Origin of the sequence: Corallococcus silvisoli, from assembly GCF_009909145.1 — a bacterium.
In the GTDB taxonomy this organism is placed as follows: domain Bacteria; phylum Myxococcota; class Myxococcia; order Myxococcales; family Myxococcaceae; genus Corallococcus; species Corallococcus silvisoli.
The window spans coordinates 288,358-346,028 of the sequence record NZ_JAAAPJ010000003.1 but is presented as its reverse complement, the minus strand read 5'-3'; the positions used below and the strand labels follow the sequence as shown (position 1 = coordinate 346,028).

The window sequence follows — 57,671 nt, the reverse complement described above, 5'->3', positions numbered from 1 at the left end:
GGCGGTCAGGTCCGGGTTCTCCGCGAACATGCGCGCGGCGGTGCCGGCCACCGTGGGCGTGGCCATGGAGGTGCCGCTCATCTCCTCCCAGTCGTTGCCGGGGACGGTGCTGAGCACGTCCTCGCCCACCGCGGCCAGGTCCACCACCTTGTCGCCGTGCGACGAGAAGCGGGCCAGCTTGTCGTTGTTCCGGTCCATGGACGCCACGGTGATGACGTTGGGCAGGTCCACGTTGGCGGGCATGTCCGGCACCTTGTTCATGTTGCTGCCGTTGCCGTTGGCCGTGGCCGCGACCAGCAGGATGTCCGCGTCCGCCAGCTTCTGGATGGCGGCCGTCCAGCGCTTCTGCGACGCGGCGTCGCGGTAGGAGTCGCCGAAGCTCGCGTTGGCGGCGCGGATGTTCACGCCGTGCTCGGTCTTCATCTTCACCAGGTAGTCCACCGAGCGCTCGAAGTTGGTCAGCAGGTCCGCGCCGTCGTACAGGCCGCCCACGCTGAGGATCTTCGCCTTGCCGGCCGCGATGCCGGTGTTGCCCTCGCCGTTGTCCTCGGCGGCGATGATGCCCGCCACGTGCGTGCCGTGGTCGGTGCCCTCGCCCTTGAACGGGTCGCCCTTGCCGGTGCCCACGTTGAAGCCGTGGATGTCGTCCGCGATGCCGTTGCCGTCGTTGTCGATGCCGTCCCCGTCAATCTCCCCGGGGTTCGTCCACATCGAGTCATCCAGGTCGGTGTGCTTGTAGTCCACGCCGCCGTCGATGACCGCGATGACCGGCTCACCCGTCAGCTTGGGCTTCGGCTGGGACGGGTCCACCTTCTTCGCGTCGAGGACCTTGTTCGCGTCCGGCTTCACCGCGACGTTGGAGCTCCCGAAGGTGAAGGCCGACGCCGGGACGCTGGCGCCCGGAGGCGTGGGGCGGCCCGTCGGGCGGTCCACGAAGTTGGTGGGACGCGCGCCCTTGTTCTCGAAGCCGTCACGCACCGTCAGGGGCTTCGCCTTGGGCGCCTCCGCGCGGGAGGTCTCCGAGCGGGCGGTAGGGGCGATGGAGGCGGGCGACTTGCGGTTGATTTCCATGGTGTTCCTCCGGGGGGCTGCGGAACAGACCTACGACCTCCTACATTGTCGCAGCGCGCCACCGAAAGTTTCGTCGCGATGGTTTTTCCCGAGCGCCCCGGGCGGCCGGGTGGGTGGGGTGGGCGTTAGAGACGGTCCATTTCCAGCTTCCAAGGAGGACGTATGAGCCAGGAGCAGTGGACCGCCATCGACCGCTACATCACCGACCACATGGTGGCGCCAGACGCGGCGCTGGACGCGGCGCTGGAGGCGAGCGCCAGGGCGGGGTTGCCCGCCATCAACGTGGCGCCGAACCAGGGGAAGCTGTTGATGCTGCTCGCGAGGATGCACGGCGCCCGTCGCATCCTGGAGGTGGGCACGCTGGGGGGCTACAGCACGCTGTGGCTCGCGAGGGCGCTGCCGCCCGGGGGCCGCATCGTCACGTTGGAGGCGATGCCGAAGCACGCGGAGGTCGCCCGGGAGAACATCGCCCGCGCGGGCCTGTCCGACGTGGTGGAGGTCCGCGTGGGCAGCGCCCTGGACACGCTGCCCCAGCTGGAGAAGGAGGGGCAGGGGCCGTTCGACCTGACCTTCATCGACGCGGACAAGGTGAACACGGCGGCGTACTTCGCGTGGGCGCTGAAGCTGTCGCGCAAGGGCAGCGTCATCCTCACCGACAACGTCGTGCGCAAGGGCGGCATCGTGGACGCGGCCAGCACCGACGCGAACGTCCAGGGCATGCGCCGCTTCTACGAAGCCGTGGCCGCGGAGCCCCGGGTGACGGCCACCGCCGTGCAGACGGTGGGCAGCAAGGGCCACGACGGCTTCAGCCTCGCGCTCGTCACGGGCTGAGGAGGCGGCGCGGTTCGTCGCAGAGCGCCTTCACGGTCCGGCGCAGCCAGACGTGCGCGGGATCGCGGTCGAAGCGGGGATGCCACACCTGCGCGACGACGATGGGGGACAGCGGCAGGGGCACGGGCCGCTCCCTGACGGGCATCAGCGTGGAGACGGCGCGCGCGAACCCGCCGTTGACCACGGCCAGGGCCCCGGTCCGCGCGACGAGGGCCGCCGCGGCGAGCAGGTTGGGCACCACCGCCGTCACCCGGCGTTCGTGGCCGTGCTCCTCCAGCACGGCGTCCAGGGGCGTGCGCAGCCGGCCCCGCCGCGACACCACGACATGCTCCGCGCGGGCGAAGCGCTCCAGCGTCATCCGCCCCTTCGCGAGCGGAGACGCGCGCCCCACCAGGCAGACGGAGGGCTCCTCACCCAGCCGCTGCACGCGGATCTCCGGGCCCAGCGCGCCCTGCACGCCGATGTCCAGGTCCACCTCGCCGTCGCGCAGGGACTCCACGTCCTCCGTGCCCTCCGCGACGAAGCGCAGCGTGAGGCCCGGGGCCTCTTCGCGTGCCCGCTGGTAGAGCGCATTGCCCAGCAGCGGGATGACGCCGTCGTTCACCCGCAGCGTCAGCGTGCGCGTCAGGCGCTCCGGCGCGGTGGGCGTCCCGGGAGAGAGCAGCGCCGTGGCGTCCCGCACCACGGCGCGCACCTGTTCCCGCAGGGCCAGGGCGCGGGGCGTGGGCACCAGTCCCTGGCCCGCGCGCACCAGCACGGGGTCCCCCAGGGCGGTCCGGATGCGCGTGAGCGTGCGGCTCATGGCCGGCGCGCTCAGGTTCAGCCGTTCAGCGGCGCGCGCCACGCTGCCCTCGCGCAGGAGGGCATCGAGCGCCACGAGCAGGTTGAGGTCCAGGCCAGCCATCGGCCCCATCCTAATCGTGGGGGCTTCACGGGGCGCGCACGGCGAAGAGGCAGTCGTCGTCCTCCCAGGACAGGGCCACCACCGCGCGGACGGTGGGCAGCAAGGGCCACGACGGCTTCAGCCTCGCGCTCGTCGTGAGCTGAGGAGCGGCGCGGTTCGCGGCGGAGCGCCTTCACGGACCGGAGCGGTCGGATGTGCGCGGGAGCGCGGTCGAAGCGGGGATGACACACCTGCGCGGCGACGATGGGGAGCGGCGGTAGGGGCTCGGGCTTCTCCCTGAGGGGCATCCGCGTGGGGACGGCGCGCGAACCCGCCGTGGGCCGCCACGACGAGCAGGTTGGGCACCACCGCCGTCACCCGGTGTTCGTGGCCATGCTCCTCCAGCACGGCGTTCAGCGGCGTGCGCAGCCGACCCTCCGCGATACCACGACATGTCCGGCGCGGGCGAGGCGCTCCAGGGCTTCGGATGAGCGTGCGCGGAGGTCTCCAGGGATTTTTTGGGACGTCGTCGGGCCCGTTCCCTCTTTCTCCTCGAGTGCATGGGCAGCCTGGCCCGGCGGATCGTTGTGCGCATCCCATGCACGCCCATCACGCAGTGGCCGGGTCCTGGATGGGCACCGCCGTGATTCAGCCTTGCGTGAGGGCGGCTCTGGCCCAGCCCCACGGGAGTCGACGACGGGGGCGGAATTGTCATCCCAAATGAAGCGAGCGTTCTTTTCCCATAGGGAGGTTGCGACATGGACAGGCGGATGAAGTTGTTGGCGATGCTTGGAACGGTGCTCTTCGCGGCAGGGTGCGGTCCCGATGCGGCAGCGGACACGGACGAAGCGGGCGGCCCTGTTGAGGCCGCTTCCGCGTGTACGGACGCATGCAACCGAAAGTACGCGACGTGCACCAGTCGCTGTCCAAGCTCGGGTGCTGCCGGTGTCACGTGTACCGTGGCCTGTGCATCAGCGAAAATCAGCTGCACGGCAGGTTGCAGCTCCGTCACGGCCGACGCAGAGCGGGAATAGTCTCTCTTCGTGCCGTCGCGTCGTGGAGTCGTGGACGGCGCCCGGGACTGTCTCTCCTCGAGCAATGCCTTGAGGATGGCGAGCCTGGTCCACGCGTCTCGCTGCCCACGCGCGGGAGGGCAGCGAGCGCCACGAGCGGGTCGAGGTCCAGGTCCGCCATGGGCCTCATCCCAGCCGTGGGGCCTTCACCCGACGCGCACGGCGAAGAGGCAGTCGTCGTCCTCCCAGGGCAGGGCCACCGGGATGTAGCCGTGCTCCGGCCGCGCGACGTGGGCCGCGAAGTCCGGGCTCATCCGCACGTTGTCCGCGACCAGGATGGCGCCGGGGCCAAGCCTGGGCTCCAGCAGTCGGAGCAGCGGCAGGTAGAGCGGCTTGGCGCCGTCGAAGAGCACCAGGTCGATGCCGTCCGGCATGTCGTGGCGAAGCGTCTCCATCGCGTCGCCCTCGCGGAACTCCACCAGGTCCACGAGCCCCGCGCGGGTGAGGTGCTCCTTCGCGCGGCGCACCTTCGCGGGTTCGTACTCCGTGGTGATGAGGCGCCCGCCGCCGCTGTCGCGCAGCGCCGCCGCGAGGTGGAGGGTGGAGAGGCCGAACGACGTGCCGAACTCCACCACCGTCCTCGCGCGCCGCGCGAGGGTGAGCGCGTAGAGCAGCCGGCCCAGCTCCTCCGACACCGGCAGGTAGGCCTCCGCGACGCTGGCGTAGAAGGCGCGCGGGTCGCGGTGCAGCGCGTCCGCCCGCGCCTCGGGAGAGAGGGCGCTGAAGGGCGCGAGCACGGCGGCGTCCGTCTTGCGCGCGTCGGCGAAGAGGTGGGTGAGCAGGGTGGCGACGGGGGGCGAGTGCAGGGTCGAGGTCATGCCCTCACCGTGCGCCCGCGCCTGCTCCGGCACCAGTGCACCGGACGCACGGCCTTCGTGCGCCCGGTGCAGGTGGAGCGGGACTACCAGACCTTCACGCGCTTCTCCGGCGTGAGGAAGAGGCCCTGGCCGGGCTTCACGTCGAAGGCGGGGTACCACGCGTCCAGGTTGCGCACGGTGGCCGCGCGGTACATGCCGGGCGAGTGCCCATCCGTCACGAGCAGCCGGCGCAGCAGCGGCTCCCGGAACTTGTTGCGCCACACCTGGGCGAAGCCCAGGAAGAAGCGCTGCTCGCCCGTGAAGCCGTCCAGCGTGGGGGCGGGCTGGCCGGCGAGCGACATCACGTACGCGTCGTGCGCGATGGAGACACCCGCCACGTCGGCGATGTTCTCACCCAGCGTCAGCTCGCCGTTCACGTTCATGTCCGGCAGGGGCTTGTAGGCGTCGAACTGGGCGGCCAGCGCCTGCCCCGCGGCCTTGAACTGCGCCAGGTCCTTGGGCGTCCACCAGTTGGACAGCTTGCCCTTCGCGTCGAACTGCGCGCCCACGTCATCGAAGCTGTGGACGATTTCATGGCCGATGACGGAGCCGATGCCGCCGTAGTTCACGGCCGGATCCGCGTTCGGATCGAAGAAGGGCGGCTGGAGGATGGCGGCCGGGAAGATGATGGAGTTCTGCTGCGGCGAGTTGAGCGCGTTGACCTCCTGCGGCGTCATGAACCACTCCAGCCGGTCCACGGGCTTGCCCAGCTTGGCGACGTTGCGGTGGTGCTCGAAGAGGCTGGCGCGCTCTGCGTTGCCGAAGGCGTCCCCCTGGATGACCTCCAGCGCGGAGTAGTCGAGCCACGTCTCCGGATGCCCGATGCCCACCTGCACCGTGCCCAGCTTCTCCTTGGCGCGGGCCTTGGTCTCCGGCGACATCCACTCCAGCGCGTCGATGTGGCGGCCCAGCGCGGCCAGGATGTTGCGCACCATCACGTCCGCCTCGGCCTTGGCCTCCGGCGGGAAGTGCTTCGCCACGTAGCGCTTGCCCACGGCCTCGCCCATGGCGCCGTTGGTGAAGTCCACGCCGCGCTTCCAGCGCTCGCGCAGCTGCTGCGCGCCGGACAGCGTCTTGCCGCTGAAGTCGAAGCTGGTGTCCACGAAGGCCTTCGACAGGAACGGCGCGCCGCGCATGATGGCGTGGAAGGCGAGGTAGTCCTTCCACACCGGCAGCGGCTCGCTGCCCACGAGCTTCGCGATGCCGGTGATGGCGCTGGGCTGCCAGACGATGAAGTCCTTCTGGGGCGCGAGGCCCGCGCTCGCGAAGTACGCCGTCCAGTCCAGCCCGGGCGCCTTGCGCGCGAAGTCCGCCTGCTTCCAGGGGTTGTTCACCTTGGCCACGTCCTGCGTGTCCTGCGCGGCCCAGTGGACCTTGGCGATCTTCACCTCCAGGCCGTAGATGGCGCGCGCCTTCGCGTCGGCGTCGGCGATGCCCGCGTTCTTCAGCTGCGCGGCGATGTGCTGCTGGTACTTCTCCCGCACCTCTTTGAAGCGCGGCGTGTCCTTCAGGTAGAAGTCGCGGTCCGGCAGGCCCAGGCCGCCCTGGAGGATGTAGGCGGCATAGCGGCTGGGGTCGTTCAGGTCCTCCGCCACCCAGAGGCCCAGCAGGCGCTCCGTGGTGCTCTGCCCGGTGTTGAGCGGATCCACGTCGCTGCGCAGGGTGGTGCCCAGCAGCGTGGCCAGGTCCTTGCGGTTGGCGACGGCGGCGATGGCGTCCAGCCGCGGCTTGAGCGGGGTCGCGCCGCGGGCCTCGATGGTGGCCTCGTCCATGAAGCTGGCGTAGTAGTCACCCAGCTTGCGGTCCTCGGTGCCGGGGGCGGCGTCCGACTGCGCGGCGGCCTCCAGCAGCGCGCGCGTCTGCTGAGAAGCGTCCTCGGCCAGCCGCGTGAACATGCCGTAGGCGGAGCGGTCGGGAGGGATCTCCGTGGTGTCCACCCACTTGCCGTTGACGTAGCGGTAGAAGTCGTCGCCCGGCGCCACGGAGGTGTCCATGCCCGGCGTGTCGACGCCGAAGGTCCCGAAGTAGGGCTTGGGCTGGGGCGCGGGCGCCGGGGCTGGGGTGGTGGCGGCCTGCGTCGGCGGCGGGGTCTTCTCCGCGGTCGCGGAGGACGCGCATGCGGTGATGAGCGCGGACGCGCAGACGCCGAACGTCATGCGCGCGGCGCCAAACGGCGGTCTGGAACGAAACGACATGGAGACTCCTGGATGGGCCCGAACGGGGTGACGTACTCTGGCGCACACGGGCGCGTCGCCAACAGCACAAACGCGGGTTTCATCCCGGCCATTGCGTTCCGCCCGCGTTCCCTGCCGCGGCGCTTCCACGGAGGTGCAGCGCTCCGGGCCCCGTGGGACCGGACGGACGGACCGCGGAGCCTGGACCCGGGGCTCCGGCAATCACAGCCGGCGGCTCACCGGACGGGGTCGCCCTTGAACAGACATGGAAGCGCCGACCGCACACCCGCAAGGCGGACGGAGAAGTCATGATTTGAATGAAGTGCTTTTAATTCGTGTCTGTCCGTTGACTGGAAAATCAACCCATCCCTATCGTGTTCGCGCCTTCCTCCCCCAGCCGCCTCCGAGGTGCGTCAATGGTGCGGAAACTCCCTGCGTGGTGCCTGCGATTGCCGGTCCTCCTGCTGTCCCTGCTCGTGCCGCTCGTGGGTTCGGCGCTGCCCCTCCGGGCCACGGTGGCGCGCACGGCGCTCGCGGGGCTGCCGACCACGGGCTTCCGGTTCGTCGACATCACGGTGGGGGATGGCACCGTCCTCAAGGCCAACTACATCGCGCCGACGACGCCGGGCCCCCATCCCGCGGTGATCTTCATCTCGAGCTGGGGGCTCAACGACCTGGAGTATCTGGCCCAGGCGAATGCGCTGGCCCAACGGGGCTATGTGGCCCTCTCCTACACGCCGCGGGGCTTCTGGGCCTCGGGCGGGGGCATCGATACCGCTGGCCCGGCGGACATCGCTGACGCCTCGCGTGTCATCGACTGGATGCTCGCCAACACGCAGGCGGATGCCTCTCGCATCGGGCTCGCCGGGGTCTCGTATGGCGCGGGCATCTCCCTCATCGTCTCCGGGTTCGACTCGCGGGTGAAGGCGGTCGCGGCGCTCTCCTGCTGGACGGATCTGGTGGCGTCGCTGTTTGGCGGGGAGACCCGCCGGCCCCAGGCGGTGGCGCTGCTGGATGTCGCCTCCCGGCTGCTGGGCAGGCCCAGCGCGGAGCTGCGCACGACCATCGACAACTACTACGCCAACCGCGACCTCGAGGAGATCATCGCCTGGGGCAAGGTGCGCTCGGCGTCCACCTACGTCCAACGGATCAACGCGAACGCGCCCGCCATCCTGCTGGCCAACGCGTTTGGCGACAGCCTCTTTCCGTCCAACCAGCTCGTCTCGTTCTACGGCCAGCTCACCGGGCCCAAGCGCCTGGAGCTCGCCCCCGGCGACCATGCCGTCGTGGAGGCCACCGGCCTGGCGGGGCTCCCCAATCACGTCTGGACCAGCGTGACGCGCTGGATGGACCAATACGTGGCGGGCGTGGACACCGGCATCTCCCGCGAGCCGCCCGTGGTGCTGCGCACCAACACCAACGCCGCGGAGGGCTATGCGTCCTGGGCCAGCATCTCCTCGGGGGTGCAGCGCCATGGGCTGGGGGCCATCCGCCTGCTGGATGGCACCGGCCCCCTGGGCGGTGCTCCGACGAGCGGTAGCTCGAAGGTGATCTGGTCGGGCATCGACACCACCGCCGACGCGGGCGTGGTGCTGCTGACCAACGGGCTCCAGGCGCTGACGGGCATCCCGCCCGTGGTCTGGCTGCCGGGCGTCAGCCGCCTCAACGCGGGCGTCTGGACGTCCCCCGTCATGGCGCGCGGCACCTCCATCCGGGGCTCCGCCACGCTGCGCCTGCGCGTCACACCCTCCACCTCCGCGGGGACGGTCGTGGCCTACCTGTACGATCTCGTGGGCGACTTTGGCGGGCTCATCATCCATGTGCCCCTCAGCTGGAAGGGAGCCACGCCGGGGATGCCGCTCGACCTGGACCTGGTGTTCCCGGCCACGGCCTATGACGTCCCGGCGCTGCACCGGTTGGCCCTCGTCGTCGACACGGAGGACCCGCTCTACCTGGACGCCAACACCACCGGCGCGACGCTGTCGCTGGGGGGGCCGTCCTGGCTGGACCTGCCGGTGCGCTGAGCGGTGGCGAGGAGGGGCGCGTCGAGGCGCCCCTCCGTCGTTCCAGCGGGCCTGTCCGGTGTGTTAACGCTCCCGGCGCGCATGGAAACCGCAGCCTCGGAACGCACCCGCTTCACCCTGCTCGTCCTCGCCGGCGGCATCCTGGCCCTGTTGCTGTCGCACCACCCCGCCATCCTGTCCGGCCTGCGGCTGGTGCAGGGGGACGAGGGCGACGTGCGCTTCAACCACTACGTGCTGGAGCACGGGTGGCGCTTCGTCTCGGGGGATCCGGCGCACGCGCGCTTCTGGGATCCGCCCATGTTCCACCCCGAGCCCAACATCGCCGCGTACTCGGACGTGCTGCTGGGCGTGGCGCCCTTCTACTGGGTGTGGCGCGCGCTGGGGCTGAACGCGGACCTGTCCTGGCAGGCGTGGGCGCTCAGCATGGCGGTGTTGAACTACGCCGCGGCGGTGTGGCTGCTCAAGCGCGGGTTCGGCCTGCGCGCGGGCCCCGCGGTGGTGGGCGCGCTGCTCTTCACGGCGGGGGCGCCGCGCATCAACCAGCTCAACCATCCGCAGCTCGAAGGCCAGTTCTTCTCGCTCCTGGCCGTGGGCGCGGTGCTGGCGCTGACCCGGCCGGAGACGGACCGGCGGCGCGGGGTGGCGTGGGCCGGGTTGCTGGTGGGCGCGTTCGTGGCCCAGCTCTACGCGGGCTTCTACTGGGGCTGGTTCCTCTTCTTCTTCCTGCTGCTGGCGTTCCTCGCCGGGCTCGCGTTCCCGGACACGCGCGGGCGGCTGCTGACGGCGCTGCGCCTCCACCTCCCGGCGCTCGTGGGCTTCGGCGTCGTGGGGCTGGCGCTGCTGGTGCCGCTGGTCCTGCACTCACGCCAGGCCATTGGCTCGGTGGGCCTGCGCAGCTTCTCCGAAGTGTCCCACATGGTGCCGCGCATCTGGAGCTGGTTCTACGTGGGCCAGGACAGCTGGCTGTATGGCTGGACGAACGCGTTCTCCAAGTTCCAGCGCATGCCCATGGCGTGGGAACACCGGCTGGGCCTTGGCTTCGTCACTCCCATCCTGGCGGGCATCGGCCTGTGGCAGGCGCGCTCGCGGCCCGCGGTGCGGGTGCTGCTCGTCGTGACGGTGGCCACCCTCATCGTGGCCTCGCGCTACGCCGGTGGGGTCACGCCCTGGTGGCTCGTCTTCCACGGCGTGCCCGGCGCGGCGGCCATCCGGGCCCTGGCTCGCATTGGCGTGTGGCTGCTGGTGCCCGCGAGCGTGGGGCTGGCCCTGTTCCTCCAGCAGCGGCTCCAGGCGGGCCGCACGGCGCTGGCGGTGGGCCTGGGCGCGCTGTGCCTGCTGGAGCAGGGGCTCTCGGGCCCCGTCTATGATCGCTTCGAGTCCCGCGCGGACGTGGACGCGGTGGCGAGCCGGCTCGGGCCGCCCTCGGCCTGCGGCAGCTTCTTCTACGCGCCCACTTCCGGTGAGGCGCAGGAGTGGAAGTACCAGCTGGATGCCGTCTGGGCGTCGCTGGAGCGGGGCACGCCCACGGTGAACGGCTACTCCGGCAACTATCCGCAGGGCTGGAAGCTGGAGGACAACCGCCGCTTCGACGCGAAGGACGCCGCGCGCCAGGACGCGGCCCTGGAGAACTGGATGCGGTCGCGGCGGCTGGAGCCCGCGACGGTCTGCCGCATCGAGGTGCCGGCGCGGCGGTAGGTCCGCCGCGCCCGCGCCCCCGCGCCTACTTCGCGACGGTGGCGTAGTCGCCCTTGAGCGCGACGCCGGTGACGAAGCTGCCGGCGTGGCACTCGATCTCCGTGGCGCTCTTGCCTTCGACCTTCTTGTAATAGCTGACGATGTTGATCACCGCGTTGGCGCCGTTCTTCTTCGCGCCCTCCTGCAGGGAGATGAGCGCGGAGAGGGCGGCCCACTTGCAGGCGTAGTCGTCCGACTTGCCCACGCCATTGGTCTTCTTGTTCGTCACGTCGTTGCCCAGCGTCTTGAGCACGTTGGGCGTCTTCGCTCCGTCCAGGTAGAACTTCACCGAGCCGTCCAGCTTCTCCTTCGCCTCGGGCAGGGCCAGCACGTCCGCCAGCTTGACCTTCACCACGGTGTCGCGCGCCAGGGCGGGGCTCGCGGCGGTCAGGGCCAGCAACAGGAGGGCTTTCTTCATCGCGGGATCTCCAGACATCAAGGCCAGCGGCGGAAGATCAACGACGTGTTGATGCCGCCGAAGGCGAAGTTGTTGCTCATCACCAGGTCCGTCCGCAAGGTGCGTCCCTCGCCCATGACATAATCCAGGGGCGCGCACTTCGGATCCACGGCGTCCGCCGTGAGGTGCAGCGTGGGCGCGAACCACTCCGAGCGCATCATCTGGATGCTCATCCACGCCTCCAGCGCGCCGCAGGCCCCCAGCGTGTGGCCCATGTAGCTCTTGAGCGAGGAGATGGCGACCTGCTCTCCGAAGACGAGCCGCGTCGCCGCGCTCTCCGCCACGTCGCCCGTGTCCGTCGCGGTGCCGTGCGCGTTGACGTAGGGGATGGCGGAGGCCGGCACGCCCGCGTCCTCCAGGGCCAGCCGCATCGCCTCCGCCATGGTGTCCGCGTTGGGCTGGGTGACGTGGCGGCCGTCGCTGTTGGTGCCGTACCCCAGCAGCTCCGCGTGGATGGTCGCGCCGCGCGCCTTCGCGTGCTCCAGCTCCTCCAGCACCAGCGTGCACGCGCCCTCGCCCAGCACCAGCCCGTCGCGCTCGGCGTGGAAGGGGCGGGGGGACTGGTGCGGCGCCTCGTTGTGCTTCGTGCTGGTGGCGAAGAGGGTGTCGAAGACGGCGGCGCCGGTGGCGTCCAGCTCCTCCGCGCCGCCCGCGAGCATCGCCACCTGGCGGCCCAGCTTGATGGCCTCGTACGCGTAGCCGATGCCCTGGCTGCCGGAGGTGCACGCGCTGGACGTGGTGACGATGCGCCCGGTGACGCCAAAGAAGACGCCGATGTTCACCGCCGCCGTGTGGGACATCATCCGCAGGTACGTCGTCGCGGTGATGCCCTCGGTCGTCTTCTCGGTGATCATCTTCCCGAAGTCGCCCATGTTCTCCGGCGTCCCCGCGGAGGAGCCGTAGGCGATGCCCATCTTCCCGCTCTTGACCAGCGCGTGGCCCAGGAGGCCCGCGTCCTGGAGCGCCAGCTCACTGGCCCGCGTCGCCATCAGCGCCACGCGGCCCATGGTGCGCGTCGTCTTGCGCGAATAGCTGGAGGGGGGCAGCTCGAAGGGCGCGGCGGGCGCGCCCAGCCGCGTGTGCAGGCCTTGGTACTGCTTCCAGGGCTCCATCACCTGGACGGCGTTCTGGCGCGCGCGCAGCCGCGCCTCCACCGTGGGCCAGTCATGGCCCAGGGGACTCAGGGCACCCACGCCGGTGACGACCACGCGCTTCATCCGACCATCCCTCCGTTCACGGAGATCACCTGCCGCGTGATGTAGCCCGCGTCCTCCGCCATGAGGAAGCTCACCGCGGCGGCGACCTCCTCCGGCTTGCCCATGCGGCGGGCGGGGATGATCTTCAGCGCCTCCTCCAGCACCTCCGGCGGCACCATCTCCGTGTCGATGAGGCCCGGGGCCACGCAGTTGACGGTGATGTTCCGCTTGGCCAGCTCCACCGCCAGCGCCTTCGTCGCGCCGATGATGCCCGCCTTGGCGGCGCTGTAGTTCACCTGCCCCCGGTTGCCCATCAGCCCGGACACCGACGCCAGCGTGACGATGCGGCCCGGCTTCTTGCGGCGCACCAGCGGCATCGTGAGCGGGTTGAGCACGTTGTAGAAGGCGTCCAGGTTGGTGTGGATGACGCTGTCCCACTCGTCCGCCGTCATGGAGGGGAAGGCGTTGTCGCGCGCGATGCCCGCGTTGCACACCACGCCGTAGTAGCAGCCGTGGGCCTCCACGTCCTCCAGCAGCGCCTTCTGCGTGGCCTCGCGGTCCGCCACGTCGAACTGGAGCACGCGCGCGTCGCGGCCCGCCTCGCGCACGCCCGCCGCCACGGCGTCCGCCTCGTCGCGCCGGCTGCGGCAGTGCACCACGACGTCGTAGCCGTCACGGGCCAGGCGCAGCGCGATGGCGCGGCCGATGCCGCGGCTGGAGCCCGTCACCAGCACCGTCTTGTCACCCATCTGTGTTGCCCCTCCTCACGACGTCCTGCCCCGGTTGCGGCTCGAAGACCGTCAGCGCCGCCGTGGCCACCTGCTCCGTCCCCAGGGTGAGGGTGCAGTCGAACTGGCCCAGCCCGTTGTCCGCGGAGAACTGGCGGATGACCTCGACGCGCAGGCAGTCCCCCGCCTTGAAGACGGGGCGGCTGCATTGATAGCGGCGGGTGCCCAGGAGGAAGCCCACCCGGGGCGTCTCGCCGCGCTGGCGCGCGTGCCACCCGGCCCAGGCCGCCACGGCCTGCGCCATGTATTCGATGCCCACCCAGCCGCCCACGGCGCCGCCTTCGAAGAAGAGGCTGTCCTCGCGCACCGTGACCTCCGCGACGATGGAGTCCGTGTCGCCCTCCAGCACGCGGTCGAGCAGCCGCATCCGTCCCGCGTGGGGCACCAGGTCCGCGATGGGCAGGTCGATGGGGGTTCGCATCAGCCGCGCTCCAGCACGAGGGCGGCGTTGCTGCCCCCGAAGGCGAACGAGTTGCTCAGCACCGCGCGCACCGGCCGCCCCAGCGCCTCGCCGGGCCTCACCAGCGACAGCGCCGGCAGCGACGGGTCCACCGCGCCGTCCCAGAAGTGCGCGGGCAGCTGGCCCCGGGGGTTGTCCGTGAGGGTGAGGTACGCGAAGGCCGCCTCCAGCGCGCCCGCGGCGCCCAGGGTGTGGCCGGTGAGCGGCTTGGTGGAGCTGGCCTTCACGTCCGAGCCCAGCAGGGCGTGCACCGCGCGGCTCTCCATGGCGTCGTTCTGCACCGTCGCGGTGCCGTGCAGGTTCACGTAGTCCACCCCGTCCGGCGAAAGACCCGCGCGCTTCATGGCCTCCTGGATGGCGGCCATGGCGCCCCGGCCTCCCGGCTCCGGCGCGGAGATGTGGTGCGCGTCGGAGGACTCACCCCAGCCGGACAGGCGCACCGGGCCCGGCTCGCGCGTCATCAGGAACAGCGCCGCGGCCTCCCCGATGTTGATGCCATGGCGGTGGGCGCTCATCGGGTTGCAGCGCTCCTCGCTCACGGAGTCCAGCGCGCGGAAGCCCGCCACGGTGAACCGGCACAGCGAATCCACGCCGCCCGTCAGCACCGCGTCCACGGTGCCCGCGCGCAGCATCCGCGCCGCGCTCGCCAGGGCCTTGGCGCTGGAGGAGCACGCCGTGGAGATGACATAGGCGGGGCCCGCGGCGCCGAGCACCCGCGCGAGCGCCATCGCCGGGGAGCCCAGCTCCTGCTGGTCCAGGTGGAAGCGGCCCGGCATCACGCCCGTGGCCACGTGGTCCTGGATGGCGGACTCGCTCTCCCCGATGCCGGACGTGCTGGTGCCCAGCACCACCGCCACGCGCCCGGGGCCGAAGCGGTCCAGGGCGGCGTCCACGGCGGGGCGCACCTGCGCGAGCGCCGTGAGCAGCAGCGCGTTGTTGCGGCTGTGCTGCGACGGCGGCAGGGCGTCCAGCGCCGCGAGCGGGCGGGTGACGACGCCCAGGTGCAGCGGCCGGTCGGCGTACCCTTCATGGAGGGCCACGCCGGACGGGGTGTCCGCGAACAGCGCCTGGGACACCTCCTGCTTCCCGGCGCCCAGCGCACAGACGAGGCCGAGCTGGTTGAGGAAGACGGGAAGCATGGGGGAAGTCACTCGTCCGCGACGCGTGAGTCGATGGTGAGCCGGTAGTGCTCGGAGAGGTTGGTGAGCTGCGTGCGCCCTGCCCAGCGCGGCTCGCCATCGTAGCGCACCGTCACCCATTCCCTGCCGTTCTTCGACAGGGTCCGCTGTCCCGGCCCATCCTCCAACGTCCAGCCAGCGGGCAGGGCGGCGCGCACGGCGTCGGCCGGCCAGTAGACGAGCTCCACGTCCCGGAGCACCCAGGCGGCCTGGAACTGGGCGGGCAGGCGGGGGTCGCGCTCCTCCTGGAGCGTGGCGCCGTCCCAACCCAGCGTGAAGACGCGGTGGTTCATGGCCAGGCCCACGAGCCGCAGCGCCTCCGCGTCCACCTCCATCAGCGCCTCCAGGGAGCGGGGGCCGCCCGGGTCCGCGTCGTGGGCGAACGTCAGGCGCTGGGTCAGGCTGACCGCCGCGCCCAGGGCCGCGGGCGGCAGGCGCAGCTCCGGCAGCGGCTCGCCGGGGGCGGCGGGCCTCGGCCGGGGCGTGGTGGTGCACGCGGCGAGGCCCGCGAGGAGCAGGGCGGGAATCAGGCCGCGCACAGGGCCTCGAGGACGCTCAGGCGCCGCTTGCTCTCCGCGACGTAGGGGTTGGTCGTGTCCCACGCGTACCCGGCCAGGATGGCGGAGATCATCCGCCGCACGTCCGGAGACGGGTTCGGGTGGAAGATGACCTGCTGGAAGCCGCCCGCGTACCAGGACTCCACGAAGGTGCGGAAGGTGTCCACGCCCGCCTTGAGCGGCCGCGCGTACTCCTTCTCCCAGTCCACCGGCTCCCCCGCGAAGGCGCGCTGGATGCAGGCCGCCGCGAGGCTCGCGGACTTGAAGGCGATGGTGACGCCCGAGGAGAACACGGGGTCCAGGAACTCGCCCGCGTTGCCCAGGAGCGCGAAGCCCGGGCCCCACAGCGACTTCACGTTGGCCGCGTAGCCGGTGAGCTTGCGCGCGGGCGTATCCCAGACGGCGTCCTTGAGCAGGTCGGCCAGGGACGGCGTCTCCTTGACGATGGCCTGGAGCCGCTCCGTGTCTGTGCCGGTGAACTGGTCCAGGAACTCCGTCTTCGCGACCACGCCCAGCGAGCAGCGGCCGTTGGAGAAGGGGATGGTCCAGTACCAGACGTGCACGTGCTCCGGGTGCACCGTCACGCGGATCTTGTTCCGGTCGAAGGAGCCGGGCGGCGTGCGGTCCTCGACGTGCGTGAAGATGGCGCCGCGCTTGGGGAAGTTCGACGGCGTCTCCAGGTCCAGGAGGCGCGGCAGCACGCGGCCGAAGCCGCTCGCGTCCAGGAGGAAGCGCGCGCGCACGCGGTACGTCTCCCCTTCGGGGGAGCGCGCCGTCACCTCCGGCTGCTCGCCGGAGACGTCCACGGAGAGCACCTCGTGGCGGTAGCGCACCGCGGCGCCCTGGCGCTCGGCGGCCTTGGCGAGCACGTGGTCGAAGTGGGCGCGCTGCACCTGGAAGGTGGTGCCCCAGCCGGCGCTGAACTTGTCGCGGAAGTCGAAGTCCGTGTAGCGCTCGCCGCGCACGAAGGCCGCGCCGTTCTTGTACTGGAAGCCCGCCTCCACCACGTCCTGGAGCATGCCGGCTTCCTCGATGTAGGCCATGCTCTGCGGCAGCAGGCTCTCGCCGATGGAGAAGCGCGGGAACTGTTCGCGCTCCAGGACGAGGACGTCACGGCCCTGCTTGCGCAGCAGGCCCGCCGCGACGGAGCCCGCCGGGCCCGCGCCGATGATGAGGATGTCCGCCGATTCCGTTTTCAATGTGTGGCTTTCCCGTCAGGAGGTCTGAAGCAGGGGGTGATGATCCAGATGGTGACCTCGCCCAGGAGCATGGCGAGGCCGAAGGAGCGCAGGGCGGGCGTGGCCGACAGGCCCAGCAGGCCGAAGGACAGGAGCGTGCTCACCCCGGCCAGGGCCACCGCGAGCCACGCGGAGCCGTCACCCGGGTGCTCCAGGAGGAAGATGCCGTAGTCCACGCCCATGCCCAGCAGCAGCACGAGCCCCAGCACGGTGAAGAGCTGCAGCGGCGCGCCCGCCCACCCGAAGGTGGCGAGCGTCAGCAGCGTGCCCAGCACGGAGGGGATCCACGCGCGCCACGCCTCGCGCCCGAAGCGGGCCACCAGCGTGAGCAGCACCGCGACATACCCCGCCACGATGAGCCACCCCATGATGAGGCGATAGCGGCTGAGCAGGCCGGAGATCTCCGCCGTCTTGTCCACCCAGCGGATCCCCTCCAGCCCCCGAGCGGCCTCCGCCAGGCGGGGCAGCACCTTTGGATCATTGAGGCCCCGCAGCATGAGGACGCTGTACTGCTGCTTCCCCAGGTTCCCCAGCCACTGCTGCCGGATGGCGGCGGCGGCGGGGCCCGCGAGGAAGCGCGACGGGGTGAGCGGCTCCTCGGCGAACGCGGCGCGCGTCGGCGCCTCGCCGGTGGAGGCGCTGACGGCGGCCACGGCCTGCGCCTCCGCGCGGGCGCTCAGGGCCGCGTCCTCGCGCTGCTGGGCCTCGGAGGGGAGCCAGTCCGACACGGCGCGGTAGCCCGCGAACACCTTGTCCGCGATCAGTGTGTCCAGCTGCCGCTTCAGCGCGGCCTCGCGCGCGAGCACCTGCTCGTCGCTGTCGCCCTCCACGAGGTAGAACTGCGCCGGGCTGGGCAGGCCCAACAGCCGCCCCAGCTCCCGCTGATCCGCGATGAGGGGCGCGGGCGCGCCCTGCAGCTGGCGCAGGTCGTCCCGGGGCTCCAGCTTCCAGATGCCCACGGCGACGAGCACGGTGAGGATCGCGGCCGTCGCCCACCAGCCCCGGGTGGACGCGATGCGCGGCCAGCGGGTGATGGAGGCGGAGAAGCGCTGCGCGAAGGGGGTGATGGGCAGGGCGCCCGTGTCCATGGCGGGGAACCAGAACACCACCGTGAGGAACGCGGCGGTGAGGCCGGCGGCGGAGAACACCGCCATCTGCCGCAGGCCCGGGAAGGGCGCGACGCCCAGGGCCAGGTACGCCACCACGCTGGTGACGAGCGCGAGCACCATGCCCGGCAGCAGCGAGCGCATCACCGGGCCCCGCTCGGAGGGGGCCTTGCCCTGGCGCGCGGCGAAGTAGTGGAAGCCGTAGTCCTCCGCCACGCCCACCAGGCTGGAGCCGAACACCAGCGTGAGCAGGTGCACCCGGTCGAAGACGAGCGCGGTGACCGTGAGCGCCACCGCGCAGCCCAGGGTGAGCGACACGCCCACGAGCAGGATGGGCCGCAGCGAGCGGAAGGTGAGCCAGACGAGCAGCAGCACCGCCGCCAGCGACCCGAAGCCGATGGTGGACATCTCCCAGCTCGCCTGCGCGGCGGCGGCCTCCGCGTACAGCGGCACGCCCGCGGCCACGAGCCGCCCTCCGGGCACCGCGGCCTCCACCTGGGCCCGGGCCTTCTCCACCGCGGCGGTGACGCGCGAGCCGTCTCCCAGCGCGAAGGCGGACACCTTGCTCTTCCAGGTGAGGAGCACCCACTCGCGGCCCTCGCCGGACAGCCACAGCCGCCCGTCGCGAGGCCGGGCGGAGGTCTCCGCCGCGCGGGCCTGCCACCAGTCCGGCCACATGCCCAGCGGATCCGCGTTCCAGTCCGTCAGCTGCGCGCCCGCGGGCTGGTACAGCTTCATCAGCGCGGTGCCGCCCAGCTCCTCCGGGGTCGCGCGAGTGAGCCACTGGCGCTGCGCGGGCGTGAGCAGCCGGTCGCGGTAGGGGCGGTAGAAGTCCACCGCCTGTTCCAGCGCGGCGGTGCCCAGCACCGCGGGCTCCAGGTCGTCCGCGGACGCCTCGAGCACGCGCGTGGCCTCGTCCGCGGCGCGCTGCGCGGAGGGCCAGTCCTTCGCGCCCACCAGCAGCACCAATTGCCGGCCGGCCTCGTCCGCCAGCTTGCGCATGGCGGCGTCCACCTCCGGTGCCTGCTCGTCCTCCGGGAGGAGCGCGAGCACGTCGGTGTCCAGGTGGGCGTTGCGCCAGAAGTGCACCTGGTGCGCGCCCACGGCGAGCACCACCAGGGCCCAGAAGATGGCCAGCTTATTTGCCAAGGCGTTCGGTTTCCGTGGCGTCGGGGGGAGGCGTCCGCGCCAGCTGGTCGAAGACGATGACGCTCACGTCTCCGCGCGTTTCATCCAACCGCACCTGGCGCACGTAGCCGTCGCCCTCCAGGTGGATGTGCTTGAAGACGCGCGCGAGCCCCGCGTCCGTGGGCGTCAGCTCCAGCGTCCAGCCCGCGGCGCCCACCAGCTCCCCCTCCACCGTGAAGCGCTTCTGGAGGGCGGCCACGTCGCCCGCGAGCAGCGAGAAGAGCAGCTCGTTCACCGCCGCCAGCGCGGGCTCCTTCGCGGAGTCCAGGTGGTAGGCCGCGCCGCCCGTGCCCTGCTCGGCGCTCAGCGACTTGCGCGTGACCGTCAGCGTGGAGGCGAACGGCGTGCGCGTGTTCCACAACACGCCCTGGTCGCGGGCCAGGAGGAAGTCCCCCTTGGACACCAGCGGCTTCTTGAAGCCCGCCACGGTCTTCTTCTGTTCGAACTGCCCGCGGATGAGCGGCGCGTCCAGCAGCCGGGCGCGCACGTCCTTCACCAGGTCCGCGGCATGGGCGCTCACGGACAGGAGCGCGAAGGTGAGCACGAGCAGGGGTCTCATTCGGGCCACACTCCCAACTTCTTCCAGAGGATCTCCGGGCAGACGAACTGCATCTCACCCGTCTTGAGGGACACCGCCACTTGCAGCGTGTGGGCCTGGTTCACCTTGCGCCCGGTGTCCGCGTCGCGCAGCAGGTAGTCGAAGCGCAGCCGGTTCTCCCATTCGGTGATTTCGGCGCGCACGATGATGCGCTGCTTGTAGGAGATGGGCGCGACGTACTTGAGCTTCATCTCCACCACGGGCCAGCCGTAGCCGGACTCGCGCATCTGGGGCCAGTCGTAGTCGTGGCGCCGCAGCAGCACGGCGCGCGCCAGCTCCAGGTACTTCACGTAGTGGCCGTGCCAGACGATCTCCATCATGTCGAGGTCGTGGAACGGGGGATCGATTTCGAGCTCGCAGCTCAGGTCAGGCTTCATGCAGCCTCCACTCGCGGTGGCGGATGGCGGTGAGCAGGCCCTGGAGCTCCGTGTCCAGGGCCCGGTCCTCCACCAGCAGGGGGATGCGCGCCTCCAGGTCCGCGTGCATCGCGGCCAGCGCGGGGCCGGGCTTCGCGTCCGCGTCCAGGCGCTGGCGCAGGGTGACGCCCTGGCGCGCGGCGATGAGCATCGCCGCCGCCACCTGTTCGGTCAGCTCCAGGACGCGCAGGCAGTCGCGCGCGGCGATGGTGCCCATGCTCACCTTGTCCTGGTTGTGGCACTCCGTGGAGCGGGAGAAGACGGACGCGGGCATCGTCTGCTTGAGGGCCTCCGCGGTCCACGCGGAGACGCTGATCTGCGCCGCCTTGAGGCCGTGGTTGATGGCCGCGCGCGCGCCGGTGGAGGCGGAGAGGTTGGCGGGCAGGCCGTGGTTGAAGCGCGGATCCACCAGGAGCGCCAGCTGACGGTCCAGGAGGTCCGCCACGTTGGCCACCGCGGTCTTCAGCCCATCCATGGCGAAGGCGATGTGGCCGCCGTAGAAGTGGCCGCCGTGCAGCACCCGCTCGCCGTCCGGGTCGATGAGCGGGTTGTCGTTGGCGCTGTTCAGCTCGTTCTCGATGAGCGTGCGGAAGAACGGCAGCGCGTCCTCCAGCACGCCGATGACGTGCGGCGCGCACCGGAGCGAATAGCGGTCCTGGAGCCGCTGCTCGTTGCGCGGCGGCTTGTCCGACACCAGGTCCGCGCGCAGCCGCGCCGCCACGCGCTGCTGGCCCGCGTGCGGCTTGGCCGCGAAGAGCGTCTCGTCGTAGTGGTGCGCGTTGCCGGCGCTCGCCAGCACGTTGAAGGCGGTGAGCCGCGTGGCCAGCCGCGACAGGTACTCCGCGCGCTCCCACGCCAGGCACGCCAGGGCCGTCATCACGGCGGTGCCGTTCATGATGGCCAGCCCCTCCTTGGGCCGCAGCTGGAGGGGCGTGATGCCCAGCGCCGGGAGCACCGCCGCGGCGGGCTTGCGCTCGCCCTGGTGCCACACGTCGCGCTCGCCGCAGAGCACCGCCGCCACGTACGACAGGGGCGTGAGGTCGCCGGACGCGCCCACGGAGCCCTCCGCGGGGATCAGGGGCAGCACGTCGTGCTGGAGCAGCAGCTCCAGCTGGGTGAGCAGCGCCACGCCCACGCCGGAGAAGCCCTGCGCCAGCGAAGCGAGCCGCGTGGCCAGCACCGCGCGCGTCTCCTCGGGCGTGAGGAAGCGGCCCGCGCCGATGCCGTGGTACGTGTAGAGGTGGTGCGGCAGCTCCGCGACCAGCGCGGGCGGGATGGACACCGTCACGGAGTCGCCGTAGCCGGTGGTGACGCCGTAGATGACGCCGTCCTCCGCGAGCAGCCGGTCCAGGAACGCGGCGCCCCTGGCGATGCGCTGGCGGAAGCCGGGGTCGGTGCCCAACCGGGCCGGGCGCTCCCGCCGCGCGAGCGCGCCCACGTCCTCGAGCGTCAGCCGCCCGCCGTCGAAGCGCACCGGGGTGTCAGAAGGTAGGGGGCTTCGCGGAGACATTCACCTGATCCCAGAAGGGAAAGAAGTTGAACCAGTCATAGGGCGCGCGCTGGAGGAGCGCCGTCACCCGGCCCACGTAGTGGCGCGCGCAGTCGGTGAGGGCGGCCTCGCGCTGGCCCCGGGGCAGGGTGACGCGCTCGAACAGGCGCTCGAAGTGGATGGTGTAGCCGTCGCCTTCATGGATGCAGCCCAGCAGGTAGAGCGGACACTTGAGCAGCGCCGCCAGCACGTAGGGGCCCACCGGAAATGGCGCCGGGTGGCCCAGGAAGTCGACGCGCACGGTCTGGCTGGCATTCACGGGGATGCGATCTCCCGCGATGACCACGAACTCGCCGGCCTCCACGCGCTCGTTGAGCGCGACGGCGGTGGCGGGGCCCATGTCGGTGACCTCCATCAGCCGGAAGTCATTCTCCGGGTTGAGCCGCTTGAGCAGGCGGTTGAACTGCTCCGCGTGCAGCGTGTGCACCAGGATGTTGAGCTTCACCTCGCCCCGGCGCTCGGCCATGGTGCGGCACAGCTCCAGGCAGCCCATGTGCGCGGTGACGATGACGCCGCCCCGGCCCGCCTTCGCGGCCTGGTAGAACTCCTCGCGGCCCTCGGTGCGCACGCGCTCGAAATGGTAGCGCCCGCTCACCGCCAGCAGCTTGTCGAGCATGGTCTCCGCGAAGGCCAGCACGTGGCGCACGCTGTCGCGCCCGCGGGGCGGATGCCCCAGCGCGCCCGTGGCGGCCTGCATCCGCTCCAGGTACTGGCGCGACGCCTGCCGCAGCGAGGGCCGGCTCAGCCAGTGCACCAGCACCACCGGGTAGAGGCAGACGCGGAAGGGCCAGCGGCCCAGCAGCCGGTGGATCCAGTACAGCACCCAGATGCCGGCGACGAAGGTGGTCTCTCCCATCTCCGCCCAGTGGCGGGACTTCATCGCACCACCTTGCGCCACAGGAGCAGGGGCAGCCGGGGCAGCATCCCGAAGAAGAGCCGGGCGTGCATGCCGGAGATGCGCACGTTGTCCCAGAGCACGTCGAAATGGGAGATGCCGTCGGTGGGGTAGCGCACCCGGGTGGGCTGGTTGAGGATGCGCATGCCGCGCCAGAACAGGCGCACCAGCACCTCCACGTCGAAGTCCATCCGCTTGCCGATGCGCACCGAGTCGATGAGCGCCACGGTGGGGGCCAGCGGGTACACGCGGAAGCCGCACATGGAGTCGCGGATGGCGAACGACAGCGTGTTGATCCACACCCAGATGTGCGTGGCGTAGCGGCCGTACAGCCGGCCCTTGGGCACGGACTCGTCGTAGACGGGCGTGCCGCACACCAGCGTGTCGGGGCTCGCCTTCGCCAGCTCCAGGAAGCGCGGGATGTCGTTCGCGTCGTGCTGGCCGTCCGCGTCAATCTGGAGCGCGTGGCTGTAGCCCCGCGACCGGGCCGCGCGCAGGCCCGCCATCATCGCGCCGCCCTTGCCCTCGTTCTGGGGCAGGCGGACCACCTCCACGTGCGAGCTGTCCTCGCGCGCCAGGCCGTCCAGCACGGCCGCGCAGCCGGGCTCGCTGCCGTCGTCCACCAGCACGCACGGCAGCCCGTGGCTTCTCACGGCCTTCACCACCGCGCCCACGGCCTCGCCGTGGTTGTAGACCGGAATCACCGCGCAGACCTTCATCCCACCCCTCCACCCAGCACGATGCGGCCGCTGGCGTGCGCGCCCACGTCCGACGTCAACTTGAAGCCCAGCCGCCCGGACTCCGCCGCCCAGGTGAGCTCCAGCGTCAGGTGCGCGCCGGGCGGGATGACCTGCTGGAACTTCACCGTCTCCAGCCGTAGGAAGTCCGGCGGCAGCGCGAAGTGCTCGCGGCCCAGCAAGAGCGCCCACTCAATCTGGACGACGCCCGGCAGGATGGGCGAGCCCGGGAAGTGCCCGTCGAAGTACGGCGAGCTCGCGGGGACCTCCACCGCCAGGAGCACGCGCTCGGGGGAGCGCTCGCGCACGCGAAACGGGGGGCGCTTCGGATCGAAGAGGGCGGTGAGCGCCGCCTCGGTGGACTTGCCCTGGGAGTTGACCGGCATGGCCTCCAGATACCGGAACCGGCGCGGCAAGGCACTGGAGTCGAAGTGCGGGGCCAGCTTCTCGCGCAGCGCCTGGTTCAGGGAGCGCCTGCCCCCCGACTCCTGGAGCCGCCAGCCCTCCGCGTCCGGCACCCCCACCACCGCGAGCACCACCCGCTGGCCCTCCGAGAGCGGTAGCACCCGCGCCTCGCGTAGCAGCCCCCCGTCCACCAGCGTCCGCTCCATGGCGCTCAGCGAGACGCGCTTCTCCTCCAGCTTGAGCAGCCGGTCGCGGCGCCCCAGGAGCTGGAAGCCGCCGGGGACGGGCCGCGCGCGGTCCTCCGTCGTGAACCACGCGCCTTGGGGCAGGTCCAGGTGGGGCGAGCGGACGCACAGCGCCTCTTCGTCGGCGCGCACCTCCACGCCCGGCATCGTGCGCCACGAGGCGTCGTCATCCGTTTCGCGCCGGCGCCACGCGACGCCGCCCGTCTCCGAGCTGCCGTAGACCTCCACCGGCGCCCGGCCCAGCCGCTCGCGGCAGGCCTGGAGCGCCTCGAGGCTCAGCGGTCCTCCCGAGGAGAACAGCCCGCGCAGGTGGCCGCGCACGGGGGACCAGTCCATCGTGGACGGCAGGCGCTTGAGGTGCGCGGGGCTCGCCACCAGCAGCGCGGGGCCCGGCTGGAGCGCGGCCACGATGTCCTCGGGGTAGGGCAGCGCGTGCGCGTCGAAGACGCGGCCGGACGCCAGCGGCCACAGCACCCGGAACAGCAGGCCGTAGATGTGCTGGTGCGACACGGTGGAGAGCACGGGCACGTCCCCCAGGTCCGCGTCGAACAGCGCGCCCAGCGTGGCCACCTCGCGGGACAGCTGTGACAGGCGCTTGGGGATGGCGGTGGGTTCGCCGCTGGAGCCCGACGTGTAGACGACCAGCGCGGCGAGGTCTGGCGACAGCCGCTGGAAGTCGCGGGGGCCGGACTTCGCGGGCGACAGCGGCGTCAGGCCCGGAGGGGCCCTGACGGCGAAGGCGTCCACGTGGGGGCGCAGCGCCTCCAGCGTGGCGGGGCGCGCGTCCGCGGGGAGGTAGACGCAGGCGCCCGCGTGCCAGGCCCCCAGGAGCGCGCTCGCGAAGTCGAAGGTGTCGTCCGTGAAGAGCGCGAAGCGCTTGCCGCCGTGGGCTTCGAAGGCCGCGCGCCAGCCGGCGACCCGCGACTGGAGCGCGCCCAGGTCCAGCACCGCTCCCTCCCGCCGCGCCACGGGGTGCCCGGACGGGCGGCCGTGGACGAGGAGCTCCTCGAGCGCGAGCGGCTCAACCATGGGCGTGCCGTGCGCGCACCCGCTGCCGCACCACCCACTCACCCGCGAACAGCAGGCCCATGAGTCCGTAGGCGATGAGGCCATTGTAGAGCGCCCAGGTCGCGTCGCTCGCCCACAGCGCGGTGATGAGCGCGAGCGCGCCGTTGAGGACGAAGAAGCCGCACCACACCTGCGTCACCCGGCGCGTGTACACCACGCCCGACGGGGGCAGGTCCTTCTCCCGCAGGCGCGCCAGCCGCTCGATCACGCTGGGGGGGTACGCGAGGCTGGTGGCGAAGACGGTGAGCAGCACCGCGTTCACCAGCACCGGGTAGAGCTTCAGGGGCAGCGCGTGGTTGCCCAGCATGCTGGAGCCCGCGAGCACCAGGGCGCCCACCGCGGCCGCGAGCCACATCTTCTCCCGCGTGGCCACCGCGCGCACCACCGCCATGGCCGCCAGGGGCAGCGCCATCCAGCGGGGCTCGAAGTGGCCCAGGCCCAGATAGACGAGCGGCGGGTAGGCGAGGCTCACGAGCCCCAACAGCACCGGGCGCAGACGCTTCACGCGGCGGCGGAGTCGCTGCCGAGCAGCCCGTGCAGCGCGTCCACCACGTCCTGCAGCGTGCGCACGGAGCGGAAGACCTCCGGCGGAACGCGCTGGCCCGCCACCGGCTTCAGGCGCACCAGCAGGTCGATGGCGTCAATGCTGTCGATGTCCAGGTCGTCGTGCAGCCGCGCCTCCGGGATGATGCGCGACGGCTCGATGTCGAAGGTTTCCTGGAGGATGGCGCTCAGGCGCTCGAACAACTCGTCCTTGGTCATGGGGTGACTCCTCGCTCTGGTTTTGGGGGGCTCAGGATCGCGTGCGGTGGGTGCTGACGAAATCCGCGAGCGCCCGCACACTGGCGAAGTGACGGCGGTTCTCCTTGGAGTCGCTCGCCAGCACGACGCCATAGGACTTCTGCAGCGCCAGGCCGAGCTCCAGGGCGTCGATGGAATCCAGCCCCAGTCCCTCGACGAACAGCGGCGCGGCCGGATCGATGTCCTCCGGCGTGAGGTCTTCGAGGTTCAGCGTCTCGATGACCAGTCGCTTGATTTCGTGCTCAAGCTCCAACATGACCCTGGCTCTCCCGGGAGAAGTGATCGTGCAGACGGGTGGTGAGCTGGCGCGCGGCCTTCGCCGCGTCGCCCGCGTCCGCGTCCTTGGACGAGACGGGGATGTCGTCCTCCACGCGGATGATGTAGTGCATGGCCCTCGCGGGCACCTTCCACCACGGCATGCCCTTGGTGAGGCCGCGGGGCTCGCAGAGGATGGTGACGGGCGTGATGTCGCAGGGGCCGCGCACCGCGATGTTGGCGGCGCCGCGCTGCAGCTGCATGGGCCCCTGGAGGGGCGTGCGCGAGCCCTCCGGGAAGATGATGAGGTTGTTGCCGGCCTTCACGGACGCGATGCAGTCCTGGATGAGCCCGGGCCCTGAGTCGTTGCACAGGTAGCGCGTCGCCCGGATGGGGCCGCGCGTGAACGGGTTGTTCGCCAGGCTCGCCTTCACCACGCAGTCCGCGTTGGGGACCAGCGAGATGAGGAACACCACGTCGATGAGCGACGGGTGGTTGGCCAGGATGAGCAGCCCGGAGCGCGACAGCTTCTCCACCCCCTCCACCTCGTAGCGCAGCACGCCCAGGAAGCGCATGTAGCCGATGAAGAAGCGGAAGGAGTGATGCACCGCCAGCCGCGCCAACCGCTGCTGCCGTGCCGGCTCGCGCACGAACAGCTGGAGCAACGGGAAGTAGATGAGCCGCAGGGCCAGCCCGCCCAACCCGAAGGTGGCGAACGACAACCCGGTGGCGAAGATGCGCCACGGTCGATCCAGCGCCTCAAGCATGGCGTTCCCACCGCCAGTGCCGGGCGCCCACCGCGTGCTCCCACCGCGAGGCGCCAGAGACGAGAAAGCGCAGGATGCGCAGGTCCGCTGGGAGTCCGGCCGGCTCCGGCTCCAGGGCCGCCGTATCCGAGGCCGGCCCGGCGGCGCAGCCCAGCCGGACGGTGTTCCCCTCCGTGCCGGCCGTCAGCAGACAGGCCCAGGCATGCGGGAAGGCCACGTCCTGGGAGAAGTGCTCCCAGGGGCTGGGCACGGGCTCGTCGTAGACGACGACCATCACCCGGGGGACGCCGTCCGCCAGCAGGCCGCACGCCTCCATGAAGGCGGCCTCCACCGTCTCCTCGCCCGCGGCGATGGCCCCGTAGGAGGCCGTGTCGCCCCGCGCGATGGAGTAGAGCGCGCCGATGGCGTTGTGCACCGACAGGCTGAAGGACGTGGGCGACAGGGGCTCCGAGCGGGCCAGCTGCGTGAGCAGCTCCACCGAGCGGCCCAGGTCCCCGTAGCGCGAGGCGAAGATCACCGGCGCGTCGGGCGCGTCCGCGTGGGCGCCATAGGCCGCCTGCAACGCGATGCGGCCCAGCCGGTCCACCCGGCGGCGCATCATCGAGGGCATCTCTGTCAGGGCGGGCGTGCCTTCGGCGGGCAGGGGGTGCGGCTTCGCGAGCCACGCTTCCCAGTCGGCAGGGTGAGCGAGGCCGGGGGCCCATGCGGCCCAGCGCTGAACGGAGAATCCCATCATCGTGACGGGGAGGCCCCAAGCGCTCCCAAAGGCAACCTTTACCAAAGCATCCAGAGGGTGACAATTGGGGGTCTCCCCCAGGCGGGCGGAACGCCAGCCGCCTGCCCGTCCCCCTGCACCCGCGCCACCGCAACGGGCTGTTATTCCTGATGAAACGCGCAAATCTTCCTCGGCTTTCAGGTTTTTGCGGGCTTGTCCAGGGGGACGTCAGGAGGGCGCTCCGTGGATCGGAGGATGCCCCTGCCAGGGATTCGGAGCGCGGGGTGGATTCAGGCCCGCGGGTGCGCGTCCCTGACGTCGCGAACGGCCTCGCTATTCACCCGACGTGCGTCATCGCGGTCCGGATGGATTCAGGAGCTCGCGGGTCTTCGCCGCGAGGGTGCGCGTCAGGGTTCGGCGGGGAAGAGGGCGCGCAGCTCCCGCAGCGTGCGGGGGCTGGCGCCACGGGGGCCGGTGACCCAGATGCGCTCGGGCTCCAGCGCCAGCTCGCGCCAGGACACCGCGCCGCCGTCGGGGAGCACCACCTCGCCGTCCAGGCGCACCACCGAGTGGCGCCGGGACACCGCCTCCAGGCCGAACAGCAGCCGCTCCACGTCGGACCAGCGCGCGGGGGTGAACAGGAGGTCCACGTCCGACAGGGGCCGCAGGAAGGACTCGCCCGAACGGTGCTGCCAGGCCAGTGACCCGAACACGCCCACCGTGAGGTCCAGCGCGGCGCCCAGGGCGACGACGTCGTCCAGCGCCGGGCGCCACGCCGCGGGCGCCGCTTCCAGCGCCTCTTGCAGCGTGGGGGGCGCCAGCCAGCGCTCCACGGCCTGCATCGCGACGTGCAGGGACAGGTGGCGGCGGTCTGGCAGCGTGAGGCTCAGCCGCACCTCGTCGTCCCGGTCCGGCACGTCCTGGCGGGCGACGGCGAAGGGCCGGCCCTGCTCACGCCACGCCGTCACCCGCGGGAGGACGTCAGGGCCTGGGGGCGAGCGCAGGTGCTCCTCCCAACCGGGGCCCAGGAATACCCAGTCGTGCCGCACCGGACGTTCACCGTCCATGGGCAGCGGTCTCCTCGGGCCGAGTGGGATGCGGGCCTCCTTCCGCGGCACGGGACGGGGCAACCCCCGGGATTCGCGGCTGCGGAAGGGGAACGGACAACTTCATCCGCTGATTCATTACCCGGATTCATGCCGCCGGTGGGGCCGAACCTGCACGGCCGGGCGCGGTAGCCCCCGCTCTGACGCCACTCCCCGGAATTCGGGGTGGGAGTCCCGCGCACGCGGGGGCTTCAGCGCCAGGGTTAGCGGGGTTTCTGGAGGATGGGGGTGGCGGTGCTCACGTGCTGCCGGCGCATGTCGATGAGGATGTCGTAGTTGCGCGCGTCCGGGGCCACGGGGCCGGCGGCGAAGCGGTAGAGGCCGCTGACGTCCCGCTCCCGGGGGAAGCGCTCCTTGACGAGCGCCTTGAGCATCTCCTTGGCCACCCACTCGGCGTCCACGGACACGGAGCCGAACTCGTCCAGGTAGTGGAACGGCGCGGAGGAGTCCGCCTGCTTCGCGGTGAGCACGAAGACGCGCGGCTTGCGATCCGGGACGACCAGGCTCGCGCCCTGCTCCATCAGCGCCAGCTCCCGGCCCTGGGGCAGGGCGAACAGCTCCAGGGACTGCTCGTGCGCGAGGAAGGCGCTGAAGGCCACGAACCCGGTGAGCAGCCCCGTGGCGATGCGCGGCCCGAACCGGGGCCAGATGGTGCCCACGTTCACCAGCGACGCGGCGAAGAAGACGGCCCACACCCCGGTGAGCGCGTTGAGCGTGCGGTAGGTGGGCCAGCGCTCCCCGGCGAGGAAGCTCACCGAGTACGCCGCCCCCGACAGCGTCACCAGGGCCAGCATCCAACGCCCCACGCCCGTCAGCCCGGAGCGGCGCCCCTCCACCGCGACGCCCACGCCCAGCAGCGTCAGCGTCAGCACCACCATGGCCCAATAGCCGTCCATGTCGCCGACCGGCGCCTCGTTGAGCGCGGACAGGGCGAGCGCGTTGGGGAACACGTGCGTGAGCGCCCAGATGGTCTTGTCCACCCAGTGCTTCTCGAAGGCGAGCCGGGGCGAGGGCGGGAAGACCCCTGATTTGAACAACACCTGGGTGACGAGGTACGCGAGCGCCAGCCCCGCGCCCATGATGAGCAGGTGCTTCGTCATCCACCGCGCGGTGTGCCGCAGCGACACGTCCCGGCGCACCACCAGCGACGCCGCCAGCAGCACCGCGGAGAACAGCCCGCTCACCTGGTAGATGAGCGTCGCGGTGGCCATGGCCCCCACCGCGGCCAGCGCGTGCGGCCAGCGGAGGCGACCTTCCTCTCCCGGGGCTCCGATGGCGCGCCGGGCGAACGCGAACGCCCCCAGCCCCAGCATCAGCGCCACCGCCTGGGGCCAGCAGATGCCCCAGTTGGCGATGACCTGCGCGGAGGGCGTCAGCGTGAGGAACCCCGCCAGGAGCGCGGCGGAGCCGGGCCGCCAGCCCTCCCTTCGCAGCAGCAGGAACACCGCCGCCGCGAGCACGCCCAGCCCGGCCACGCCCATCAGGCGCAGCCCCATCAGCCCGTCGATGCCGCCGGCCGCCTTCGCGGACGCCTCCAGCATCCAGCCGTAGAGCGGGCGGCCCTGGGAGGCGCAGACGCGGAGGATCTTGCCCGGCTCCTCACGCGCCTCGCGCAGGATGGCGTAGTCGTCGCGCAGGCCGTAGCGGTGGATGACCGCGTTCCAATAGATGAGCCAGGGGAGCAGGAGCAGCAGGGCCACGGTGCCGGGAACCACCAGCGCGCGAGGCGTGGGACGCGTCATCAACGAGAAGGCCATTGCGGTTGACGCAGCGTAGCAGATGCCACCCCGCGACTCCTGGAGGAACCGAGACACGGCAGGGTTCCAGTCACGGTGAGAAGTGCGGTGCTCCAAGCACTGGAGCGTCTTCTCCGAACTCCGGGCCCCGGGGCTCGCGGACGACGGTGAGCACGGGCCTGGCATCCGTCAAGGAGGGGGTGAAGAGCGAGGGCTGCTCGGGGTCCGCGAACACCGTGGCGAAGTCCTCCGCGGTGAGGCCACGCGCGAGCCGGGCCGCGAAGGAGTCCTTGAGCAGGCGGACGTAGTACTCGGCATCGTAGTCGCGCGGGTCGTCGCCCGCGGGCTCGCCCGGCGCGGGGCGCGGGCCGGGCTCTCCGTCCTCGGTGTCGTGTTCCGGAAGCAGGCCCGCCCGGCCGCCCGAGGCGCGGTAGATGCGCACGCGCTCGCCCAGGGACCAGTGTTCGCGGCCGTTGGTGAGCAGCGCCTCGTAGGGCAGCTCCCGGCGCTGCTTGCGCGTGGCCAGGTACTGCGCGGGGGACTTGGTCAGCCGCACCTGGGCGGTCACCTCGTAGGTGGGCACCCGCCGCTTGCGCAGCGCCATCACCGCGTCCACGTAGGTGTCGCGCACGGCGCGCACGTCCCCGGACAGCAGGTGCTGGAGGGCGCGGCGCAGGAAGTCCTCGCCGAAGGGCTCCGCGCGGCTGGAGCGGAACGCCACCCCGCGCAGCAGCAGGGGCCCGGCGTAGGGCCGCAGCGCGTAGTTCTTGGGTTCGTGCGACAGCATCGCGGCGTAGCGCCCGTCGAACTCCAGGCGCACGCGCGGCGGCAGCAGGGCCGCGACCTCCGACACCACGCGGCGCTCGTCGACCTCCGTCCAGGTCTCCGGCACCGCGAAGTAGACGCCGTCCGTGTCGGCCTCCAGCAGCGTCACCCCGCGCTTCGCCAGCTCGCGGCACAAGAGGCCCAGCACCTCGCGCCCGCGCCGCGTCACCTCGTTGGCGGCGTGCACGTCCGAGAAGCGCGTGAGCCCCATGGCGCCCATGTAGCCGTAGGCGGAGTTGACGATGAGCTTCATCGCCGCGGACAGCGCCTCGTTCGTGTGGCGCTCCGGGGAGCCCGGAGGGGCCTTCTTCGCCTTCGCCTTGGCGTCCAGGCGCTGGTCCACGAGCCGGTCTACCAGCGACAGCAGCACGTTGAGCCGGTCGCGCTTCGGACCGATGCGGTACTGGCGCATCAGGGACGGGTACAGGCTGGCCACGTCCGCCTTCACCACGTGGCGCGCGACCCCGCAGGCGAAGAGGTGCAGCGCCGCGCCGCTGTGGGACGTGCCGTCGCCGGACTCATGGGCGGGGAGCGCCGCGCCGGAGCGCAGGTAGGCGCGCACCAGCAGCGGATCCAACACGCCCGTCGCCGGGCCCGCGTCCGCCAGCCGTTCGTATCGCCGGGGGGCCATGCGCGCGAGCGCGAACACCGCGCCGCCGAGCAGGTGCGCGAGCCCCGCGGCCTCCGTCACGTCCTCGCGCGCGTAGCGGCGCACCCGCTCTGGATCCCTGCCGAAGACTTCGTGCACGCGCGCGCCGGGGATGAGCTCGCGGTCGGGGCCCGACAGGCCCAGGTGCCGGGCCACCGCCTTGAGGCCGTGGCCGGGCAGGTCGCGGGCGGAGAAGTCGTGGCGGCGCACGGCGTCCAGCGTGTCGATGAACTCACGGCCGGGGACGGTGTAGCGCGCGCGGCGCATGGCGTCCGCCTCGCGGCCTCCAGGACCCCGGTTCAGCGCGGCGCCTCGGGCGGAGGGCCGGTGCCGCAGCCCTGGCAGGCCCGCGCGACCCAGCGCCAGCGACACGTTCAACCGCTTCGCGCGCTGGTCCAGGAAGGGCAGGTCGAAGCCGTGCAGGTTGTGGTTCTCCACCACGTCGGGGTCCGCCTCGCGGATGCGCGCGACCAGCCGACGCAGCAGGTCCGCCTCGCCCGCGTCACCGTCCGCCGTCACCTCCAGCGTCTCCGCGCGCCCTTCGGGGTCCCGCAGCGCGACCAGGAAGATGCGGTCCTTCGACGGGTCCAGGCCGGTGGTCTCCAGGTCGAACTGGAGCCGGCGCAGGTCGTCGAAGCCCATGCCTCGGAAGTACGTGCGCCCGGTGGCCACCAGGTATTGCTCCTCCGGGGGCAGCACCAGCACCGCGCCCGGGCCCAGGTCGCGCAGGTGGCCCACGCGCTGGTCCAGCCGCCTGGACGCGCCCTTCAGCACCGCGGACGCCAGCGCGCGGCCATCCTCCGCGCTCACCACGAACCGCAGCGCCCCGGGCCCCTCCAGCTCCCGGTACGTCACCGCGCCCGCCACGGGGGGCGTGCCCTCGCGCCGCAGCGCCGGGCCCAGGTGCTCCAGGTCCTGGAGCGACGCGAGCAGCACCCAGGGCCGGTACCTCGCGTCCTCGCGCTGCCGCGCGTGCGTGCCCGGCTGCTGCTTCCAGATGAAGGCGCGGCCATCCGGCTCCGCCCACACGGACACGATGCCCGGCGTGGGGTCCCACCCCCACAACCACTCGTCCTCCAGCGGATGGGGCGGGATGGCCATGGGGGAGAGGAGGTCGGGGAGGGGATGCGGCGGGGCGGGGGCCCCGCTCCGGAGGCTCTTAGGCGCCCCGGCCGCAGGGGCGCAAGTGCGGGAGACCCCAGGCATCCCGGCGCTGTCGGAAGGGCTTCGCATCACGGGTGTTTCCCCGCAGCTTGAGGCCCCCGGCTGACAGCCGTATGTCAGGATACCCAGGCCATGCAGCGAACCGAGCGTCTTTTCGCCCTCGCGGAGTACCTGAGGGGCCGTCGCACCGGCGTCACCGCGGAGGTGCTGGCGGAGCGCTTCAGCGTGACGGTGCGGACCATCTACCGGGACCTGGACGCGCTGCGCGCCGCCGCGCTGCCGGTGGGCGCGGAGCGGGGCCGGGGCGGTGGCTACGCGCTGGACCGGGGCTACAGCCTGCCGCCGGTGAACTTCACCGCGCGCGAGGCGGCGCTGGTGGTGGCGCTGGGTCGCTTCGCCATCGACATGCGGCTGTTGCCCTTCACCGGGACGCTGGAGTCCGCGCTGGACAAGGTGCGCTCGGCGCTGTCCACCTCCGCGCAGCGTGAGTTGCTGGCGCGGCTTCGGGAGCTGACGTTCCTGGGCGTGCCGTCGCTGCCCACGCGCAAGCCCGTGCGCGAGGCGCTGGAGCGCGCGTGGTTCGAACGCCAGCCCCTGCGCATCACCTACGTGGACGGCGACTTCCTGGAGACGGTGCGCGAGGTGCGCATCGAGTCCGTGGTGATGGACCGGCACGAGACGCGGCTGGACGCGGTGGACCTCGCGTCCGGTGAGCGGCGCCACTTCCGGTTGGACCGCATCACCCGCGCGGAAGTGATGGGGTGAGACGGCCGTCCTCGAGTCGTGCGTCCGGCCCCGCGAAGCGGACAGGCGCGCGCCGTCACCCAGGGCCCAATCACACACGGGATTGAGTCACGCGGCGTGACGTCGTCGCCAGACGTCGTGATTTGGCCGGAAAGTGGCTCAAACATGTTTTCTCCTGGCGTGGTGTGACAGGGGGTGTTGCTCAGCCCGCAAGCCGTGTGTGTGACGCCACGGGATGGGCCGGGCTGTGTCATCGGGTGCGTCGGACTGATGTATGGAATGTTTCACGAGACGGGACGGCGACTCTTCCTTCGCCGCACGTTGTCGTGCCGCCTGTCGTTGGGAGGGGTCCCATCACCATGTCGCTTCAAACCTTCGTGCCGCTGCGTGGGGAACGCTCACGCTTCCGTGTGTTGTCGCTCTGCGCGACGTTGATGTTGTCGGCCTGTACGGAGACGACGGGCGATGCGGCCACGGGACCCGAGGGCCCGCAGGGGCCCGCGGGTGCGACGGGGCTCCAGGGCCCGGCAGGCCCGCAGGGCGAACAGGGGCCCGCGGGCGAGCCCGGCCTGATGGGGCCTCAGGGCGAAACAGGCCCCGCGGGTTCGGGGGCTCCGGGTCCGCAGGGGCCGGTGGGACCGCAGGGGCCCGCGGGCGCGACGGGCCCCCAGGGGCCCATCGGCTTGATGGGACCCATGGGGCCGCAGGGCGTCGTGGGGCCCACGGGGCCTGCCGGCGTGAAGGGGGACACGGGCGCGAAGGGCGACGCCGGCGCGGCGGGTGCAAAGGGGGACACCGGCGCGGCGGGGGCGAAGGGCGACACGGGCGCGGTGGGCCCGACCGGCCCCACGGGCGCGGCGGGGGCGAAGGGCGACACGGGCGCGAAGGGAGACACCGGCGCGGCGGGGGCGAAGGGCGACACGGGCGTGAAGGGGGACACGGGCGCGGCGGGTCCACAGGGGCCGGTGGGCCCGACCGGTCCCACGGGCGCGACAGGCCCCGCCGGGCCGACAGGCCCCATGGGGTCGGCGGGCACGCTGGGCCTCTATGGCGACGGTTCCGGAGGGGCGTTCAGCGTGGGCATGGGCCAGACGGTGGACCTCACCACCCCGAGCGGCGTGGCCCAGCTTCCCATGGGCTTCAACATCCAGTTCAGCAACATCAACATCGCGGGCACGCTCGTCGTCCCCAGCGGCACGGTGCTGCGCTCGACGGGTGACATCACGGTGAGCGGGACGATCACCGTGGCGCCGGGCGCGGAGGACCTGGGGGGAGGCGGGGCGCCCACGGGCGTCGCCCGGACGGCAGCGGGTACCTACAAAGGTGGCGTGGGGCTGACCTCGTTCCAGGGAGCCCAGGTGCGCAGGGTCCAGACCGCGGCGGGCGGGGCTGGCGCGCGCCTCTACGAGGGCGCCGGGGCGGACGGCGGCGCGGGGGGGGGCGCGGTGCTGCTGGCCGCGCGCGGCAACATCCGGATCAACCCGGGCGGCGTCATCAACGCCATCGGCCAGAACGGCGTGAATCCGCAGACGGCCGGACAGGGCATCGTGGGCACGGGCGGCGGTGCTGGCGGCATCGTGCTGGTCGCGGCGAAGGGCAGCATCACCCTGGGGGGGACCATCCGTGCGCAGGGCGGCAATGGCGCGGACGGCTTCAACGGCAACGGCGGCTCAGGCGAAGGCGGCGGCGGCGGTGGCGGTGGGGGCATCGTCCACTTCATCGCCTCCTCGTCGGCCAGCGTGACGGGAACCGTGATGGTGTCGGGTGGAGGGGCGGGCATCAACGCGCCGCCTTCGTCGGGCACGGCCATCACTCCGGGAGGCGGTGGTGGGGGCTGCGGTGGCACGGGAGGAAACGCGGGTGGCACCGTGCCGACGACGAACACGGTGGTGACCGCTTCCGCGGGGACGGCTGGCTACTTCCTGCAGACCGTCGCCCCCGAGCCGGAGTCGCTGCTGGGCCTGTGAGTCCAGGGGCCGCTGGGACCGGTGTTCATCCGGTCCCGGAGTCCCTGCCGGTGCGCTCCCGCGGAGCGCCAGCCCAGGCCGCCAGCGCCCGCTCGTGCGTCCAGGGTGAAGAGGAAGGCCTCGTCTTCGCGCGTGACGAGCCACAGGTCGTACGCGTGGGCCGCGTCACGGGCGCCTTCCAGGTGTCACGGGGGCTTCGCGTGGGGACCGCCGGCGCGAACGAGGGGACGAGGCCCCGTGCGCATGGCGAAGAGGCTTCCGGCCCTCGTTCCCTCATGCCGGACGGAGGCGGGGGTTCGGTGCTCTAGTGCGCACCTCCTTCTCTCCCGGAGGTCCACCCGGTGCCATCCCGTCTTCCGCCTCACGTGCGCATCGCCATCGCGGGCGCGGGCTTCGCTGGCCTGGGCATGGCCATCCGGCTGAAGCAGGACGGCATCGACGACTTCGTGGTCCTGGAGCGCGCGGACGACGTGGGCGGCGTCTGGCGCGACAACGTCTATCCCGGTTGTGCGTGTGATGTGCAGTCGCTGCTGTACTCGTTCACCTTCGCGCCCAACCCCGGCTGGTCGCGTGCGTACTCGCCGGGGGCGGAGATCCATGCGTACCTGCGCGACTGCGTGCGGCGCTTCCACCTGGCGCCGTTCCTGCGCTTCGGGCATGCCGTCCGCTCCGCGCGGTGGGACTCCGTCCGGAATCACTGGGTGCTGGACACAACCCAGGGACCGCTCACCGCGGACGTCTTCGTGGCCGCGGTGGGGGCGTTGAGCGAGCCCGTCATCCCGCCCCTGCCCGGCTTGGATCGCTTCCGCGGCAAGGTGATGCACTCGGCGCGCTGGGACACGGGCCACGCGCTGGCCGGGCGCGCGGTGGGCGTGGTGGGCACGGGCGCGTCCGCGGTGCAGTTCGTCCCGGAGATCCAACCGGCGGTCGGCCGGCTCGTCCTCTTCCAGCGGACACCCGCGTGGGTGCTGCCCCGGGGCGACCAGCCCATCAGCGCCCTGCGCAAGGCGCTATACCAGCGCGTCCCGGGCGCCCGCTGGCTGGCGCGCGAGGGCCTGCGCATCCTGCGCGAAGGCATGTCGCTGGGGTTCCAGTACCCGTGGATCCTGCGCCTCGCGCAGCGGTGGGCGCTGCGGCACCTGTCGCGCGTGGTGCACGACCCGGCGCTGCGTGCCCGGCTCACGCCGAGCTACACGATGGGCTGCAAGCGCATCCTCATCTCCGATGCGTACCTCCCAGCCCTCACCCGGACGAACGTGGAGGTCGTCACGCCCCGCATCCGCGAGGTGACCGAGGACGCGGTGGTCACGGAGGACGGCACCACGCACCCGGTGGACACGCTCATCTTCGGCACCGGCTTCCAGGTGACGGACATGCCGCTGGGGCACCATGTCCAGGGCCGGGACGGCCGCACGCTCGCGCAGGTGTGGGCGGGCAGCCCCAAGGCCCACCTGGGCACCACCGTGAGCGGCTTTCCCAACCTGTTCCTCCTCCAGGGGCCCAACACCGGCCTGGGCCACACCTCCGTGCTGCTGATGATGGAGGCCCAGCTGGACCATGTGCTGGGCGCGCTGCGCTACCTGGACGCGCGGGGCGCCGCCGCCGTGGAGCCCCAGCCTGGAGCCCAGGACGCCTTCGTGCGGGAGATGGACGCGCGCCTGTCCCGCACGGTGTGGAACCAGGGCGGCTGCCGGAGCTGGTACCTGGACGCCACGGGCCGGAACGCCGCGCTCTGGCCGGGCACCACCTCCGCGTATCGCCGCCGGGTGGAGCACTTCGATCCCTCCGAGTACATCACGCTCCCCCGTCCTGCCTCCCGGTCGACGGGCCGCTCCTGAGCCGGGCGCCCGCCGTCGGCGAGGTGCGGGTGTGCCGCGAGGTGGGGGCGTTCGGCGTGGGCACGGTGCTCAACGCGAAGACGGCGCGCAGCCAACTGCTGGGCGGCATCGTGATGGGCATCGGCATGGGGTTGATGGAGGAGACGCAGCTGGATTCGCGCTCGGCGCGCTTCATCACCCAGGAACCGGCGGACGACCACGTGCCGGTGAGCCCGGACGTGCCGGACATCGACGCCATCTTCGTCCCGGAGCGTGACCCCCACGTGAACGCCGTGGGCGCCAAGGGCCTCGGTGAAATCGGCATCACGGGGACGGCCGCCGCCCCCGCCAACGCCATCCACCACGCCACCGGCCGGCGCATCCGCGAGCTGCCGCTCACCCTGGACAACGTGCTCGCGACGTCCTTCTCTCCGCCGTGATCGCGGCCTGTGTCCTTACGGCAGGGGGGACGCGGGGGCGCGGTGCGCCAGGGAGTCCGCCAGCGCGCGGATCGCGTTCGCGTGGGCCTTCCACAGGTCCTTGCCGGCGTGGAAGACGTCCAGCGGGTGCTGGGGCGGGAGGCCCTTCGCTTCGAAGTTCCGGCCGCCGGTGTCGGTGTAGTGCTCGTTCGACAGGTGGACCGTCCACCCGTTGGGCAGCGGCTTGACCAGCACGTCGGAGAAGGCGCCGCGCGTCGGGGTCCCCACCTGGACGACCTGCGGGAGCGCATGCATGGCCAGCGTGAGGACCTCTCCGGCGCTGACGGTGACGTCGCTCGTCACCACGTGGACCGGACCGTGGAAGGACGGACGCGACGAGGGCTGGAGGATGAACCGCTGGAGCGGGACGTCCTTCGCCCCCCGCGCCCATTTGGAGTACGCGGTCCGGGGCCGGTCCGTGAAGCGCTCCGCGATGGCTCGCGCGATGACATCGTGGCCACCCCGGTTGTTGCTCACGTCCAGGATGACCGAGTCCGCCTCCGCGAAGGCCGTCAGCGCTTCATCCAGGACCGGCTCCAGCGCGGCCAGCTCCTGCGCGGGCGTGGGGGCGTTCCCCTCCGCCGCGGCGGCGAAGCCCCCCAGCGTCAGGACGTTGAGGTAGCCGACGCGGGGCGCGGCGAAGCCCCAGAAGACGCGCTGGTTCGCGACGAAGTTCCCCTGCCCGCGCAGCACCGACTGGAGGATGCCGTCGCGATAGGCGCGCATCCAATCCCGATGCACCTCCCGCGCGGGACGGCCCGTCACGATGGCCGCCTGCTCCAGGATGGCGAAGGTCCCCGTGGCGCGCGGCTCGTACTTCAGCGTCTCCGAGGACGCCGCGTCCGCCAGCAGCTCCACGTGCGCGTCGTTCAGGGAGCGCAGCGCGTCCGCGAAGAGGGTGAACAGCGCGGGCCCCTCCATGCCCGGCGTGACATGGGGGCGCTGGGCGTCCAGCCGCGCGAGCCAGTCCGGCCCGCGCTCGGGGAAGTAGGCGTAGTGCTCCGCGAAGGTCGCCCGGAACACATCGAAGAGCTCCAGGGCGCTCCACACTCGCGGCGAGTCGCAGTCCGGGGGCAGGGCGGCCACCCGGTCGAAGCGGTAGCGCGTCTCTCCCGGCGCGGCGAGGAAGTCCCGGCTGTCCTCCGAGGGGCCCGGCTCCTGCACCCCGAACCGCTCCTTCAGCCGCGCCGGGGACGCGGGATCCGGATAACACCCGGCGGCCGTCTGGTGGTGCAGGCGCATGCCCTCCGGCGTCACCGTGAGCAGCCACCCATGGCCGCGCGAGCGCCACACGCCATGTCCCTCCAAGATGGCGTCCTCCAGGACGGCGCGGGGTGCGGCACAGGAGGCCAGCAGCCCCGCGAGCAGCAGGAGCACCCGGCCTCCTCGGCGTGGTCCACGCCCTGCGCTATAAACCTCGCGCCGAATGGCGGTGGCGTGCCCGCCGACGGGAGACATCATGGGTGGAGTCGCTCGGAAGTTGGGATGGGTGGGGCTGGCCCTGGTGGGGGCCTTCAGTCTGGGGGTGGTGGCGCTGCACCGGGGCGAATCCATCAACGCCATCTGGCTGGTGGTCGCCTCGGTCGCGGTGTTCATGTTGGGATATCGCTTCTACGGCCGTTTCATCGCTGAAAAAGCGCTGCGCGTGGATCCCACCCGCGCCACCCCCGCCGAGCGCCGCGACGACGGCCTGGACTACGTGCCCACGGACCGGTGGGTGGTGTTCGGCCACCACTTCGCGGCCATCGCGGGCGCCGGGCCGCTGGTGGGGCCGGTGCTGGCGGCGCAGATGGGCTACCTGCCCGGCACGCTGTGGATCCTGGTGGGCGTGGTGGTGGCGGGCGCGGTGCAGGACTTCGTGACGCTGTTCCTGTCCGTTCGCCGCGACGGCAAGTCGCTGGGCGACATGGTGCGCATGGAGCTGGGCCCGGCGGCCGGCGTGACGGCGATGGTGGGCGTGCTGATGATCATGATGATCATCCTCGCGGTGCTGGCGTTGGTGGTGGTCAAGGCGCTGGCGCACAGCCCTTGGGGCACCTTCACCGTGGCGATGACCATCCCCATCGCCGTGCTGATGGGCCTCTCCCTGCGCTACGTGCGCCCGGGCCGCGTGTTGGAGGTGTCCATCGTCGGCTTCGTGCTCCTGATGCTCAGCATCTGGCTGGGCGGTCAGGTCTCCCAATCCGCGGTCTGGGGGCCGTGGTTCACCTTCGACAGCCGCACGCTGGCGTGGTGGCTCATCGGCTACGGGTTCTGCGCGGCGGTGCTGCCGGTGTGGCTGCTGCTCGCGCCTCGCGACTACCTGTCCACCTTCCTCAAGATCGGCACCGTGCTGCTGCTGGCGGTGGGCATCGCGCTGGCGGCGCCGGACCTGCGCATGCCGGCGGTGACGAAGTTCGTGGATGGCACCGGGCCGGTGTTCTCCGGCAGCCTGTTCCCGTTCCTGTTCATCACCATCGCGTGTGGCGCGGTGTCCGGCTGGCACTCGCTCATCGCGTCGGGCACCACGCCCAAGATGCTCGCCACGGAGGCGGACGCGCGCATGGTGGGCTACGGCGGCATGCTGATGGAGGCCTTCGTCGCCATCATGGCCCTCATCGCCGCGTCGGTCCTGGATCCGGGCGTCTACTTCGCGATGAACTCGCCCGCGGCGCTGATCGGCACCAGCGCGACGCAGGCGGCGACGACGCTCAGCCAGTGGGGCTTCGTCATCACCCCGGAGGTGCTGGATCAGACGGCGCGCGACATCGGAGAGACGACCATCCTGTCGCGCGCAGGCGGCGCGCCCACGCTGGCGGTGGGCATGGCGCAGATCCTCCACGGGCTGGTGTCCGGGCAGGGGATGATGGCCTTCTGGTACCACTACGCCATCCTCTTCGAGGCGCTCTTCATCCTCACCACCGTGGACGCGGGCACGCGGGTGGGGCGCTTCATGATCCAAGAGCTGGCGGGCCTGGTGTACGCGCCCCTGAAGCGCACGGAGTCCTGGGGCGCGAACCTGCTGGCCACCGCGCTGTGCGTGTCCGCCTGGGGCTATTTCCTCTATCAGGGCGTGGTGGACCCGCTGGGCGGCATCAACACGCTGTGGCCGCTGTTCGGCATCGCCAACCAGATGCTCGCCGCGGTGGCGCTCACGCTGGGGTGCGTGGTGCTGGTGAAGATGAAGCGCGAGCGCTACGTCTGGGTACCCGCCATTCCCGCCGCGTGGCTGGTGCTGTGCACGCTCACCGCCGGCTTCCAGAAGGTGTTCGGCGCTGACGTGCGCGTGAGCTTCGTCGCCCACGCACGGGCCTTCTCCCAGGCGGTGGCGGAAGGACGCCTCATCGCCCCCGCGAAGTCGGCGGAGGAGATGGAGCGCATCATCACCAACGATTACGTCGATGCGGCCCTCACCGTGTTCTTCATGGCCGTCGTCGTGGCGACGGTGCTCTTCGGAGTGCGCGCCATGCTCGCGGCCCGGCGCTCGGCGGTGCCCACCGCGCAGGAGACGCCCTACGTGGCCACCGCCCGGGAGGCAGCGTGATGCGCGGCCCGGTCCAGAGGCTGCGACACGGCTGGCGCCAGGCCGTGCGCATCGCGCGCCAGATGATTGGCGTGCCCGACTACGACACCTACGTCGCTCACATGCGCCGTCATCACCCAGACCGCTCGGTGATGACCTACGCCGAGTTCTTCAACAACCGGCTCCAGGCGCGGTACCGGGCAGGGGGCGGCCGGTGCTGCTGAAGCGATGCGCCTGGGCGCTTCGCGTGGGAGCGCCGCTCGACCGCCCGGGAACAGTTCGCTGCCCGGCGCCATGGAGCCGGTCGCGCGGCAGCCGGGTCTCCGTCGCGAGACCCGGGCCCGCTGTTTCCTAGCGGCCCTCCCGCTGCGCTCCCGCGAGGGCTTCACGAAGCTTCGCGGCGAGCACGCCGACGTGGGGCGACTTGAGGAAGGAGTAATGGTCTCCGGGCACCTTCTCCAGGTCCAGGCGTCCCGGGGCGAAGGCCTCCCAGCCGTGATCCCAACGGGAGTCCTCCGCCTCGAACAGGGTGAACGGCCCGCTGGCCTGGGGCGGCTCGTAGACCCAGGCCGCGTGCAGGTGGACCTCGAACGCGTGGCGCATCTCACGCAGCGGCTGCTCCGCCGCGAACAGCGGCTGGCTCGCCTGCTCCAGCGCCTCCATCCACTCGGTGGGCGACCGGCCCTCGTGGGGAGGCAGCGGCTGTCCCGACACGCGCAGCAGATCCTCCAGGAACAGCGCGCTCAGCCGCGTCTTCGCGCTCACGTCATCCGGGTTGCCCGCGTGCAGGCTCGCGGACGTGTCGAGCAGCGCGAGCAGTGAGACGGTCTCTCCCGCTCGCCGCAGCTGGTGCGCCATCTCCCACGCCACGCTGCCTCCCATGGACCAGCCGCCCAGCAGGTAGGGGCCGTGCGGCTGCACCTCTCGCACCGCCTGCACGTACAGCGCCGCCATCTCCGGGATGGATTCGCAGGGGCGCTCCGCGCCGTCCAGGCCGCGCGCCTGGAGGCCGTAGAACGTCTGTGCAGGCCCCAGGGCCCGCGCCAGCTCCGCGTACGGAACGACGCCGCCTCCCACCGCGTGGACGCAGAAGAAGGGCCGTCCTCCCTGGCCTTCCTGGAGCCGCACCAATGGCGTCCACGGCTCGCCGCCGTCGCGCAGCAGGTTCGCCAGGTGCTCCACCGTCGCGTTCTGGAACAGCGCCGTCACCGGCAGCGGCCGGCCCAGGCGAGCGCGGATGGCCGACTGCAACCGCAGCGTCAGCAGCGAGTGGCCGCCCAGCTCGAAGAAGTCGTCGTGCACGCCGATGGGGCTCACCCCCAGCAGCTCCTCCCAGATGCGCACGAGCCGCAGCTCCAATGGCGTGCGCGGCCCCACCAGGGCGCGGGCTGGATCGCGGTTCACCTCCGGTGCCGGCAAGGCCTTGCGGTCCACCTTGCCCACGGGGTTCAACGGCAGGCGCGCCAGTCTCACGAAGGCGGACGGCATGAGGTGCGTGGGCAGCCGCTCCGCCAGCGCCGGACGCAGCGTGGTCAGATCCACGCTCGCGCCCACCACGTACGCGACCAGCTGGCGGTTTCCCGGTGTGTCCTCGCGCACCTCGGCCACCGCGTCGTCCACGCCGGGGAGCTGGTTCAGCGCCGCCTCCACCTCGCCCAGCTCGACGCGGAAGCCGCGCAGCTTCACCTGCGTGTCCGCTCGCCCCAGGAAGTCGAGCTGCCCGTCGGACCGCCAGCGCGCCCGGTCCCCGGTGCGGTAGAGCCTTGCGCCCGGGAGGGGGCCGTACGCGTCCGGGATGAACCGCGAGGCGGTCAGGGCTGCGTCGTTCAGGTAGCCCCACGCGAGCCCGTCGCCCCCCAGGTACAGCTCGCCCTCCACGCCCACGGGCACCAGCGCCTGCTCCGCGTCCAACACATACGCCAGCGTGTTCGCGATGGGCCTCCCGATGGGCACCGGCCGGCTGACGTCCTCGAGCCCCTTCAGCGGGTACGCGGTGGAGAACGTGGTGTTCTCCGTGGGCCCGTAGACGTTGCTGAAGCGATAGCCCGCCTCCAGCATCCGCCGCGCGGCCGGCAGCGACATGATCTCGCCTCCAGTCATCAGTTGCCGCACGCGCATCAGCGCCTGGGGATGCGCCACCACCAGTTGCTCGAAGAGGGCCGTGGTGAGGAACAACGTCGTGATGCCCCGCGTCTCCAGCGCCCGCGCCAGCTCCTCCAGCGAGGGAGGCCGAGCCCCCATCACCACGAGCTTCGCCCCATGCAGGAGCGCGCCCCACAGCTCCAGCGTGGCGGCGTCGAACGAGATGGGGGCCAGCTGGAGCCAGACCTCCTCTGGCCCGAAGCGCGTGAACGCCGCTCCCTTCACCAGCCGCACCATCCCGCGATGGGCGATGCAGACACCCTTGGGCTGCCCGGTGCTCCCGGAGGTGTACATGACGTAGGCCAGCGCATCGGCGGGCACGGGGAGCCGCAAGGGCTCCGGCGACTCGTGGGCGAACAGGCTCCAGGAGGGCTCCAGCGGCACCACCCGCGCGCCCAGGTCGGGCAACTTCGCCTCCAGGCCCGGCTGCGCGAGCAGCACCTGGATCCGCGTGTCCCGCGCCATGAAGGCCAGCCGCTCCGCGGGGTAGGTTGGATCCAACGGCACGTAGGCGCCGCCTGCCTTCAGGATGGCGAGCGTGGCCACCACCATCTCCAGCGAGCGATGGGTGCACAGGCCCACCAGCGTTCCTCCGCGCACCCCCAGCGCGCGCAGGTGCCGGGCGAGCTGATTGGCGCGCGCCTCCAACTGGGCGTACGTCAGGTGCCGCTCCTCGAACTCCACCGCGATGGCTCCAGGTGCGCGCAGCGCCTGCGCCTCGAAGAGGTCCGGGAGGGATGACTCGCGCGGGTACTGGACCCGCGTGTCGTTCCAGACGAGGAGCTGTTCGCGCCGCTCGTCGATGGACAGCAGCGGCAGCCCGCGCAGGGGGCGCTCCGGTTCGGCGATGGCAGCCTCCAGCAGGCGGGTGAAGTGCTCCGCCATGCGCGCCACCGTGGCCCGCTCGAAGAGGGCGGTGTCGTACTCCCAGCTGAAGCGAAGGCCGTCTGGCCGCTGGGTGGCGAAGACGGTGAGGTCGAACTTCGCCATCCCTGTCTCGACGTCCAGCGGCTCCACGCGCAGGCCGGGAATGGAGGCAGGGGGACCGCCCGCGTTCTGGAGCGCCATCACCACCTGGAACAGCGGCGAGCGGCCCAGGTCTCGCGCGGGCTGGAGCGCGCCGACCAACTTTTCGAAAGGCACGTCCTGGTGGGCGAAGGCGCCCAGGCTGGTCTCCCGCGCCAGGTCCAGGAGGCCGTGGAAGCTCACGTCCCGGGGAGCGTGAATCCGCAGCGGCAGGGTGTTGACGAAGAAACCCACCAGGCCCTCCAGCTCCTGACGGTGGCGGCCCGCGAGCGGCGCGCCGATGACCAGATCCTCCTGGCCGCTGTAGCGGGCCATGAGCGCATGGAAGCCCGCGAGCAGCACCATGAAGGGCGTCACCCCACGGCGCTGGCCCAGGGCCTCGATGGCGCGGGAGAGTGCCAGCGATGCCTGGGCCGGAAGGTGCGCCCCCTGGAACGTCCGCACCGGGGGACGTGGCAGGTCCGTGGGCAGCGCGATGAAGGGCGGCGCGCCCTGGAGCCGGGCCCTCCACCATTCCAGCCGCGTCTCCACCTCGCCGGCCGCCCGCTCGTCGCGTTGCCAGCGCGCGAAGTCCGCGGGCTGGAGGGGCAGGGGCTCCCACGTCACCGGGGGGCCGCCCGTGGCCGCGGCGTAGTGCGCCATCAGCTCCCGCTCCATCACGCCCAGGGACCAGCCGTCGCTCACGATGTGGTGCAGGGTGACGAGCAGCGCGTGCTCCTCCGGCCCCACGCGCACCAACGTCGCGCGCAGCAGCGGCCCCTGCTCGAGGTCGAAGGGGGCGCGCACCTCCGCCTCCGCGCGCCGCGTGAGCGCTTCCTCCGACGCCACCTGTTCCCGCTGGAGCGGGAGGTCCAGCGCCGGTGCGATGCGCTGCTCCGGCTGGCCCTGGTGCTCCACGAAGGTGGCTCGCAAGGCCTCATGGCGCCGCACGAGCATCTGGAGGGAGTGCTCCAGCGCGTCGGCGTCCAGCGGCCCCTTCCAGCGCGTGAACCAGGGCAGGTTGTACGTGAAGCCGCCCGGCTCCAGCCGGGTGAGGAACCACAGGCGCGTCTGCGCGAAGGACAGCGGCGCGGCTCCGTCCCGGGGGCCGGCCCTGAGCACCGGCGGTTCCTGCCGCTCCGCTCCGCGCACGAGCGTCGCGAGGTGCCCGGCCAGCGACTCCACCGTCGGATGTTCGAACAGCGCCCGCACGGGCAGCTCCACCTGGAGCCGCTGGAGCAACCGCGCCGTCACGCGGATGGCCAGCAGCGAGTGGCCACCCCGCTCGAAGAAGTGGTCGTGCGCGCCCACGCGCGCCACGCCGAGGAGCGCGGCGAAGGCGTCCGCCACCTCCTGCTCCAGCGGCGAGCGCGGGGCGACGAAGCCGCCCGCCCCTGTGTCGTCGTCCCCGGGAGCGGGCAGCGCGCGCCGGTCCAACTTCCCGCTGGGCGTGAGGGGAAACGCGTCCAACAGCACGAACGCCGAGGGCACCATGGCGTCCGGCAGCCGCTCACGCAGCGCCGCCTTGAGCGCCGCCGGCTCCACTTCCGCCCCTGGCTGCGGCACCACATAGGCCACCAGGTGCTTGCCCCGCGTCTCATCCTCGCGGGCCACCACCGCCACGTCCTTCACGCCCGGGAGCCTCGCCACCGCGGCCTCCACCTCGGGCAGCTCGATGCGGTAGCCGCGGATCTTCACCTGCGCGTCGCGCCGACCCAGGAACTCCAGCTCGCCCGTGGGCAGGTACCGCGCGAAGTCTCCCGTGCGGTACATCCGCGCGCCGGGATGCGGACTCAGCGGATCCGGCAGGAAGCGCTCCGCCGTCAGGTCGGGCCGGTGCAGGTAGCCCCGCGCCAGCCCGGCCCCGCCGATATACAGCTCCCCCGCGACGCCCACGGGCACCGGCTCCCATCGCGCGTCCAGCAGGTACGTCCGCGCGTTGGTGATCGTCCGGCCGATGGGCGGCAGGTCCGGCCACGTCTCCGGAGGGCCCTTCAACACATGCGCGGTGGCCGCGTGCGTCTCCGTGGGGCCGTAGTGGTTGTCCAGCACGCACCCGTCCAGCGCGAGCAGCAGCCGGCGCAGCGCGGGGGTGATGCGCAGCTGCTCCCCCGCGGTGTTGATCTCCTTGAGGGACGTGGGCAGCAAGCCCTCCGCGTCCGCCACCTCGGCCAGATGCTGAAGGGCGACGAAGGGCAGGAAGATGCGCTCCACGCCCCGGTCGCGCATCAGCGTCAGCAGGGCCCGGCCGTCGCGCCGCGTGTCCTCCGACACCAGCACCAGCTCTCCGCCCGCGGCGAACGTGGGGAGCATCTCCTGGAAGCACACGTCGAAGCTCAGCGCGGAGAACTGGAGCGTGCGGCCCCGAGGCGCGGTGGAGCGGCGCACCTGCCACTGGATGAGGTTGAGCAGCGGGCGGTGCGGCATCGCCACGCCCTTGGGGATGCCCGTGGAGCCGGAGGTGAAGATGACGTAGGCCAGCGTGTCCGGTCCGCCCACGGGTGGGGGCGCGGTGTCTGGCGTGCCGGGGTCGTCCTCCAGGAACAACCGCTCCGCTCCGCCCTCCGGCAGCCCCGCCGCCAGGCGCCGCTGGGTGACGAGCACCCGCGCGTGGGAGGTCTCGAGCATCAGCGCCAGCCGCTCCGGCGGATAGGCGGGATCCAACGGGCAGTAGGCCGCGCCCGACTTGAGGATGCCCAGCATCCCCACCGCCAGCTCCAGCGAGCGGTCCACGCACAGCCCCACCGCCGTGTCCGGCGTCACGCCGCGCTGGCGCAGCGCATGGGCGACGCGGTTGGCCCGCCGCTCCAGCTCCGCGTACGTCAGGTGCGCATCCCCGAAGCGCACCGCGACGGCCTCGGGGCTGGAGCGCGCGCGGGCCTCGAAGAGGGCGTGCACGCCAGGGTGCACGGGCACGTCCGCGCCCGTGTCGTTCCAGTCCATCACCGCTCGCGCCCGCTCGCGCTCCGTCAGCAGCGGGAGCGCGGACACGGGGGACTCCGGCTTCGCGACGGCGCCCTCCAGCAGGCGCGCGTAGTGCGCGGCCATGCGCGCCACCGTCCCCTCGTCGAAGAGGTCGGCGTTGTATTCCCAGCGCGCCTCCATCCCGCTCGGGTCGTCGTAGAGGAAGAGGGTGATGTCGAAGCGCGCGACGCCGGGCTCGAAGTCCACCTCCGTCACGGTGAGCCCGGGCCACTTCAGCGCGGCCCACGGCGCGTTCACGTGCACGAACATCAGCTGGACCAGCGGCAAGCGGCTGGGGTCGCGCTGGGGCACGAGCAGGTCCACCAGCTGCTCGAAGGGCATGTCCGGGTGCGCGTACGCGCCCAGGCACACCTCGCGCACCCGGCCCAGGAGCGCGAGGAAGGTCGGGTCTCCGGACGCGTCCAGCCGCAGCGCCAGCGTGTTCGCGAAGAAGCCGATGAGCCGCTCCACCTCCCGCCGTCCACGCCCCGCCACGGGCGTGCCCACCACCAGGTCCTCCTGCCCGCTGTAGCGGGAGAGCAGCACCTGGAACGCCGCCAGCAAGGTCATGTACGGCGTGACGGCCGCCTTGCGGCTCAGCTCGCGGATGCCCGTCGCCAGGGCGGAGGGCAGGGGCAGGCGGTACACCGCGCCCCGGAACGTCTGCCGGGGCGGACGCGGACGGTCCGTGGGCAGCTCCAGCGCGGGGGGCGCTCCCGCGAGCCGGTCCTTCCACCACGCGCGCTCGGTCTCCAGGAACTCGCCCGTGAGCGCCTGCCGCTGCCAGTGCGCGAAGTCCGCGTACTGCGCCGGCAGCTCCGGCAGCCGGGGCGGTTCGTTCCGCGTGAAGGCGGTGTAGAGCCCGCTCAGCTCGTTCGCCATCCACCCCAGCGACACCGCGTCGCAGACGATGTGGTGCGTGACGAGGAGCAGCGCGTGCTCCTCCGGTGAGAGCCGCACCAGCGTGGTCCGCACCAGCGGCCCGCGCGCCAGGTCGAACGGCGTCCGGGCCGCGTGCTCCGCGTGCTCCCGCAGCGCGCGCTCCCGCCCGGCATCATCCAGCCCTTGGGCGGACAGGTCCTCGTGGTGGAGCGTCAGCGACAGGGCGTCGCGGATGCGCTGCACCGGCTGGCCCTCCACGGAAGCGAACGTGGTGCGCAGGGATTCGTGCCGCGCCACCACGCCCTGGAGCGCGTGCTCCAGCGCGGCGACGTCCAGCGCGCCCTTCAGCCGCACGAAGAAGTAGACGTTGTACGTGGCGCTCAGGCCCTCCAGCTGCGCCAGGAACCACAGGCGCTGCTGCATGAAGGACAGCGGGAGCGCCTCCGTCCTGGGGACGAGGGGGAGCGGGGCGCGCTTCTTCCCCGGAGCAACCGGCGAGGAGGTCGTCATCGTGAGGCTCCGTTACGTTTCGAAGGCCGCGAACCCGCGCGAGCGCAGCGCCCTGAGCAGGACGGCGAGGAGGAGGAACCCGAACGCCGCGCCCGCCATGACGGGCCGGACGCCCAGCCGGTCCGCGAGCGCGCCCTGCAACCACACGCCCAGCGTGAAGCCGACGAAGAGCAGCATGGAGTTGAGGCTGGCGATGCGCGCCTGCAACTCGCCGGACACGCGCGACTGGCACAGCGTGCTCAGCCCCGTGAGCGTCAGCATGTACAGCGCCCCCAGGCCCAGCACCGCCGCCGCCGCCAGCCCCAGCGAAGGGGACAGCCAGTACGCCGCCGCCACCGGGCCGATGAGCAGCAGGCTGACCTCCAACAGCCGCCCCCGTCCCAGCCGGTCCGCCAGCGTGCCCGCGCACAGCGCCGCCAGGAGCGCGCCCGCGCCCTGCGCCGTCACCAACATCGACGTGGCGCCCGCGTCCTGGCCGAACACCCGGATGGCCATCACCGGCGCCAGCGCCGTGAAGGGCGCGATGCACACCGCGATGGCCAGCGTCCCGGTCATCGCCATCGTCAGCGCCTCGTCCGCCCGCGCCACCTGGATGCCCCGCGCGATGCCCGCCCACAGGCCCTCGGGCGACGCGGGCTTCGCCGCCGCCGGGGCCCCCCGCACGCCCACGAGCGACAGCAGCACCATGCCGAAGGACAGCGCGTTGAGCAGCAGCACCCAGCCGATGTCCGCGTGCGCGATGATCAACGCCGCCAGCGCGGGGCCGCAGATGCGCCCCAGGTTCGCCTGGGCCGCGTTGAGGCTGAGCGCGCTGTGCAGGTCCTCCTTCGGCACCGACACGGCGATGAGCGCGGAGAACGCGGGCATGAACAGCGTGACGGCGCACCCGTTGAGGAACGAGATGACCGCCACCCACCGCACGCTGAGCCCTCCCGTGAAGGCCAGCGCCGCCAGCACGCCCGCGAGCGCCATCTGCAGGAGCGCCCCCAGCGCCACCGCGCGCCGCCGGTCGAACCGGTCCCCCAGCGCCCCCCCCAGCGGCGACAGCACGATGGACGGCAGCCACGTCAGCGCCGCCACGCCCCCCGTCCACTCCGCCCGCCCCGTCACCTTCGTCACGTACACGCCCAGCGCCAGCACCTCCATCCACGTGCCGATGTTCGACAGCGCCGCCCCGCCCCACAGGAAGGCGAAGTCGCGGTGCTTCAGCGCGCGGAGCGAGGACAGGCCAGCGGGGCGGGGCGTGGACACACTCGCTTTCTAATTCACCGAGAGCACGGGGTGTGCTGGGACTTCCATTCTGTTGGTTCTAGATGGAATTGCCTTGGAATCGTGCAGTGCTGCTTCAGTTCCGGCGAGGCAGCCGCAGGGTGAAGGTGGAGCCTTCGCCCAGGGTGGAGCGGGCGGACAGCGAGCCGCCGTGCAGCTTCGCGAGCGCGGCGGCGATGAAGAGGCCCAGGCCGTGGCCTCGCCCCCGGTCCTCGTCCGCCCGCTGGAAGCGGTCGAAGATGTGGGGCAGGGCGCTGGCGGGGATTCCCACGCCCCAGTCGCGCACGTGGATGAGCACCAGGCCGGGGTTGAGCGTCACGTCCACGTCGACGCGGTGCGAGTCCCCGCGGTACTTCACCGCGTTGGACAGCAGGTTGTGGAGCACCTGGCGCAGCCGGTCGGCGTCCAGCAGCTGGGGTTCCACCGGTTCTCCGGCGTGGAGGGTGAAGTCCACGTCCGGCTGCAGCTCTCGCCACTCCTGGATGATCTCCTCCAGGAAGGGCGTGAGGGCCGTGGGGACCCGCTTCAGCTCCAGCTTGCCGTCCGCCAGCCGCGAGGCGTCCAGGATGGACGTCACCAGCCCGTTCATCCGGTCCAGCTGGCGCAGGATGGCCTCCGCGGAGCGGCGCTCGTCGTCGACGCCGCGCTTGTGCACCTTGCGCAGCAGCAGCTGGGCGTTGAGCCGCGCGGAGGACAGCGGCGTCTTCAGCTCGTGCGCCACCCAGTTGAGCATCTCCTCGCTGGCGAGGCCCGGCGTGGACGCCGCCTCGCGCGCGGACGGGGCGGACTCCGGGTGGGCCGCCGCGTGGTTCTGGAGCGCGCTGCTCACGGCCTGTTCGAAGGTGGACAGGTCCACCGGCTTCGCGAGGAACGTCTGGGCCGCTTCCCGCCCCTGGGGCCGCGCCGCGCTCAGCAGCAGGAAGGGCACGTCCGACAGCGCGGCCTCCGCGCGCATGGCGTGCAGCAACTGCATGCCGGTGCGCCGGGGCATCATGTGGTCGCTCACCACCAGGTCTGGCGTCTCCGTGCGCGCCAGCAGGAGCGCCTCCTCGCCGTTGTGCGCGCGCACGACCCGGTGGCCCAGCTCCTCCACCACCTCGGAGAAGACCTCCAGGAGCGCCTCTTCATCCTCCGCGATGAGGACGAGGCTCATTCACCCAGCCCTCCGATGGAGGAGCCCAGCGGGTGGGCCTGGCCCGTCAGCAGCCCGCTCGCGGAGCGCATCGGCGCGAGCACCTTCACGCCGGCGTTGGTGATCTGGAACTCGCGAAGGTCGCTGGAGTACTCGCTGTCCCTCATCTTGAGCACCGACAGCAGGCGGTGCATCTTGCCGCGCAGCTCCACGTAGCGCAGCAGCAGCAGGTTCTCCCCCAGGCTGGCCACCGGGGCATCATTGAAGTCCAGCTCCGTGCCCACGACCTTGGGCACCTCCCGCGTGAACAGGGACGTCACCCCCAGCGCCCTCAGCCTCAGCGCCAGCGAGGCGACGAAGGCCCGCCGCCGCATGGGGTCCAGGATGGACAGCTCCAGGTCGGTGAGCCCGTCGATGACCAGCCGCCGCACCCCCAGCGCGCTCACCCGCCGCAGCAGGTCCGCGATGAGCACGTCCGCCTCCACCTCCAAGGGAGGCACGTGCAGGAACGTCAGCGCGTCGCCGCCGCGCAAGGCGCTCACGTCCAGACCCACGCGCTGCGCGCGGGCGGACAGCATGGCCGGGGAGTCGAAGAAGGAGACGAAGAGGGACTTCTCCCCCTTGCGCGCGCCCTCCGCGGCGAAGTGCGCGGCGAGCAGCGTCTTGCCAATGCCCATGCTCCCCGCCAGCAGCGTGGTGCTCAGCTCCGGCAGCCCCCCGTACAGCAGCCCATCCAGCTCCGGCAGGCCAAACCCCTTGCGCGCCAGCGTGGGCGGGTCGTCGAGGAGCTCCGGCGGCGTGGATTCCAGGCGCGGGATGAACTCCACGCCTTCCGGATGGAGGGTCATGACGTGCTCGCCCGCCAGGTGGGCCCGTCCCCGCAGCTTCACCACCTCCGCCCGGCGCACCCGGCGCGACCCGAAGGACTGGACGGACAGCGACACGATGCCGTCCACCGTGGTCGCCTCCGGCAGCGCCATCAGCCGCTCCAGCGGGTACTCCGTGGTGAACAGGCCGATGCAGTTGCTGGCGGCCAGGCCGATGCCCAGCTCGTAGAGGAACTCGCGCAGCCGCGCCTCGTCCTGCCAGAGGTCCCGGATGGAGCGCAGCCCGTCAATGAAGAGCAGCGCCGCGCCGCGCTCGCGCACCGTCTGCAGCAGCAGGTCCCGGGCATCCTTGGCGCCGCGCTTGAGCGCGGAGTAGGCGCTGATGAGGAAGACCTTCTCCCCCAGCAGCTCCGGCTGGAAGAAGGAGAAGTCGGACAGGGCCCCCATCAGCTTGTCATGAGGCTCCGAGGTGACGGTGGCCACCACGACGGGGAGGCCGCGCGCCGCGGCGGTGAAGGCCATCTGGCTGCACAGCACCGTCTTCCCGCACCCGGGCGTACCGGTGACGATGAAGGACTGACGGGCGGGGATGCCTCCCCCTAGCAAGGTGTCGAAGCTGGGGATGCCACTCTGGAAGAGGGACGGCTTGCTGCTGGACATTCCGGGGTCCATCGGACGGCGAGGGGGCGTGCGCGACACTTCCGCCGCTCGAAAGCGCGCGCCGGGACAGGGGCTGGCGGGAGACAGGGCACGCCCGAGGCACCCTCCGCCCGGAGCGGCATAGCCGACGCCCCCGACGCGAACCAAGATGGTGTTCGCGCGCCCGGAGCGCAGCGCCAGCCTGTGAACACCTCCGCCTGCCCGGCGGCCCTCCGACCGGGGTCAGCGTGAGGCGGAGGGGTGCTCGGCCGGGGCTTCGGTGCTGGCGCCGAAGCCGCGGAGGCCCAGCCACAGGGACACCGCGACTCCCACCGCGCAGACGGCCGCCACGTAGTGCGCGGGCGCCAGGGGGCTCTCCTTCAGGGCGAGCGTGACGGCGAGCGGGGTGATGCCGCCGAACAGCGCGTAGGCCACGTTGTAGGCGAAGGAGATGCCGGAGAAGCGGACGGCCGGAGGGAAGGCGTGCACCATCACCGACGGCACCACGCCGACGACGCCCACGCAGAAGCCCACGCCCGCGTAGAGCGGCACCAGGTGCTGGGGCGCGTGCGCGACGCCCCGGTAGAACACCTGCACGGCGACGAGCAGCACGGCCGACCCCAGCGCCATGGCCCGCGCCGGCCCCAGCCGGTCCGCGAGCAGCCCGTAGCAGATGCAGCCCAAGGTGAGCGTGAGCGTGGCCACGCTGTTGGCCCCCAGCGCCTGGGCGGGTGGAATCGCGTGCAGCTGCTGCATCAGCGTGGGCGTCATCAGGATGACCACCACGATGCCCGCGGTGAGCACCCAGGTGAGCAGCATGGACACCGCGACGGCGGGCGCGTGGCCCCGGAGCGCGGCCTTGAGCGGCAGCTCGCGCACCAGCGCATGGCGCTGCCGCATCTCCTCGAAGACGGGCGTCTCCTGGAGCCACCGGCGCAGGAACACCGCGAGGAACCCGAACACGCCCCCCACGACGAACGGCACGCGCCAGCCTCCGGCCATCACCTGCTCCGGCGTGAAGACGGTGTTGACGGCGGTGGCCACCAGCGAGCCCAGCAGGATGCCCAGCGTGAGCCCGGAGGTGAGCGTCCCGCACGCGAGCCCCACCCGGTGCTCCGGCACGTGCTCGGAGACGAACACCCACGCCCCCGGCACCTCGCCGCCCACCGCCGCGCCCTGCAGCAGCCGCAGCGTGAGCAGCGCCAGCGGCGCCGCGTATCCCACGGTGGCGAACGTGGGCAGCAGGCCCATCAGCAGCGTGGGCACCGACATCAGGAAGACGCTCAACGTGAACATCCGCTTGCGCCCGGTCCGGTCCCCGAAGTGCGCCATCACGATGCCGCCCAGCGGCCGCGCCAGATAGCCCGCCGCGAACAGCCCGAACGTCTGCAACTGCCGCAGCCAGTCCGCCGTCTCCGGAGGGAAGAACAGCCGGCCCATCACCGACGTGAAGAACACGAAGATGATGAAGTCATAGAACTCCAGCGCGCCTCCCAGCGCCGCCAGCCCCAGGGTGCGGATGTCCCGGGCGGACAGGGGGCGGGGAGCGGCCAGCGCGGAACGGGCGTCGTCGGTGGAGGGGGTCGCCATGCGGGAAGAACCCGAAGGATATGCCGGGACTCCCACCCGGGCCCCATCCGTCACGTTACAAGGGAGTAATCACCGTAAAACCAGTTGACACGGTGTGCGAAACTTGTGGGGAGGTCTGGTCATCGGTATCTTCCTGGGATTTCAAGTTCCGTCCTGGGAGTACAATTTGGACAGGGTTGATACCGTGACGCCAACACCGGCGGTGCCTGGGGCGGACCTCCGCTTCGGGAAGTACCGGATGGTCCAGCGGCTCGCGTCGGGCGGGATGGCGCACATCTTCCTTGCGACCATCGACGGCCCGGACGGCTTCTCCAAGGCGTGCGTCATCAAGCGCATCCTCCCGGAGTACGCGAACCTGGAGCCGTTCAGCCGGATGTTCGCGGACGAGGCGAAGGTGGCGGCGCTGCTGACGCACCCGAACATCGTGCAGGTGTTCGACTTCGGGAAGATCGACGGTCAGTACTACCTGGCGATGGAGTGGATCCAGGGCCAGTCGTTGGACCGCATCATGCGGCACGCGGCGGCGGCCAACATCCCGCTGGGGCCCCGGGTGACGGTGGACGTGGGCATCGCGATGTCGGACGCGCTGACGTACGCGCACGCGAAGACGCTGTCGGACGGGACGCCGCTGAAGCTGGTGCACCGGGACATCACGCCGGGCAACGTGCTGGTGTCGCGCGACGGCATCGTGAAGCTGGCGGACTTCGGCATCGTGAAGAGCTCCGTGAACCTGGAGCGCACGGTGGCCGGGGTGGTGAAGGGCAAGTACGCGTACATGTCCCCGGAGCAGATCACCAACCGGGAGCTGGACCACCGCTCGGACCTGTATTCGCTGGGCATCGTCCTCTACGAGGCGTCCACGGGGCGGCGGCTGTTCAAGCGCGACTCGATGGAGGCCACCATCCTGGCCGCGTCGCAGGGGGACGTGCCGCCGCCGTCGCAGGTGTCCCCGGGCTTCCCGCCCGCGCTGGAGCGCATCCTGCTCAAGCTGCTCGCGAAGGAGCCGGAGCAGCGCTACCAGTCGGCGCGCGAGGTGCACGACGACCTGGAGCGCTACCGCACCGGGCAGCACTGGACGTCCGGGGGCCGGGAGCTGGCGTCGCTGATGGCCACGCTCTTCCCTCCGGATGCGTCCGGCCGGGTGTCCACGGCGGTGTCCGTGCCGGGGTCGATGCCGGGCTCCTCTGGCCAGGGCTCCACGCGCACGCCCACGGGCATCTCCAGCCCGTCGCCGTTCGAGCCGTTGGAGCACGCGGTGGATCTCCAGGAGTCCAGCGCGCTGGTGCCCACCGGCGTGTTGCCGCGGAGCACGGGGTCGGGGTCCGCCACGGGAATCATCCCGCCGCCAGAGCAGGGCGCCGCGCCCGGGGCGTTCCCCTGGCCGCTGGCCGCCGCGGCGGGCGTCGCGCTGGTGGGCAGCGCGGTGTTCTGGCTGTTCCTGGCATGAGGGGCGGCGGGCGCATGGTGTCGTCGTGGGAAGTGGGACAACACACGTGAAGAATCAGAAGACCTGGGTCGCTGTCATCCTGCTGGGAACCGTGGCCGCGAACGCCGGGGCCTACCTGGTGGTGCGCTCGCGCAAGGCGGCGCAGGCCGTGGCCACGCCCGTCGCCACGCGGCCCTCCACGCCTCCGTCCGAGGTGGCCGCCCCGCCCCCGGTGGCGCCGGCGCTGGAGGACGCGAGCGCGGGGCTGTCGCGGGCGCGGCGCGCGTCGGGGTTGGCCGCGCTGGAGGACCGCGACTACGCCAAGGCGGTGACGGACTTCACGGAGGCGCTCAGCCTGCGCAAGGACAACGGCGGCGACCTGGTGGAGCTGCTGCGCATCGCCACCGACCTGCGCTCCCGCGAGCAGTCGCGGACCGCCCAGACGTCCACCCCTCGTGACCCGGCGCCCTCGCGCGTCACGCCCCGCACGCGCGCCGCCAGGATCGCCGCCCAGCGCGCGCAGGCCCGGGAGCAGCAGACGGCCCCGCAGCAGGAGGAGGCGCGGGGGGGACTGTTGCTGGTGACGTCCACGCCGCCGGGGCTGGTGGTGATGGTGGATGGCAAGGCGGTGGACATGACGCCCGCGCGGCTGCCGGTGTCCGCCGGGTCGCACCGCGTGGTGCTCGCGCAGGGCGACCGCCACCTCTACGAGGAGACGGTGGTGGTGGACGAGGACGTGGTGCGCTCGCTCAACCGCGACCTCAGCGCGGAGCTGACGCCGCCCACGCCACGGCCCGCCGCGGTGCCCGTGGCCGCGGTCGCGCCGCCGCCCGCCTCGAGCGCGGTGCCCGTGGGAGGCCTGTCCGCGGGCGCCCGCTCCCAGGACGTCACGCCGCCGCCAGAGCCGTCCGTGGCGAAGGCCGCCGTGGCGCAGGTGGCGCAGCGGGGCGACCTGGAGGTCACGTCGCCGGGGCTCTACGGCGAGGTGTGGATCAACAACCGCCCCTATGGCTTCCCGCCCGTCTCCGCGCAGGCCCTGCCCGCCGGGCCCGCGCGCGTGGAGGTCCGCGTCAACGGCGAGGTGAAGCGCCGCATGACGGTGGAGGTCGAACCCGGCCGCAGCACCCGCGTGCGCGTGAAGTGAAACACGGCTCACACCCGCATTCGACGCGGTGCATGTAAATCCAGAACTTTCGGATGGTGTTGGATCCGGTACACTCGGCTCCGCGTGGAGGACGTCTCCGCTGGAGGCAGGTCCCGCGTTTCCCGCCGTCGAGAGGTTGTTTCGTATGGGTTTCACCAGGCACGGGTGGTCGGGCCGTCGTGTGTGTGTATTGCTGGCGCTCTTGAGCGCGGGCACGGGCTTCGCGCAGTCGGACCCCGACGCCACGCTGGATCCAGGGCCGCCGGAGACGCCCTCCGCCCAGGAGGCCCTCGAGACGCGGCGCGATGAACAGCAGGAGAGCCTGGGCGACGAGCCGGAGGTGCACAGCCAGGTGGCGTCGTTCGCCATCACCAAGCTGCATGACTCGCCGGCGGTGGTGACGGCCATCACCGCGGAGGAGATCCGCGCGTCGGGTGCGCGCGACCTGATGGACGTGCTGCTCCAGGTGCCGGGCTTCTTCTTCGGCGTGGACGTGTCCGGCACGGTGGGGCCGGGCTTCCGGGGCCTGTGGGGCCAGGAAGGCAAGGTGCTGCTCCTCATCGACGGCAAGGAGATCAACGAGCAGCTCTACTCCACCATCCAGCTGGGCCATGAGTTCCCGGTGGAGCTGATCGAGCGCATCGAGGTGGTGCGCGGGCCGGGCTCCGTCATCTATGGCGGCAACGCGGAGCTGGCCGTCATCAACGTCATCACCCGCGGCATCCAGGGCAGCACGGACGTGCTGGCGGTGGGCACCTACGGGCAGCTGGCGCACGGCAACGGCCGCCGGAGCCTGACGCTGTCGGGGCGCAAGGTGTTCGAGAGCGTGCCGGGCCTGAGCGCCTTCGCCTCCGCGTCGCTGGGGCAGGGCCAGCGCAGCGACGCC

The 57,671-nt window shown here is 71.9% G+C and carries 44 protein-coding genes (2 of these 44 only partly in view); 12 read left to right on the top strand and 32 right to left on the bottom strand.

The features are described from left to right. Positions 1-1,071, bottom strand: the 5' portion of a protein-coding gene (locus tag GTY96_RS07870) for a S8 family peptidase (protein WP_161664347.1). It extends 159 nt beyond the left edge of the window; only the first 1,071 of its 1,230 coding nucleotides appear in the window; it begins with the start codon at positions 1,069-1,071; its stop codon lies off the left edge, out of view. 162 nt (positions 1,072-1,233) lie between these two features. On the opposite strand from GTY96_RS07870, the gene GTY96_RS07865 reads away from it, so the two are divergent. After that, positions 1,234-1,902 carry an O-methyltransferase gene (locus tag GTY96_RS07865; RefSeq protein ID WP_143899478.1) on the top strand — a complete coding sequence of 223 codons (669 nt, stop codon included), beginning with the start codon at positions 1,234-1,236 and terminating at the stop codon, positions 1,900-1,902. Here GTY96_RS07865 and GTY96_RS07860 read toward each other — a convergent pair. The 3 genes from GTY96_RS07860 to GTY96_RS07850 all read right to left on the bottom strand — a co-directional run bounded on the left by GTY96_RS07860 (position 1,892) and on the right by GTY96_RS07850 (position 6,910). Continuing rightward, positions 1,892-2,806, bottom strand: a complete 915-nt coding sequence (locus tag GTY96_RS07860) for a LysR family transcriptional regulator (RefSeq protein WP_161664346.1) — start codon at positions 2,804-2,806, stop codon at positions 1,892-1,894. The two genes, GTY96_RS07865 and GTY96_RS07860, sit on opposite strands and share 11 nt — an antisense overlap. Before the next feature lie 1,198 nt (positions 2,807-4,004). Next, positions 4,005-4,676, bottom strand: coding sequence for an O-methyltransferase (locus GTY96_RS07855; protein WP_161664345.1), 672 nt, complete (start codon positions 4,674-4,676; stop codon positions 4,005-4,007). 83 nt (positions 4,677-4,759) lie between these two features. Beyond that, positions 4,760-6,910 carry a M13 family metallopeptidase gene (locus tag GTY96_RS07850; protein WP_143899475.1) on the bottom strand — a complete coding sequence of 717 codons (2,151 nt, stop codon included), beginning with the start codon at positions 6,908-6,910 and terminating at the stop codon, positions 4,760-4,762. A gap of 428 nt (positions 6,911-7,338) precedes the next feature. On the opposite strand from GTY96_RS07850, the gene GTY96_RS07845 reads away from it, so the two are divergent. After that, the gene (locus tag GTY96_RS07845) at positions 7,339-8,913 is read left to right on the top strand and encodes a CocE/NonD family hydrolase (protein WP_235685444.1); all 1,575 of its coding nucleotides are present in this window, start codon (positions 7,339-7,341) and stop codon (positions 8,911-8,913) included. A gap of 81 nt (positions 8,914-8,994) precedes the next feature. After that, the gene (locus GTY96_RS07840; RefSeq protein ID WP_161664343.1) at positions 8,995-10,608 is read left to right on the top strand and encodes a hypothetical protein; all 1,614 of its coding nucleotides are present in this window, start codon (positions 8,995-8,997) and stop codon (positions 10,606-10,608) included. 25 nt (positions 10,609-10,633) lie between these two features. Here GTY96_RS07840 and GTY96_RS07835 read toward each other — a convergent pair whose 3' ends face one another. The 22 genes from GTY96_RS07835 to GTY96_RS07730 all read right to left on the bottom strand — a co-directional run bounded on the left by GTY96_RS07835 (position 10,634) and on the right by GTY96_RS07730 (position 32,683). Continuing rightward, positions 10,634-11,065, bottom strand: a complete 432-nt coding sequence (locus GTY96_RS07835; RefSeq protein ID WP_161664342.1) for an excinuclease ATPase subunit — start codon at positions 11,063-11,065, stop codon at positions 10,634-10,636. A gap of 17 nt (positions 11,066-11,082) precedes the next feature. After that, positions 11,083-12,321 carry a beta-ketoacyl-ACP synthase gene (locus tag GTY96_RS07830; RefSeq protein WP_143899471.1) on the bottom strand — a complete coding sequence of 413 codons (1,239 nt, stop codon included), beginning with the start codon at positions 12,319-12,321 and terminating at the stop codon, positions 11,083-11,085. Then, positions 12,318-13,049 (bottom strand): 3-oxoacyl-ACP reductase FabG, encoded by a 732-nt coding sequence (gene fabG / locus GTY96_RS07825; RefSeq protein ID WP_161664341.1) that lies wholly within the window; start codon positions 13,047-13,049, stop codon positions 12,318-12,320. The genes GTY96_RS07830 and fabG overlap by 4 nt, the downstream gene beginning before the upstream one ends. Next, complete coding sequence (locus GTY96_RS07820; RefSeq protein WP_186001820.1) at positions 13,042-13,509, bottom strand: ApeP family dehydratase; 468 nt, start codon at positions 13,507-13,509, stop codon at positions 13,042-13,044. Before GTY96_RS07820 ends, fabG begins: the two co-directional genes overlap by 8 nt. After that, the gene (locus GTY96_RS07815; RefSeq protein WP_161664340.1) at positions 13,509-14,687 is read right to left on the bottom strand and encodes a beta-ketoacyl-ACP synthase; all 1,179 of its coding nucleotides are present in this window, start codon (positions 14,685-14,687) and stop codon (positions 13,509-13,511) included. The genes GTY96_RS07820 and GTY96_RS07815 overlap by 1 nt, the downstream gene beginning before the upstream one ends. A gap of 8 nt (positions 14,688-14,695) precedes the next feature. Next, complete coding sequence (locus GTY96_RS07810) at positions 14,696-15,265, bottom strand: DUF3261 domain-containing protein (RefSeq protein WP_143899467.1); 570 nt, start codon at positions 15,263-15,265, stop codon at positions 14,696-14,698. Continuing rightward, the gene (locus tag GTY96_RS07805; protein WP_161664339.1) at positions 15,253-16,482 is read right to left on the bottom strand and encodes an NAD(P)/FAD-dependent oxidoreductase; all 1,230 of its coding nucleotides are present in this window, start codon (positions 16,480-16,482) and stop codon (positions 15,253-15,255) included. Before GTY96_RS07805 ends, GTY96_RS07810 begins: the two co-directional genes overlap by 13 nt. Next, positions 16,479-18,776: an MMPL family transporter gene (locus GTY96_RS07800; protein WP_161664338.1), complete on the bottom strand. Its 2,298-nt coding sequence runs from the start codon at positions 18,774-18,776 to the stop codon at positions 16,479-16,481. The genes GTY96_RS07805 and GTY96_RS07800 overlap by 4 nt, the downstream gene beginning before the upstream one ends. Beyond that, the gene (locus tag GTY96_RS07795; protein WP_143899464.1) at positions 18,766-19,374 is read right to left on the bottom strand and encodes a LolA family protein; all 609 of its coding nucleotides are present in this window, start codon (positions 19,372-19,374) and stop codon (positions 18,766-18,768) included. The genes GTY96_RS07800 and GTY96_RS07795 overlap by 11 nt, the downstream gene beginning before the upstream one ends. Beyond that, a complete protein-coding gene (locus GTY96_RS07790; protein ID WP_143899463.1) occupies positions 19,371-19,790 on the bottom strand; it encodes an acyl-CoA thioesterase in 420 nt (139 codons plus the stop codon). Before GTY96_RS07790 ends, GTY96_RS07795 begins: the two co-directional genes overlap by 4 nt. After that, positions 19,780-21,339 carry an HAL/PAL/TAL family ammonia-lyase gene (locus tag GTY96_RS07785; protein WP_143899462.1) on the bottom strand — a complete coding sequence of 520 codons (1,560 nt, stop codon included), beginning with the start codon at positions 21,337-21,339 and terminating at the stop codon, positions 19,780-19,782. Before GTY96_RS07785 ends, GTY96_RS07790 begins: the two co-directional genes overlap by 11 nt. Beyond that, positions 21,311-22,258 (bottom strand): LpxL/LpxP family acyltransferase, encoded by a 948-nt coding sequence (locus GTY96_RS07780; protein WP_161664337.1) that lies wholly within the window; start codon positions 22,256-22,258, stop codon positions 21,311-21,313. The genes GTY96_RS07785 and GTY96_RS07780 overlap by 29 nt, the downstream gene beginning before the upstream one ends. After that, positions 22,255-22,992, bottom strand: coding sequence for a glycosyltransferase family 2 protein (locus GTY96_RS07775; protein WP_161664336.1), 738 nt, complete (start codon positions 22,990-22,992; stop codon positions 22,255-22,257). The genes GTY96_RS07780 and GTY96_RS07775 overlap by 4 nt, the downstream gene beginning before the upstream one ends. Further along, positions 22,989-24,689, bottom strand: a complete 1,701-nt coding sequence (locus GTY96_RS07770; RefSeq protein ID WP_161664335.1) for an AMP-binding protein — start codon at positions 24,687-24,689, stop codon at positions 22,989-22,991. The genes GTY96_RS07775 and GTY96_RS07770 overlap by 4 nt, the downstream gene beginning before the upstream one ends. Then, a complete protein-coding gene (locus GTY96_RS07765) occupies positions 24,682-25,233 on the bottom strand; it encodes a COG4648 family protein (RefSeq protein WP_161664334.1) in 552 nt (183 codons plus the stop codon). Before GTY96_RS07765 ends, GTY96_RS07770 begins: the two co-directional genes overlap by 8 nt. Further along, positions 25,230-25,490 carry an acyl carrier protein gene (locus GTY96_RS07760; RefSeq protein WP_143899457.1) on the bottom strand — a complete coding sequence of 87 codons (261 nt, stop codon included), beginning with the start codon at positions 25,488-25,490 and terminating at the stop codon, positions 25,230-25,232. Before GTY96_RS07760 ends, GTY96_RS07765 begins: the two co-directional genes overlap by 4 nt. A 31-nt stretch (positions 25,491-25,521) precedes the next feature. Then, on the bottom strand, positions 25,522-25,785 hold the full coding sequence (locus tag GTY96_RS07755; RefSeq protein ID WP_143899456.1) for a phosphopantetheine-binding protein: 264 nt from the start codon (positions 25,783-25,785) through the stop codon (positions 25,522-25,524). Next, positions 25,772-26,551 carry a lysophospholipid acyltransferase family protein gene (locus GTY96_RS07750; RefSeq protein WP_143899455.1) on the bottom strand — a complete coding sequence of 260 codons (780 nt, stop codon included), beginning with the start codon at positions 26,549-26,551 and terminating at the stop codon, positions 25,772-25,774. Before GTY96_RS07750 ends, GTY96_RS07755 begins: the two co-directional genes overlap by 14 nt. After that, entirely contained in the window at positions 26,544-27,284 is a 741-nt protein-coding gene (locus GTY96_RS07745; RefSeq protein ID WP_201755941.1) for a beta-ketoacyl synthase chain length factor, read from the bottom strand. The genes GTY96_RS07750 and GTY96_RS07745 overlap by 8 nt, the downstream gene beginning before the upstream one ends. A gap of 389 nt (positions 27,285-27,673) precedes the next feature. Next, a complete protein-coding gene (mdcG, locus tag GTY96_RS07740) occupies positions 27,674-28,333 on the bottom strand; it encodes a malonate decarboxylase holo-[acyl-carrier-protein] synthase (RefSeq protein ID WP_161664332.1) in 660 nt (219 codons plus the stop codon). A 242-nt stretch (positions 28,334-28,575) separates the two neighbouring features. Then, complete coding sequence (locus GTY96_RS07735; protein WP_235685443.1) at positions 28,576-30,114, bottom strand: hypothetical protein; 1,539 nt, start codon at positions 30,112-30,114, stop codon at positions 28,576-28,578. An 85-nt stretch (positions 30,115-30,199) separates the two neighbouring features. After that, complete coding sequence (locus tag GTY96_RS07730; RefSeq protein ID WP_143899451.1) at positions 30,200-32,683, bottom strand: DNA polymerase domain-containing protein; 2,484 nt, start codon at positions 32,681-32,683, stop codon at positions 30,200-30,202. Positions 32,684-32,878: 195 nt separating this feature from the next. Between GTY96_RS07730 and GTY96_RS07725 the strand changes: the two genes are divergently transcribed. The 4 genes from GTY96_RS07725 to GTY96_RS07710 all read left to right on the top strand — a co-directional run bounded on the left by GTY96_RS07725 (position 32,879) and on the right by GTY96_RS07710 (position 37,714). Beyond that, positions 32,879-33,511 (top strand): helix-turn-helix transcriptional regulator, encoded by a 633-nt coding sequence (locus GTY96_RS07725; RefSeq protein ID WP_143899450.1) that lies wholly within the window; start codon positions 32,879-32,881, stop codon positions 33,509-33,511. A gap of 338 nt (positions 33,512-33,849) precedes the next feature. Further along, positions 33,850-35,457 carry a collagen-like protein gene (locus GTY96_RS38195; RefSeq protein ID WP_161664331.1) on the top strand — a complete coding sequence of 536 codons (1,608 nt, stop codon included), beginning with the start codon at positions 33,850-33,852 and terminating at the stop codon, positions 35,455-35,457. A gap of 341 nt (positions 35,458-35,798) precedes the next feature. Next, on the top strand, positions 35,799-37,295 hold the full coding sequence (locus GTY96_RS07715; RefSeq protein WP_328700797.1) for a flavin-containing monooxygenase: 1,497 nt from the start codon (positions 35,799-35,801) through the stop codon (positions 37,293-37,295). A gap of 23 nt (positions 37,296-37,318) precedes the next feature. Then, the gene (locus GTY96_RS07710) at positions 37,319-37,714 is read left to right on the top strand and encodes a molybdopterin cofactor-binding domain-containing protein (RefSeq protein WP_328700796.1); all 396 of its coding nucleotides are present in this window, start codon (positions 37,319-37,321) and stop codon (positions 37,712-37,714) included. Positions 37,715-37,729: 15 nt separating this feature from the next. Here the strand turns inward: GTY96_RS07710 and GTY96_RS07705 are convergent, their stop codons facing one another. Beyond that, the gene (locus tag GTY96_RS07705) at positions 37,730-39,130 is read right to left on the bottom strand and encodes a S41 family peptidase (protein ID WP_161664330.1); all 1,401 of its coding nucleotides are present in this window, start codon (positions 39,128-39,130) and stop codon (positions 37,730-37,732) included. Positions 39,131-39,212: 82 nt separating this feature from the next. Here GTY96_RS07705 and GTY96_RS07700 point away from each other — a divergent pair, with 82 nt between their 5' ends. Both GTY96_RS07700 and GTY96_RS07695 read left to right on the top strand, forming a co-directional pair. Beyond that, entirely contained in the window at positions 39,213-41,276 is a 2,064-nt protein-coding gene (locus GTY96_RS07700; RefSeq protein ID WP_161664329.1) for a carbon starvation CstA family protein, read from the top strand. Then, on the top strand, positions 41,276-41,479 hold the full coding sequence (locus GTY96_RS07695) for a YbdD/YjiX family protein (RefSeq protein ID WP_161664328.1): 204 nt from the start codon (positions 41,276-41,278) through the stop codon (positions 41,477-41,479). Before GTY96_RS07700 ends, GTY96_RS07695 begins: the two co-directional genes overlap by 1 nt. Positions 41,480-41,606: 127 nt before the next feature. On the opposite strand, the gene GTY96_RS07690 is transcribed toward GTY96_RS07695, so the two are convergent. The 5 genes from GTY96_RS07690 to GTY96_RS07670 all read right to left on the bottom strand — a co-directional run bounded on the left by GTY96_RS07690 (position 41,607) and on the right by GTY96_RS07670 (position 54,215). Beyond that, the gene (locus tag GTY96_RS07690; RefSeq protein WP_161664327.1) at positions 41,607-48,758 is read right to left on the bottom strand and encodes an amino acid adenylation domain-containing protein; all 7,152 of its coding nucleotides are present in this window, start codon (positions 48,756-48,758) and stop codon (positions 41,607-41,609) included. Between the two features lie 12 nt (positions 48,759-48,770). After that, the gene (locus GTY96_RS07685) at positions 48,771-50,009 is read right to left on the bottom strand and encodes an MFS transporter (RefSeq protein ID WP_143899444.1); all 1,239 of its coding nucleotides are present in this window, start codon (positions 50,007-50,009) and stop codon (positions 48,771-48,773) included. 94 nt (positions 50,010-50,103) lie between these two features. Next, a complete protein-coding gene (locus GTY96_RS07680) occupies positions 50,104-51,180 on the bottom strand; it encodes an ATP-binding response regulator (protein WP_161664326.1) in 1,077 nt (358 codons plus the stop codon). Beyond that, a complete protein-coding gene (locus GTY96_RS07675) occupies positions 51,177-52,646 on the bottom strand; it encodes an ATPase domain-containing protein (RefSeq protein WP_143899442.1) in 1,470 nt (489 codons plus the stop codon). Before GTY96_RS07675 ends, GTY96_RS07680 begins: the two co-directional genes overlap by 4 nt. Before the next feature lie 222 nt (positions 52,647-52,868). Next, on the bottom strand, positions 52,869-54,215 hold the full coding sequence (locus tag GTY96_RS07670; protein WP_143899441.1) for an MFS transporter: 1,347 nt from the start codon (positions 54,213-54,215) through the stop codon (positions 52,869-52,871). A gap of 184 nt (positions 54,216-54,399) precedes the next feature. Between GTY96_RS07670 and GTY96_RS07665 the strand changes: the two genes are divergently transcribed. The 3 genes from GTY96_RS07665 to GTY96_RS07655 form a co-directional block, all read left to right on the top strand. Next, the gene (locus GTY96_RS07665) at positions 54,400-55,662 is read left to right on the top strand and encodes a serine/threonine protein kinase (protein ID WP_255441984.1); all 1,263 of its coding nucleotides are present in this window, start codon (positions 54,400-54,402) and stop codon (positions 55,660-55,662) included. A 46-nt stretch (positions 55,663-55,708) separates the two neighbouring features. Beyond that, positions 55,709-56,785, top strand: coding sequence for a PEGA domain-containing protein (locus GTY96_RS07660; protein ID WP_161664325.1), 1,077 nt, complete (start codon positions 55,709-55,711; stop codon positions 56,783-56,785). A gap of 181 nt (positions 56,786-56,966) precedes the next feature. Beyond that, positions 56,967-57,671, top strand: partial view of a TonB-dependent receptor plug domain-containing protein gene (locus GTY96_RS07655; RefSeq protein WP_328700795.1) — the beginning only. It continues 1,344 nt past the right edge of the window; only the first 705 of its 2,049 coding nucleotides appear in the window; the start codon lies at positions 56,967-56,969; the stop codon falls past the right edge of the window.

What these genes read in the sequence shown, in the direction of transcription:
- GTY96_RS07865 (WP_143899478.1), top strand. Translation starts at nt 1,234, where the DNA reads ATGAGCCAGGAGCAGTGGACCGCCATCGACCGCTACATCACCGACCAC.
- GTY96_RS07860 (WP_161664346.1), bottom strand. Translation starts at nt 2,806, where the DNA reads ATGGCTGGCCTGGACCTCAACCTGCTCGTGGCGCTCGATGCCCTCCTG.
- GTY96_RS07855 (WP_161664345.1), bottom strand. Translation starts at nt 4,676, where the DNA reads ATGACCTCGACCCTGCACTCGCCCCCCGTCGCCACCCTGCTCACCCAC.
- GTY96_RS07850 (WP_143899475.1), bottom strand. Translation starts at nt 6,910, where the DNA reads ATGTCGTTTCGTTCCAGACCGCCGTTTGGCGCCGCGCGCATGACGTTC.
- GTY96_RS07840 (WP_161664343.1), top strand. Translation starts at nt 8,995, where the DNA reads ATGGAAACCGCAGCCTCGGAACGCACCCGCTTCACCCTGCTCGTCCTC.
- GTY96_RS07835 (WP_161664342.1), bottom strand. Translation starts at nt 11,065, where the DNA reads ATGAAGAAAGCCCTCCTGTTGCTGGCCCTGACCGCCGCGAGCCCCGCC.
- GTY96_RS07830 (WP_143899471.1), bottom strand. Translation starts at nt 12,321, where the DNA reads ATGAAGCGCGTGGTCGTCACCGGCGTGGGTGCCCTGAGTCCCCTGGGC.
- fabG (WP_161664341.1), bottom strand. Translation starts at nt 13,049, where the DNA reads ATGGGTGACAAGACGGTGCTGGTGACGGGCTCCAGCCGCGGCATCGGC.
- GTY96_RS07820 (WP_186001820.1), bottom strand. Translation starts at nt 13,509, where the DNA reads ATGCGAACCCCCATCGACCTGCCCATCGCGGACCTGGTGCCCCACGCG.
- GTY96_RS07815 (WP_161664340.1), bottom strand. Translation starts at nt 14,687, where the DNA reads ATGCTTCCCGTCTTCCTCAACCAGCTCGGCCTCGTCTGTGCGCTGGGC.
- GTY96_RS07795 (WP_143899464.1), bottom strand. Translation starts at nt 19,374, where the DNA reads ATGAGACCCCTGCTCGTGCTCACCTTCGCGCTCCTGTCCGTGAGCGCC.
- GTY96_RS07790 (WP_143899463.1), bottom strand. Translation starts at nt 19,790, where the DNA reads ATGAAGCCTGACCTGAGCTGCGAGCTCGAAATCGATCCCCCGTTCCAC.
- GTY96_RS07785 (WP_143899462.1), bottom strand. Translation starts at nt 21,339, where the DNA reads ATGTCTCCGCGAAGCCCCCTACCTTCTGACACCCCGGTGCGCTTCGAC.
- GTY96_RS07780 (WP_161664337.1), bottom strand. Translation starts at nt 22,258, where the DNA reads ATGAAGTCCCGCCACTGGGCGGAGATGGGAGAGACCACCTTCGTCGCC.
- GTY96_RS07775 (WP_161664336.1), bottom strand. Translation starts at nt 22,992, where the DNA reads ATGAAGGTCTGCGCGGTGATTCCGGTCTACAACCACGGCGAGGCCGTG.
- GTY96_RS07770 (WP_161664335.1), bottom strand. Translation starts at nt 24,689, where the DNA reads ATGGTTGAGCCGCTCGCGCTCGAGGAGCTCCTCGTCCACGGCCGCCCG.
- GTY96_RS07760 (WP_143899457.1), bottom strand. Translation starts at nt 25,490, where the DNA reads ATGACCAAGGACGAGTTGTTCGAGCGCCTGAGCGCCATCCTCCAGGAA.
- GTY96_RS07755 (WP_143899456.1), bottom strand. Translation starts at nt 25,785, where the DNA reads ATGTTGGAGCTTGAGCACGAAATCAAGCGACTGGTCATCGAGACGCTG.
- GTY96_RS07750 (WP_143899455.1), bottom strand. Translation starts at nt 26,551, where the DNA reads ATGCTTGAGGCGCTGGATCGACCGTGGCGCATCTTCGCCACCGGGTTG.
- GTY96_RS07745 (WP_201755941.1), bottom strand. Translation starts at nt 27,284, where the DNA reads ATGGGATTCTCCGTTCAGCGCTGGGCCGCATGGGCCCCCGGCCTCGCT.
- mdcG (WP_161664332.1), bottom strand. Translation starts at nt 28,333, where the DNA reads ATGGACGGTGAACGTCCGGTGCGGCACGACTGGGTATTCCTGGGCCCC.
- GTY96_RS07735 (WP_235685443.1), bottom strand. Translation starts at nt 30,114, where the DNA reads ATGACGCGTCCCACGCCTCGCGCGCTGGTGGTTCCCGGCACCGTGGCC.
- GTY96_RS07730 (WP_143899451.1), bottom strand. Translation starts at nt 32,683, where the DNA reads ATGGCCATCCCGCCCCATCCGCTGGAGGACGAGTGGTTGTGGGGGTGG.
- GTY96_RS07725 (WP_143899450.1), top strand. Translation starts at nt 32,879, where the DNA reads ATGCAGCGAACCGAGCGTCTTTTCGCCCTCGCGGAGTACCTGAGGGGC.
- GTY96_RS38195 (WP_161664331.1), top strand. Translation starts at nt 33,850, where the DNA reads ATGTCGCTTCAAACCTTCGTGCCGCTGCGTGGGGAACGCTCACGCTTC.
- GTY96_RS07700 (WP_161664329.1), top strand. Translation starts at nt 39,213, where the DNA reads ATGGGTGGAGTCGCTCGGAAGTTGGGATGGGTGGGGCTGGCCCTGGTG.
- GTY96_RS07695 (WP_161664328.1), top strand. Translation starts at nt 41,276, where the DNA reads ATGCGCGGCCCGGTCCAGAGGCTGCGACACGGCTGGCGCCAGGCCGTG.
- GTY96_RS07690 (WP_161664327.1), bottom strand. Translation starts at nt 48,758, where the DNA reads ATGACGACCTCCTCGCCGGTTGCTCCGGGGAAGAAGCGCGCCCCGCTC.
- GTY96_RS07680 (WP_161664326.1), bottom strand. Translation starts at nt 51,180, where the DNA reads ATGAGCCTCGTCCTCATCGCGGAGGATGAAGAGGCGCTCCTGGAGGTC.
- GTY96_RS07675 (WP_143899442.1), bottom strand. Translation starts at nt 52,646, where the DNA reads ATGTCCAGCAGCAAGCCGTCCCTCTTCCAGAGTGGCATCCCCAGCTTC.
- GTY96_RS07670 (WP_143899441.1), bottom strand. Translation starts at nt 54,215, where the DNA reads ATGGCGACCCCCTCCACCGACGACGCCCGTTCCGCGCTGGCCGCTCCC.